Source organism: Prevotella sp. E15-22 (assembly GCF_023204875.1).
In the GTDB taxonomy this organism is placed as follows: Bacteria; Bacteroidota; Bacteroidia; order Bacteroidales; family Bacteroidaceae; genus Prevotella.
Genome location: NZ_CP096247.1, coordinates 346,028 through 403,698, shown reverse-complemented (window position 1 = coordinate 403,698; position 57,671 = coordinate 346,028). Strand labels below are relative to the sequence as shown.

General features: G+C 48.5%; 26 protein-coding genes (2 of these 26 running past the window's edge). 1 reads left to right on the top strand and 25 read right to left on the bottom strand.

All coding sequences use genetic code 11. The annotated features are described in order from the left end of the window. Positions 1-1,637: the 5' portion of a glycoside hydrolase N-terminal domain-containing protein gene (locus M1D30_RS01520; RefSeq protein WP_371874149.1), read on the bottom strand. It extends 841 nt beyond the left edge of the window; 1,637 of the gene's 2,478 nt are visible here — the first part of the coding sequence; the start codon lies at positions 1,635-1,637; its stop codon lies beyond the left edge, outside the window. A gap of 30 nt (positions 1,638-1,667) precedes the next feature. Then, a complete protein-coding gene (locus M1D30_RS01515; RefSeq protein ID WP_248505527.1) occupies positions 1,668-4,211 on the bottom strand; it encodes an endo-1,4-beta-xylanase in 2,544 nt (847 codons plus the stop codon). Between the two features lie 147 nt (positions 4,212-4,358). On the opposite strand from M1D30_RS01515, the gene M1D30_RS01510 reads away from it, so the two are divergent. Further along, the gene (locus tag M1D30_RS01510; protein WP_248505524.1) at positions 4,359-7,403 is read left to right on the top strand and encodes a T9SS type A sorting domain-containing protein; all 3,045 of its coding nucleotides are present in this window, start codon (positions 4,359-4,361) and stop codon (positions 7,401-7,403) included. Positions 7,404-7,474: 71 nt separating this feature from the next. Here the strand turns inward: M1D30_RS01510 and M1D30_RS01505 are convergent, their stop codons facing one another. From M1D30_RS01505 to M1D30_RS01395, 23 genes are all read right to left on the bottom strand, one after another. Next, positions 7,475-8,245: a hypothetical protein gene (locus M1D30_RS01505; RefSeq protein ID WP_248505522.1), complete on the bottom strand. Its 771-nt coding sequence runs from the start codon at positions 8,243-8,245 to the stop codon at positions 7,475-7,477. Positions 8,246-8,312: 67 nt separating this feature from the next. After that, positions 8,313-10,283, bottom strand: coding sequence for a C1 family peptidase (locus tag M1D30_RS01500; RefSeq protein WP_248505520.1), 1,971 nt, complete (start codon positions 10,281-10,283; stop codon positions 8,313-8,315). A gap of 11 nt (positions 10,284-10,294) precedes the next feature. Then, positions 10,295-11,512 (bottom strand): T9SS type A sorting domain-containing protein, encoded by a 1,218-nt coding sequence (locus tag M1D30_RS01495; RefSeq protein WP_248505518.1) that lies wholly within the window; start codon positions 11,510-11,512, stop codon positions 10,295-10,297. Positions 11,513-11,756: 244 nt separating this feature from the next. Then, on the bottom strand, positions 11,757-12,962 hold the full coding sequence (locus M1D30_RS01490; RefSeq protein ID WP_248505510.1) for a carboxypeptidase-like regulatory domain-containing protein: 1,206 nt from the start codon (positions 12,960-12,962) through the stop codon (positions 11,757-11,759). 242 nt (positions 12,963-13,204) lie between these two features. Then, positions 13,205-15,364 carry a C25 family cysteine peptidase gene (locus M1D30_RS01485; RefSeq protein ID WP_248505507.1) on the bottom strand — a complete coding sequence of 720 codons (2,160 nt, stop codon included), beginning with the start codon at positions 15,362-15,364 and terminating at the stop codon, positions 13,205-13,207. An 18-nt stretch (positions 15,365-15,382) separates the two neighbouring features. Further along, on the bottom strand, positions 15,383-16,411 hold the full coding sequence (locus M1D30_RS01480; protein ID WP_248505504.1) for a tail fiber domain-containing protein: 1,029 nt from the start codon (positions 16,409-16,411) through the stop codon (positions 15,383-15,385). 560 nt (positions 16,412-16,971) lie between these two features. Beyond that, positions 16,972-19,008 (bottom strand): bifunctional carbohydrate acetyl esterase/feruloyl esterase, encoded by a 2,037-nt coding sequence (locus tag M1D30_RS01475; protein WP_248505502.1) that lies wholly within the window; start codon positions 19,006-19,008, stop codon positions 16,972-16,974. Between the two features lie 27 nt (positions 19,009-19,035). Beyond that, positions 19,036-20,496, bottom strand: a complete 1,461-nt coding sequence (locus tag M1D30_RS01470) for a family 43 glycosylhydrolase (RefSeq protein WP_248507689.1) — start codon at positions 20,494-20,496, stop codon at positions 19,036-19,038. Between the two features lie 66 nt (positions 20,497-20,562). Then, positions 20,563-22,800 carry a glycoside hydrolase family 43 protein gene (locus tag M1D30_RS01465; protein WP_248505500.1) on the bottom strand — a complete coding sequence of 746 codons (2,238 nt, stop codon included), beginning with the start codon at positions 22,798-22,800 and terminating at the stop codon, positions 20,563-20,565. A gap of 5 nt (positions 22,801-22,805) precedes the next feature. Next, positions 22,806-25,406, bottom strand: coding sequence for a xylan 1,4-beta-xylosidase (gene xyl3A, locus M1D30_RS01460; RefSeq protein ID WP_371874147.1), 2,601 nt, complete (start codon positions 25,404-25,406; stop codon positions 22,806-22,808). Positions 25,407-25,423: 17 nt separating this feature from the next. Continuing rightward, entirely contained in the window at positions 25,424-27,865 is a 2,442-nt protein-coding gene (locus M1D30_RS01455) for a TIM-barrel domain-containing protein (RefSeq protein WP_248505498.1), read from the bottom strand. Between the two features lie 45 nt (positions 27,866-27,910). Beyond that, positions 27,911-29,860 (bottom strand): glycoside hydrolase family 97 protein, encoded by a 1,950-nt coding sequence (locus tag M1D30_RS01450; RefSeq protein ID WP_248505496.1) that lies wholly within the window; start codon positions 29,858-29,860, stop codon positions 27,911-27,913. A gap of 26 nt (positions 29,861-29,886) precedes the next feature. Beyond that, complete coding sequence (locus M1D30_RS01445; RefSeq protein ID WP_371874146.1) at positions 29,887-31,509, bottom strand: glycoside hydrolase 43 family protein; 1,623 nt, start codon at positions 31,507-31,509, stop codon at positions 29,887-29,889. Positions 31,510-31,529: 20 nt separating this feature from the next. Then, positions 31,530-35,219: a family 43 glycosylhydrolase gene (locus tag M1D30_RS01440; RefSeq protein WP_248505494.1), complete on the bottom strand. Its 3,690-nt coding sequence runs from the start codon at positions 35,217-35,219 to the stop codon at positions 31,530-31,532. A 159-nt stretch (positions 35,220-35,378) separates the two neighbouring features. Further along, complete coding sequence (locus M1D30_RS01435; RefSeq protein ID WP_248505493.1) at positions 35,379-39,263, bottom strand: carbohydrate binding domain-containing protein; 3,885 nt, start codon at positions 39,261-39,263, stop codon at positions 35,379-35,381. A 255-nt stretch (positions 39,264-39,518) separates the two neighbouring features. Continuing rightward, positions 39,519-43,460, bottom strand: a complete 3,942-nt coding sequence (locus tag M1D30_RS01430; protein ID WP_248505491.1) for a two-component regulator propeller domain-containing protein — start codon at positions 43,458-43,460, stop codon at positions 39,519-39,521. A 446-nt stretch (positions 43,461-43,906) separates the two neighbouring features. After that, the gene (locus M1D30_RS01425; protein ID WP_248505489.1) at positions 43,907-45,616 is read right to left on the bottom strand and encodes a RagB/SusD family nutrient uptake outer membrane protein; all 1,710 of its coding nucleotides are present in this window, start codon (positions 45,614-45,616) and stop codon (positions 43,907-43,909) included. Between the two features lie 12 nt (positions 45,617-45,628). Beyond that, a complete protein-coding gene (locus M1D30_RS01420; RefSeq protein WP_248505486.1) occupies positions 45,629-48,829 on the bottom strand; it encodes a SusC/RagA family TonB-linked outer membrane protein in 3,201 nt (1,066 codons plus the stop codon). Positions 48,830-48,831: 2 nt separating this feature from the next. Then, positions 48,832-50,478, bottom strand: coding sequence for a fasciclin domain-containing protein (locus M1D30_RS01415; protein WP_248505484.1), 1,647 nt, complete (start codon positions 50,476-50,478; stop codon positions 48,832-48,834). A 30-nt stretch (positions 50,479-50,508) separates the two neighbouring features. After that, entirely contained in the window at positions 50,509-52,485 is a 1,977-nt protein-coding gene (locus tag M1D30_RS01410) for a fasciclin domain-containing protein (RefSeq protein ID WP_248505483.1), read from the bottom strand. A 28-nt stretch (positions 52,486-52,513) separates the two neighbouring features. Next, a complete protein-coding gene (locus tag M1D30_RS01405; RefSeq protein WP_248505481.1) occupies positions 52,514-54,238 on the bottom strand; it encodes a RagB/SusD family nutrient uptake outer membrane protein in 1,725 nt (574 codons plus the stop codon). A 27-nt stretch (positions 54,239-54,265) separates the two neighbouring features. Next, a complete protein-coding gene (locus M1D30_RS01400) occupies positions 54,266-57,574 on the bottom strand; it encodes a SusC/RagA family TonB-linked outer membrane protein (RefSeq protein ID WP_248505479.1) in 3,309 nt (1,102 codons plus the stop codon). Between the two features lie 28 nt (positions 57,575-57,602). Then, positions 57,603-57,671: the end of a hypothetical protein gene (locus tag M1D30_RS01395; RefSeq protein ID WP_248505477.1), read on the bottom strand. It continues 2,520 nt past the right edge of the window; only the last 69 of its 2,589 coding nucleotides appear in the window; the start codon falls outside the window, past its right edge; it ends in the stop codon at positions 57,603-57,605.

The window sequence follows — 57,671 nt, the reverse complement described above, 5'->3', positions numbered from 1 at the left end:
GCAGCCTTCAAGGCCTGACTCAGCACATCGAAAGCAATCTGGTTGTCCATCGTAGAACCAGCAGTGACATTCGTACCCTTACCCATGGGACCATGCTCTGGCGATACGGTAGGAACGGTGACCAGCCAACCGGCAGCCTGCTTCACCTCGCCATTCGAGGGATAAACCTGCATATAGTCCATGAGGAACTGAGCAGCGCCCTTCAGTACAGGATAATACATGGCCAGGAACTGCTTATCGCCCGTATAGAGATAATGCTGCCAGATGTGGGTGGTCAACCAGGCGCCACCAGTGGGGAACATACCCCAGGGCGTGCCGTCCACAGGACCAGCGATGCGCCAGATATCCGTGTTGTGATGAGCCATCCATCCACGACAGCCATACATCTGCTTAGCCGTGATAGCACCCGTCTCGCTCAGGTCCTTCACCATCGAGAACAGAGGCTCCTGCGTTTCAGCGATATTACCAATCAGGGCAGGCCAGTAGTTCATCTCGGCATTGATATTAATCGTATATTTCGAATCCCAGGGCGCATTGAAGTTGTCGTTCCACATACCCTGCAGGTTGGCAGCCTGACCACCAGGCTGACTCGACGAGATGAGCAGGTAGCGACCATACTGCATCATCAGTCCAACGAGGTCGAGGTCGGTAGCATCCTTCTCGAAGGCAGCCACACGCTTGTCCGTCTCCAGACCAGAGTTGGCCGACTTAGGCAGGTTGAGAGCAACACGGTTATACTGTTCCTGATACTTCTTGATGTGGTTGGCCAAGAGTTGCTTGTAGCTTTTCGTCTGAACAGCAGCCAATGCCTTGAGGTTCCTCTCCGAAGCATTTCCACTCACATCTTTGTAGTTAACGAAGTTGGTGGCTGCCACAATATAGATTGTAGCAATGGTGGCATTCTCAACGCGTAGTGTCTTATCGTTCACCTTCAGCGCACCGTCGGCCTTCACCTGCACCTTACACTCAGCTTTCAGTCCAGCCTTTACGCCTTCCTGGTCTACACCGTCAACAACAGCCGACAGCATAGAGACATCTTTGTCCGCAGTGGCAGACACCTGTGCCTTACACTGTGAAGTAAAGGCGGCATCAAACGCTAGCGCACCCTTCTTGCTGGCCTTCAACTGCACGATAATCACATTGTCGGCCTGCGATGCAAACACCGTGCGGTCGTATTTCACGCCATTATAGACATACGATGTGGTGGCCAGGGCATCACCCAGACTCAACTCACGGCGATAGTTCGTCACATCCTTATGTCCCAGTTTCAGCTTCAGGCTTCCCAACGGCAGGAAACGCATGCCGTGAGGGCCTTTCACAAAAGCCTTGTCGATGATCTTCTCAGCCTCACGTTCCTTACCCTGGAAGATCAGGCGGCGCACCTCTTGCAGTTTGTCCAGCGACTCCGAGCTGTTATTGTTGTGGGGCGAGCCACTCCAGAACGTCTCTTCGTTCAACTGAATTTCCTCGGTCTCGGTTCCACCATAGATCATGGCACCCATGTGACTGTTACCTACGGGCAGAGCCTCCAGCCAGTGAGCGGCAGGCCTGGCATACCACATACGGTGGTTCTGTGCTGATGCGGTCATCGTGGCAACCGCCAGTAGCACAATGGTTAATACTTTTTTTCTCATCATTTTATAGTTTTTGATAAATAGGTTTCTTTTTTATTTGATCACCTTTTTCCCATTCACGACATACAAGCCTGGGCGCAACGTCTCACCACTCAGCATTCTTCCGCTGAGGTCATAGACAAAAGGGCGCACATCACGCGCATCGTTCGTAAGTGCTTGAACAGAAGCCTGTTGCTGCTGAATCACCCTGTGGCGCAAGGCCGAGCGCACAGCATACCAAGCCTTCTTCTTGGCCAGTCCAGCCGTATAGAGCAACGGATTAGAGCCAGAGCGCCAGCTGTCGTTATCCTTAATGCCCCACACAATCATCGTGGGACAGTTAGGACTATTCAGCACGATGTCCGTCACCACGCGATAGTTGCGAGCCTGCTCCAGCAGGTCAGCCTCAGAGGTAGAGGTGATACCCATGTCGAGCTCTGTGACAATACACTTCATGTCGGCCTCAGCAAAATGCGTAAAGGTGTTGGCCAACTTCACCGAGTCTACATCGCCCACAGAGAAGTGGCACTGAAGACCCACACCGTCGATGGGGATATTATTCCGTTTCAGGCGCATGGCCAGGTTATAGAAAGCCACCGCCTTGGCCTTGCCCTGCAACTCCACGTCATAGTCGTTCAGATAGAGCACAGCCGAGGGGTCTGCCTTATGAGCATAGACAAAGGCCGAGTCGATATAGTCCTCGCCAATGGCCTGCAGCCACACGTTAGGACGCAGCGTGTATCCCTCAGGATTGGTGCGGATGGCACTCTGGTCGTCGTCCAGACACTCGTTCACCACGTCCCACTCAACAACCTTACCCTTGAAGTGCTTCATCACATTGTCAATGTGCTTCTTCATGATGTCCAGGGCCTGGGCACGCGTCCATCCCTTGTCGTTCTTCTTACCATCAGAACTCAGCCAGCCAGGCACCTGCTGATGCCACACCAGGCAATGGCCACGCACCTTCATGCTGTTGTTCTTGGCAAAGGTCACCAACTGGTCGGCACTGCCATACGAGAACTGTCCCTGCGAAGGTTGCAGAGCATCCATCTTCATCTCGTTCTCGGCCACCATCATACGGAACTGCTTGCCAGCCTCATCACGGTCGCTCTGATAGCCCTTATACGTGCACAGCGCAATGCCGATGGTCTTGTCGCACTGGTCGGCATAATAACGCAGGGTATGCGTGTCGGCATTGTCGTCTATACCATCGTTATAGAACGGTCCCATCGGCTCGTCAGGGTTGTCAGGATTATCAGGATTGTCAGGGTTGTCAGGGTCCTGGTCCTTCAACGAGGTCACCACCATCACCACACTATAGCCATTGTTGGTCTCGCGCTCCTCCAGGGTCCATGTATATTTCTGAGGCGTCTTCAGTTCGAAGTGCCACGAGTCCGTCTTGCCCTTGGCCGTGAGAATTGTCAGCTCATCGCCCACGCTCAGGTTGGCCATACTGTCAATCACCAGAGTCACCTGCGGCATCTTGTCGCTCGTCGAGAAGTCCTCGCACATATCGCTGAAGCTCACATTACCGTTCACCACCAGCTGGTCGTAGCACTGTGCGTTCTGCACCTTGAAGCGCAATACGGAGGCAGGATGCAGAATCAGGTTGGCGTTCTTCGACAGCGTCACATAGTTTTTCATCGTCAGCGTGCCAGCAGCATCGTCGCCTGGCTCGATGGTGCCATAGCAGTCCACCGTGCCGCCAATACTGCCTGTGCCACCCAGCACACCCTTGCCAAAGACGTAGGCAATGGGGTTCGAGGCATTACTCAGAGCACCCAGGGCGCCACGCAGCTTCTTACTCTCGGTCTCAGCACGGTTGTTGTTCACCAACACACGACCATCCAAGACGCGCAACGTGCCCGTCAGGAAGTTGTTATTACCTGTGATGCGCAGCGTGCCAGTACCCTCCTTGATGATGCCCAGCAGGTTGGCCTCCTTGTTGCCATTGGGCGTGATGGTGCCTGCCAGTGTCGCATCAGTGTTCATGCAGCCCAGCAGATAGTGCACAGCACGATTGTCCTTCATATAGCCCTGAAGAACAGAGCCAGCCTCTGTGTTCAACTCGCCAATGCGGAAGCCCGATCCATTCTGATTGGCCTCGGTCAGCATAGTGGCACCCTTATGCAGTGTCACGCGATTGTTCTCCATGGCTCTGTTCACACGGGTGTTCTTAATGGCCTCCTCCACATTCTCAGGCGAGAAGAACTTACCACCATGTGCCAGCACCACAGCATAGTAGCCTGCGCCAGGGGCATTTGCCGTGTCGGCATAGATATGCACATCGCCTTTATAGTTCGACCAGTCGGCCCAGGCGGCTCCCTTGGCCGTGCCCAGATAACTGCGCTCGCCACCAGAATAGAGTTTCAGCAATCCTGAACCCGTTATCTTCGACGAGAAATAGCAGTAGCGTGCCATCTTCACCTTCAGCGTCTTGTTGGCAGGCAAAGAGATGGCCGTACTATACGACTTATAGTTCTTATCATTATTGTTACCACTGATATCAATGGTTGTTTCATCCTGCGCCATTGCCGTGGTCGATGTGAACACCAGCAACAGTAAAGGAATAAGGAATCTTCTCACGTTAATACGCATAATTATAGTTTCAGACTGCAAAGATACGAAGAAAAAAGGAAATAAGGGGCATTACATACCAAATTGTGCTATTTTTGTATTACCTTTGCACGCCAAAACAGAGAATACTTAATTAAATTCAATATTATAAACACAACAAAAACTCTGATGAAAAAGATTTTTCACACTCTCGCGTTGCTGTTCTTTGCGGCAACGAGCATGACGGCTGAGTCTGTCATCACCTTAACCACAGCCAAGGAATATGGCAGCACGATGAAACTGACACCTGTTCCTGCCGAGGCCGATTCCATCAAGGTGGACTGGGGCGACGGCCATCTGGAGGCTTACTGGATGACACCTGCCGACATGCTCTACACCCTGCGCAAGGAGCACAAGGTGATGGGACAGACCATCAAGGTCTATGGCAAACTGAAGGAACTGAGTTGCAACGAGCAGGAACTCACTGGTGTCAAACTGGAAGAGCAGGCCGAGCTGAGGAAGCTGGAACTGAACGGCAACCAGCTGAGTTACTATACCATCAACCTGGGTGATGCCTACGGACTGAAGATGCTCTACCTGTCAAACAACAATATTGAGATGCTGAACCTGCGCGACTTCTCACAACTGGAGTATGTGGAACTGCACAACAACAGCGAACTGACCACCGTGGCCTTTGCCGACGAGAACCCCAACATGAAGGGCATCACGCTCTATAACACAGACCTGGTGCACTTCTACGACAACTATAACTTCCCCAGTCTGACATCGCTCGACCTGAGCAACACCTCACTGTGGGATGTCACCTTCACCCCTGAGCACTACCCTGTGCTGAGCACCCTGAAACTGAACGACAACGCACTGTCTGCACTCGACGTGAGTGGACTGACAGCGCTGACTGAGTTGGCTGTGAACAACACCAACCTGACGGAGTTGAACGTGGCTGCCAACACCAAGTTGACATCACTGTCGGCAAAGGGCGTCAAGGGTCTGAAGAAGTTGAACCTGGCCAACAACACCCTGATGCGCTCGCTGAACGTGGCAAGCACTGGCATCCAGGAGTTGGACGTGCGCCACATGTCTGAGTTGGGTTCACTCACCGTCGACAGTCTGCCACTGAAGAAGCTCGACGTGTCCGACCTGATGTACCTCACTTCTCTCTCGGCCGACGCTACCGACCTGTCGTATCTCGACTTCACTGCCAACTACTTCAACCTGCGATACCTCTACCTGAGGGGTTGTCAGAACTTCACGGCTCAGTCGCTGAATTTCATGTACAACACCATTCACAACCCCAACAGAAGTGGACGTATCTACGTCAGCGGCACCACTGGCGCCACAGAGGCTGATGCCAGCAAATACCTGGTGCTCGACGACTTCGACTGCAACTGGAATGTGGATGTGGAGGGCAACGGCTCGGCTTCGATGGAGCCCGTTCAGCTGACCCTGAAGGAGGCCGTTGGTGGCACCTACAAGGTGTATCGCCGCGATTTCTCTGGTTTGATTGGCTCATCTGCCTTCGAAAAGAACTACGAAGAGGCTACTGATGGCAAGGTGATTCCAGGCTATGTGAACGTTGTTCGCTTCGAGGCCGAGGAGGGCATGACCTTCAAGGGCGTGAAGATCAATGGCCAGCTGGTGAGCGACTCACTGTTCTTCGTCACCACCGATGCTGAGGTGGAGGCTGTGTTCAGCGATGCCAACGCTGGTCCCAGCGACAAGTACGTAACCTTCTCTGTCTATCCTGGTCAGGAGAGTCAGTATGGTTTTGGCAGCAACGAGCCTGAGGCCGAGATCTTTATCGACTGGGGCGATGGCAGTCTGCAGCAGGGCACCATCAACAACAAGAAGTTCACCTATTTCGATGGCCAGACAGAGGGTTCTGAGGTAAAGGTCTATGGCAACGTGGCCTATATCAACGTGGAGAGCTTCCCCTATGGCTTCGGCATCGACAACCGCATCAAGGCCATCGACCTGTCGCACAACAGTGACATACGTACCCTCTGGGCCTATGGCAACGAACTGAAGGAGCTCGACGTAACCAACCAGCCCAAACTGATGTCGCTCGACGTGGCCCTGAACGATGATATCGAGGCACTCGACCTCACCCACAACCCTGAACTGGCCGAGCTCGTGGCCTATACCACCAGCATCGAGACGCTCGACCTGACACACAACCCTGAGTTGCTGGTTCTCGACGTGAAGAACGACATGCTCGACTCGCTGAACCTGAGCAACAACAGCAAACTGATGGAGCTCAACGTGAACAACAACTATATCAAGCGCCTCGACCTCTCGAAGATGCAGAACCTGGATATCCTCCAGGCCAGCGGCAACGAGATTGACAGTCTCGACCTCACGAACAACACCCGTCTGCGCGAGGTGGCTGTGTCGAACAACAAGCTGAAGCACCTCGACCTCTCGAAGAACTGGATGCTCGAGAAGTTTAGCGCCAGTCGCAACGAGCTCGATGGACTCGACCTGTCGGCCAACGAGCGCATCTGGTATGTCGACGTTCGTGCCAACGCATGGGATGCCTGCACAGTGAACGACTTCATGCACCTGTTGCCCGTCTACGTATCGCCTGGTCAGGAGGCCGAGGAGAGCACCACTGCCACCAAGCTGTGGTTCGACGGTGAGGACGGCACCACCAACAAGTCAAACGACGTGGCTCATGCCGAGACCGTCATCCTGAGTGGCAAGGGCTGGATCTCTAACATGAAGAACGAAGGCGACGGCACTGGCTGCGACCGTTCTTATGTCTATATCCTGCCCAGCGACAATGGTGAGCTCACACTGAAGGACAGCGCCGATGCCGAGGTGTTGAGTGGCACCACTGTGAAGAAGGGCTCAGAGCTGACTGTGGTGACCACACCTGCCGAGGGTTATGTCGCCAAGGCCGTCAGCGTGAATGGTGCTGAGATCACTGGCAACAAGTTTGTGGTGACCAAGGTGACCGATGTGGTGGCTCGTTTCGAGCTCTTCACCTCAGCCATCGACACAAAGAGCGTCCTGGCTACTGCCGAGGGTGGCAATCGTGAGATTCGCATCGCCTGCGACGAGGCTACTGACGTAACCATCGTCTCGCTCTCTGGCAAACTCTGCCACAAGACCACCGTCAAGGGTCATGCCGCCATCGCTCTGCCTGCCGGCATCTACACCGTTACGATGAAGCAGGGCAGCACCCAGGCTACCAAGAAACTGCTGGTGAAGTAATCCTTCCCACTGCACATACACAAAAACGCGAGGCTCGCTCCTGAGTCTCGCGTTTTTGTGTGTGTTTACTTTCACCTCATCACCTTCTTTCCATTCTGGATATACACCCCATGTTTGACCTCTGTATTGAGGCGATGACCTTGGAGGTCGAAGAGCACGTTGTTCTTGGTCCTTTGTACATGGTTCGTCGCCTTGATATCAGTCGTATCGCCAGACTTATAGAAATCGGTAGCATAGAAGATACATTCCCCATCCTCATAGCAACTCTCAAGATACATTGGCCCATCCATCGCCGTCCAATTGTTTGGTAACAGAAGTCCAAAACTACTGCCAACGCCTTCAACCCAATAGCCTGTCACACTCACTGAGTCACCTTTATACACATAGGTTTCCTTCAAGGTCATCCTGCGGAAAGAATTTTCGTTAACCTCGACATCATCAACAGCCACAACCTCTTGTTGGGTAACATCGTTGACTACACTTACATCACCCTGTTGCAGGTTGAAGTCATAGAGCAAACGCCAATTGTCATTCCGTCTTTCGAACACCTTTCTGTCCTTCTCAAGAAAAACAGCAACGCTGCCCCCTTTTGAGATGGCATTACCCGTTGCACGATCTATCGTTTCCGAGGTTGCCTTGTAACACTGTTCATTGTCAACGATGGTGTCGCCTATGATTCGCACGCAAATAGTAAGCTCGTAACTACGACTATAGTTCGAATAATACATATTCCACACCTTACCTTCATTCAGCAGGGGATGGTAAACTGACGCCGACGCATTAATCGTTATGGGAACATTGAGGAACAGATTCATTAATGATATAATAAAACATTTTTTCATCTTCATATGTCATCAATTTATAAGTTAAAAATACTTCTTATTGCAAAAGATAGACAAATTAAAGAACTTATTGCCATTTCATGGATTTTTTCACAAATGGCCCACATATTTCTCCATTTTCTATAGTAACTTGGCATCCTATCGGAGCGTCAAACGACCAACCAGTACTCATGTATATTTTTCCCGCATTCTTAATAATTACTTCTGAACCTGGATGTAAATTCAGTTTCGCATTAGCCCAAATACCGCCATCAATAACCAGTTTACCTCCACTTTTAACAGAAATAGAAGCTGTCCCTATTCCAATCATAGATCCATATAACGTATATTTTCGACCATTGGGAATAATAATATCTCCACCTTGCAATAGATTTTCAGAATAGTTATCACAATCTACAGTCATGATACAGGGATCTCTTTGCATAACACTCATAAGATGACCATATTCATCCATCTTATATTTTGTACTATCAGAATCATCTCCATCTTCGTCATTGGGAATCCACGAAGGACATCCAATTGGTTTGCTGCCAAGCCCCCAATTAAAATAGCCATCACCGTCAGCATCTTCAATAATGATATCGTCATCCGTATAGTTTAAAGATGCTGTCGGCATACCAAAAGCAAAAGCCGGACTCATATTAGAGATATAAACATTACTATTATCACCTATCATATCATCAAAAATGATATAATAATATCCTTGATCCCCCTCAGATAATCCATCACTGTTTTTAAAAATCCAATAAGTGGACCCATCATATCTTTGAGAAATCGAATATTGTGGCCGTGGATAATTTGCACTTGAATCATAAAGTCTTATTGTATCTCCCTGATGCAAAGTTCCATAACCAACCAAAGCCATAGAATGCCCCAGCCCAGAGGTTGGCCTCCAGCCAGAGACTAGGGGGCCTTTTGTTATTAAAGCAGTCTTTATATCTCTAAGCCGTTGTCCAACGTACTCATCACTTCCCATTTGGAACCATTCATTTGGTTCGATATTATCGCTTTCACACGTAATGACCTCTGTATAATCGTAATTAACATTTAGAGGATAGGCATCTTCATCACATACGCCATGATTACATATATAGTCAGATACCGTTTTAAAAGAGAGGGCTTCGGAAAATTTATGGGGAATTGAATCACCACAAGAAGCTATTTCTTGTTCGGACAAATCAACCTCTAACTCTGATCTATTATAATAAAGTTTAATTAACGATTCTACACATCCTAGCGCAGAAAAGGCTACACAGTATTTTGTAAAGCCCTGATCTTTTATGGAAGTCAGCCAATTCTTACCATGCCGATTTCTCCAATCAAAAGATTCTACAAAAGGGTTGTTTGCAAGATTCCTTTCTTTATTTTTCTTTTTGTGACCAAATACAAAATATCCACCGACACAATACTCCAATCCACCCAATGAAACATCATCTGAAAAGCCCATCTTTCTTTTCTTTATTTCGTAAGATTCTCTTGAAAGATTTGTTGCGCCAGCAATCCAAGGTCTATCGTTTTCAGTATTAAATTTATTTATTCTATTCACGATACTAGCAATTTGAGCATCCCTTAACTTAGATTGATTGAATTTAAAAACATTTGAATTACATCTTGTTTGGGCTATGGCAATTGAATCTATTTGTATGCTCGCATTGCTTATAAATACTTTAATTCTGTTGGGTTCGATGTTATTCAGAAGAGCTGTTTCCTCAGCATAATCTGTAAATAAAGAAGTTTCATCAGAACAGATTTCCTCAAACATTTCAAGTATAACATATTCATGCTGATTTTTGTCTTCTAACAGAACTCTCACAAAATAATCTGGAGACGTCTTTCTTATTGAACCATATATAGACAATCCCGATATATAAGAATTACTTCTTTCTAAACTAAATGATGAAGAACTCTCAAATGAGACGTTCATTCTTCGAATAGTCCTCGATTCTGCTATTGATTTATCCAAATGGAAGCTATCCTCTGCAAAGACCGGCACAATAAAAAAAAGGAAAAACTGTGATAATAATAATATTTTTTTCATATACATAGTTTTTACTTCGACAAAATCATTCTACGGGTCTTTACCTCTTTACCACCAATAACAAGAGAGTAGATATACATGCCAGCACTTAGTTCATAACCTTCTATAGTTACACTTTGCATAGAACTGTCAATGGGAATCTGCTTTTGCATCTTGCCTGACATGTCGAAAATGTAAATGTAGGCATTACGTGTATTGTCTGGCAAAGTGAAGCGAATGGTGGTACGCTCCGTAAAGGGATTGGGAGTGTTCTGGGCAAGCGAAGCTACTGAAGGGATTTTTGTGGCATCGCTGACATCAGCAGACTCATCATCAAAATCGGCAGCACGAGCATACTTCACCTTGTCGTCGTTTCCTTTCACTTCATCCAATTCAGCTTTCAATTCCTGTATAGAGCGAAGAAGCAATGGTACAAGCTCAGTATAGTTCACATATAGATAACCATCTTGTCCCTCCATCACCAAACTAGGATAGACCTTCTGTAGCTGTTGAGCGGAAACACCATAGCGGCGACGGGAATTCATTTTCTCTTCGTCTTTCTTCATATACTCATAAGCCTGTCTGATTTCATCAGGCATGTCCGCAGCGTTAGCGGCAACTCTTGTCGTTTGTTGATTCTTGAGGTTGTATTCCAGAACATTTAGTTCCAGCAGATTGTCTAGCGTATTTCCGCTTTCCCTACTCTTAACAGACATAGATTCAACATTTCCACTAAGTCTTTCGTCTGCAGGCGTATAGATTTCCTGTGCAATAGTACGACCATGCAAGTTTGTATTACCATGGAAATAAGCCGCATACAACCCCTGAATATTATCGGGATTTGACAACATATAAGTATAATTCGTTGCATAGATTCCTGCTCCGCCCAGATATGAATAATTTGGATTAAAACCAATCATTCCGCTTACGCCGAAGTTGCGTCCATGATTTCCATTCACACCAGTAATACCAAGTACACCATAGTTTTTATCATGGGAGTGTTCCTGATTTGCTACAACATTTCCTAGAACTCCCACATTAATTTTACTGTCTTTCACTATTGGAGAACCTATTACGCCAATACTTGTAGCACCTGTTGAATAACCGCTATTCCCCACAGTGAGCAAAGACTGTGAATTTGTAAAAGTAGACGCGATTTTTACTTTACCGTCATTTGAGACTTTTAACTGAGCATACAATTTGATAGTTGACAAGACCATCAAAAAAGAAAGAAAAAAAATTTTTTTCATAATAGTTATTATTTATAGTTTTATAATTCTGTTGCAAATATAAATTTTTATCTAAGATCTTCCAAGTAATTCATATATTAACAACAAAGAATTAACAATGTTTAAACAAATGACATAAAGAAATTATTGGCGTTAGTGATGGCCCAAAATCCTTCTTTCTATTCTTTCTTCGACTCGTTGTTTGAACAAAATGTCTAAAACAAAACGAAAGAAGCAAGTAGAAATGCCTCTTTCGTTTTGTTTCTTATTTCATCACCTTCCTCCCATTCTGGATATACACCCCATGCTTGGGCAAGCCTTGAACATAACGGCCCTGGAGGTCATAGAGTTTATCAGAATGTATTTTTGCATCTGCCTCTACTTCGTTTATAGAATTAACATCTTCGAAAAAGAGTTTGCAGTTCCTTTCTGCCTCTCTGATATAACAACGAAAAGCAGCAGAACGTCCTTCCGACAGATTCTCAGGAAAACCATTCTGGCAATTATCAGGACTGCTTTCGTCAATATAAAACAAGTGCTGCTCCTCCGAATCAGCATACAGAGGCTTATTCGAGAAAGAGCCAATGATACTCGTGGTCTTTTCTTGAGAGTTCCAAGAAAGATAGGATAGTCTGAAAGGAACTTCGTCTGGCAATGACTCAATATCATAATCAGAAACCACGATGTCGAAATCGTGCTTGGGGAAAATAACATAAGGCATGTTGGCCTGAGGATTCTCCTCTTGAACAAAATAAAGATTCGCTATCCGTTGATTACCATCTTTTGTATCTTCACGTCGCGCAAGTTTGTAGTATCGTCCAGACGACAGATCTGGGATTGAAGGCAGAATAATACTGGCCATCTGTCCTGCCTTGTAGTGAACGACATCTGTTAAAACGGCATCCGCAGTAGCCTCCCCACGAATGCTGACACCTCGATTCCAAAACTTATAATCAAAGAAAGGAGCGCATCCTAAAGCCTTGATACGAGCATCCAGCCATATCATCTTACGAATTCTCTTGGTATATTGTCCATTGGCATCCGTCTCTACACAGAATGTATCCCTATCGTTTGTTAAACAAATCTGTGCACCTACCACAGGTTGTCCATCTTGATTCCTGATGATACCTGTTAGATCTTTCACCTCTGACGAGACAGTTACAATGGGATATGGATCATAAAATGACGAGGTAGAAGAGAAGCGATAGGCCTCAAAATAAACAGAATCTTGTGACACATCGCCATAGCTCTCAAAGACAAAAGAGTCAGTATGACCGCCTGATGCCAAATATGCTTTAGGAAGTTTCAAGTCTAACAAGACGATACTCTTCTCTGCTGATCCGCCATGTGGGATAGTACAGTCTCCATCAAAAATGGTATGAACATATCTGTCATAGCGGTCCTCTAGCTTCACAGTCACGTGACGATTAATCGCCCCACCAGGATTGTAGCCCTTAAAACATATCCGCACAATGGAGTCTCCGTCAAAAATATGATATGCAAACTCCCATGCATTCATTCGTATCGTTGCAACATTTTGCGCTTGGGTGGGGTCTATCGGATTGCAAGCCACAAAACCTTCTAACGTCTTGTTTATTGTATACTCAAAGAACTCTCTTTCCTGCGAAAAAACGAAAAGAGTCTTTAAAAAAACAACTAATAAAATAAAAGATTTCTTCATTGTCTGTCCATTTTAGAATTAATAAACATTCTCTATTTTATTTCTAATATAGCCCCCTTTTCGCATTCGAATCCAGTATCAATTTTAACACCTTCGGACCTATTAGTTATTATTAGTTTGGTTCCCTTTTTTACGATTACTGGTCCTGACATTATATCCATAGACACACCATCACCAATCATTATTGGTGTATGATGATAATATGAGTCAACATTAATTGTCTCGTTTTGTATAATACCCTTGTCGACATTATAGTATATAACATGCGGAATATAATTATGTTTGTTTACGCCAATATAAAAATTTCCCAAGGGGCGAGGAAACGTACATGAATTAGCAGATCCAGCGGAATACAAACCAATAAGATCACCATCTTCACTAACCACAGAAACGCTATAGTTATTACTCTGTGTCACAATTATTAAATTATTGTTTTCCTCCAACAATCTAACGTCACCAAACGATTGAGGTAAATCCGTCCACAATTCCAGCGATGGATCACCGCCATTAATATATGAAAAGACATTACCAATTGCTCGTTCCTTATTGCAACTTATTTGAATGTTATTTATAGATGACCTCATAACCACATTACCCAAATTATAGCTCATACTATCAAGTAGATTCCGATACAATAATTTATTAAACAACGAGTTTTCACCTGTTTTTGACGGTCTACTTGACCCTAGAAACGACACTGCACCCCCAGGAGCACGCAAAAATGTTTTCAGCATACACGAGTCAAGATGAATACTTCCGGTGTAACAGGCGATAGAGAAGAATACCGCGTTTGTGTTTGAATGAATATTATGAATCTCTGACTCTAAGTATGTTTCGTTAGAACTATTCCAATTTGGAGATCCCCAATAGTTATTAGAAGCATGTCCTCGATAATTAATTATATGTGCCCCCTGATTGATTCCATTGTTTATATCTACATTTCTAATTGTATTATTATCTCCATACAACTTAACAAATGGCAGAGGCTCTGAGTAAGTGTAATTATAAATCGAATCACAACAAGATGTATACTCTGGATAGCTATGAGAGATTAATAATGCCTTATAATCCAGATTCTTCCAAGATTCATATCTGATGGTTTTAATTATCATCTTAATAAAATCGTTATACGGCGTCAATTCGCTAACTGGAAAGCGTGCTATAGCAACATCTTGTTGAACGTCATTTTCACCATCCACACAGCCATACCAGTAATCGCTTTCGTAATAATGATGTTTTCCATTATCGTCATAATATAAGAATGATTGAGGAGGAATCATTCGTGTATCGCCAACCAAAAGAACATATTTTAAGCCATTATTTCTATAAGCTGAAGTTATATAATCCTTGATAAAAGACTTCGAATCTGATAGAATTACCTTAGTTTTTAAGCCCTTATATGCCTTCCATCGTCTAAACTCCTTCAACCATTCACCATAAAGATTATTGTTTCCAAGAACAATAAGATAATCATAATTATCACTTTTAGAATCGTGTAAACTCCCTTTTTTTTCAACATAAACTGAATTCTCAAATAGTCCAAAATGGTTTGTTTCTCTATAAAGAACATTTCTTGTGCTTGTATTCTTCCGAAAATCAACCTTTAAATAGAAATCTGTCAATATGTATAAACTATCATTTTGGGGATAATACTTAAATGGACATATCTGGACACTCATGTTTTTTATTCCACGCCATGACATTTCCTGACTATGGTGATATAACTCAGGAAGAAAATCCCTCTTATAAGCAGCATAATCTATGAGAAATTCTTTCGTGGCAGATTCATCATAATATTGCTTTTGAACAGGGAAAATTCTTCCGATACTGATTCCTGTCCATGTATTCTCTTCTATAGATATAGAAGGCTTTGTTCCTGGTGGAATAGCAATCAATTGCGACATAGTCGGTAGTTCAGGATGGCCCTCTTCCGCAAGAAATCCATATTCTCCAAAGGTTAAACTATGGAAAGTACCATATTTGTTTGTTTGGCAATTGTCATATATGCCATTAAGAATAATATGTATCTTATAAGAATCTTCATTGTCAATAACAATTTCCTTTTCCACGGGAATCTTCGTATTATTCTCAGTAAAGCAAATCCATTTCTGAGAAAATACATTCTCAAAACAGGAGAGCAAGAAAACTGTAAATAACAATGTATAGAATCTGTTGTTCTTATATTTATCCATATCTGAGACTCCTTTACATTATTTTACTCGCTTAACACCTATCTGCTGACCGTTTAAATTAAGAGGTACAATAATCGATGTGGCTCTTTTTTCTACGTCATCTTCTATTATATTCGAATTAACTTCTATTTTCTCTAAGTTCTTTTGTTTTGCATACCTACCATTTCCTTTCACTTCATCCAACTCACTTTTCAATTCCTGTATAGAGCGAAGAAGCAATGGTACAAGCTCAGTATAGTTCACATATAGATAACCATCCTGTCCTTCCATCACTAAACTAGGATAGACCTTCTGTAGCTGTTGAGCAGAAACACCATAGCGGCGACGGGAGTTCATTTTCTCTTCATCTTTCTTCATATACTCATAAGCCTGCCTAATCTCATTTGACATATCCGTTGTGTTTGCAGCAGCTCTTGCCGTTTGTTGGTCTTTCACATAATACTCCCTAACATTCAGCTTAAGCAGATTATCTAGTGTGTTGTTATCATCACTACTTCTTGTCTCCATCGCTTCTGCATTACGACTAATCCTGTCGTCTGCAGGGGTGTATATCTCTCGTGCGATGGTCACTCCATCCAAGTTTGTCTCACCATGAATATATGCTGCATAGATTCCAGGAATATTATCAGGATAGGCATAAAGGTATTGGTAGTTTGTTGCGTATATTCCTGCACCCCCACCATTGTTTAAGGATGACGGACTGAAATCAAGAAATCCTGCAACACCATAGTTCTTGCCGTGGTTGAGGTTTATCGTTGTCATTCCTAGCATGCCAAAGTTTCTTTCAGATGAGAACGACTGATTGGCATTGACATAACCCTCAACACCAATATTATTATGATTGTCTCTTACAAGTGGTGTGGCCGCAACGCCAAAACTACTGGCATAGCCTGAATAGTAGCAGTTATTTCCTACAGAAAGGCGAGGGCTGAAATCTGACGAAGACGAAGCAACTTTCACATTGCCATTTGAATTAACTTTTAACTGGGCATTGGCGTTAACCAAAACCATAGTTGATAACACTACGAAAATAAAAAGTCGGTTCATATAATTGATATTTAGTTAAACATATGGCTAAGAATTATGTTGCAAATATAGAATTTTATCTGCTTTCTTCCAAGTAATTCACCTATAAATGATAAATAATTAACAATGTTTAAACAAACGCCATCATACAGTTAATTTCGAAAATAAGAAAAATGCGAGTCGTCCATAGTATCTGTACGTGATTCTTTGAACTTTTCTGACAATAGCGCCTCTGAGATTTAAAAATTCTGAGCCAAAAATTTTTTCTGTGCGTACAGGCGAAATATGAGAGAGTTTGTAAACGGTTGAAAATGAGAGACTTACGAAATTGGTCCGAAAAGTGTAAAGATTTAGAACTCAATCGAATATTCGTTTAGGTTGTAACGGAGCCTGAGTTACACTGCAACGGAGGCTGTTTTGCATGGTAAAACAGCATGAGTTGCATCGTAAAACAGCCTCCGTTGCATGGTGAAATCGATAGGGGTATGAAAAAAGGGAGCAAAAGCCCCCTTTTTTCGTTCTAGATTGAGTTTTTTCAGAACCCTGTTTTTTAGCAGTATTTCTTTACAACTCTACAGGATTTACTTCTTAAAAATGTGAGGAATGAACTCATGGAGTCCACGACGCCAGGTGAGGAACTCATGACCAGTGCCCTGAGACACGGATGAGTCGACCTTGATGCCCAGCTGACGGAGACCGTCGACAATAGACTGGCTATTGATGAAGTCGTCTGTACCCCAGTTCATATACATGTAGTGGATCTTCTTGTTGAAGGCATCGGCATCAGCAAAGACGCCGTTGTAGGCAGTCTTCACGTCGAGACCGAAGATGGCACCACTGAAGGTACCCATCCACGCAAACTTATCGAGGTTCTGGAGCACCACGTCGAAGGTCTGGTGACCACCCCAAGAGAGACCTGCCATGGCACGGTTCTCGCGGTCGGCCTTGGTACGGAAGTTAGCATCGATATAGGGGATGAGGTCGTTCAAGAGCACAGGATAGAAAGAAGCACCATACTCGCTGCGGCCAGCACTGTTGTTGCCACCGCCGAAGGGCTGCTTGATGTCGCCACTCTCCATGACCACGAGCATAGGCACAGCCTCGCCGCTGGCAATGGCGTTGTCCATGATGTGCTGCATCTTACCCTGAAGCATCCAGCTGGTCTCGCCCTCGCCCATGCCGTGCTGCAGATAGAGCACAGGATAGCGCTTCTTGGCGTTCTTGGTCAGCTCATACTCTGCAGGCGTGTAAACCAAGGCATGGCGCCACTCACCAAACTTAGAGTTGGGACTGTGGTAGTAGATGCTGCGCACCTGACCATGAGCAACGCCCTGCTGAGGACGGTAGTAGTCGCCCTCTGGACCCTCGGGCACCTCAAGACCACCACACTCACGGTTGCAACCGAAGTAGGTCTCAGAGGCAGGATCAATGAAGTTAACACCATCGATGCTGAGGAAATAATAGTGGAAGCCCACAGGCAGGGGATCGGTGACAGCCATGAAGACGCCGTTGCCCTGAGGCTCCATATCGTACTTCTTGCTGCAGATGTCGACCACCACCTTCTTGGCCTGAGGAGCCTGGATGCGGAAGTAGGCACGGTGCTGCTTGTCAACCTTGGGGAACTCGTTGCCAGGGATGGCGTTCTCGGCAGTGGCAGCATCGGCAGGCACGTTGATCTTCTTGATGGCCACAGGCATGTTCTTGGGGCGCTTGGGCTCGAAGCCAAGATGACGGGCCACAGCCTCGCCATAGCGGCAACCCAGCTCGCGATAGCCAGCAGCATCGAAGTGCAGGCGGTCAGGACCGTTGGTGCACTTATCAGAAGAGATGACCTGACAGGTGTGGATGGTCTGGGGCAGTTCGTCGATCTGCTTCTTGCAGCCGATGCACACGCCCTTACCCTCGGCCTGAACGATGTTGCCTACGTAGAGGTTCACCTCCTCAGGCTTCAATTGCAGGTCGCCACAGAGATTCTCGTACACCTGCTTCACCATGCCAGCCCACTTGGGATCACCAGTATTGGTCTCGCCCTGATGCATCAGGATGCCTTTGATGACGCCATCCTTCTGAGCCTTCTTAGCCAGGGTGACGAGGGCCTTATAGGGGTCATTGTCGTAGGCAGCGAGCATGCCCTTCATCCAACCTGGAGCCTTCTTCTCGACATAGTTGGGAATGCTGTCGGGCAGGAAGCCCTTGATGTCGATGCCACCAATGGCCACATGGATAACGCCAATCTTGATGTTCTCTGGCAGAGAAGCCACCAGGGTGCGGCCGAACCAGTCGGCAGGCGTCAAGCCAGTGTTGGGACGACACAGAGGAGCAGAGGCCTCGCACCACTCGCCCTTGGTGCGTGCAGCACGCTGAGCAGTGGCAGGGAAGTCGACAGCAGGCATCAGCTGGAAGCGAGGACCTGGGCTCTCCAGGTCGACGGCCTCAGGACGCGCGTTGCCTTCCATGTTCGACTGTCCGAAACACAGGAAGATGTAGAAATTAGGATCGGGCTGGGCCACTTTCTCAGTGGCAGCCTTTTTCTTGGCGGCTGTCTTCTTCTGGGCAGACACACCACTCGGCAGCATCATCAAGAGTGCTGCAGAGAGAATTAAGGTTTTCAGTTTCATCGTTTTGTTAGTTATAAAATAAGTAAGTTATTTGAAAATCCAGTAATCCAAGTGTACCTCACCATTCACATCGCCAAAGCAGAGGTAGAAGTCGTGCACGCTGTTGGCGCCCTTGATCTTGGTGGCGAACGACTTATAGGTGTCGAGCGAGCCAGTGACACCAATCTTCACAGTGCCGATGACAGGACCGTTCTCTGAGTCGAGACGCAGGGTGACGGTGCACGAGCCAGTGGCTGAAGCAGCGATGCTGAACTGCTTGGCGCCAGCGCCAAAGTCGACACCACGCAAACGGATATACTCGCCATTGTCGATGTCGTAGATATACATGTTGCGCTTACCCGTGGAAGCAGGCATATCCTTGATGACACCTGTATTGGGGATGCCCATCTTGGCACTCTTCAGACCCTTGCCCCAAGCCATGGTCTCGGCCTCAACACGCTGATAGGGGTTGAGCCAGTGGAGCTGCTGCATGGGCTTCTCGTCGAGCCAGTAGGGAATCTCAGGGATGGTGCCGTCAACAAGGTAGTTGATCTCGCTGGCACTCACACTGCGACGCTCGTGATGGATATAGCTGTCGAGGTGCATCAGGTCGTAGTCCTGACCAAAGATATAAGAGCGACCCTTATAGTCGCAGATACCAGGATGGTTGCCACGGTCGCGCTCAGTGGGGCGCATGATATAGCCCTTCCACTCCCACGGACCCATGGGTTTGTCGCTCATGGCATAGCCCAGAGCCTCAGGACAGCAGGTGGTGGCATAGGCTAGGTAGTACTTGCCGTTGCGCTTATAGAACCAAGGACCTTCCTGATAGTTCTTCACCTTCCAGTTGGCCTTCTGCGAACCAGGGATGCGCAGGTTGATCTTGGCACCTTCCTCCTTGACAGGACGCATCACACCGTCGGCAGGGTTGAGCACGAAGATGTCGCCAGAGGTAGAGATCATGTCCTCGTTCAACTTGATGCAATAGACATGGGGGTTGCCCCAGTACATATAGGCCTGGCCATCGTCGTCGACAAAGACAGAGGGATCGATATCATCCCAGTGCTCCTTCTGCCATACGAGGGGCTTGCCAAGGGGATCCTTGAAAGGACCATAAGGCGAGTCGGCCACGAGCACGCCAATGCCATGACCATGAAGGGGAGCGTAGAGGTAGTACTTGCCATTGCGCTCGACGGTCTGGATGGCCCAGGCACCGTTGTCGCGACTGCGCCACTCGAACTCCTTCAAAGAGCAGACAGCACCATGCTCGGTCCAGTTGGCCATATCGGTGGTTGACCACAGAAGCCAGTCGTACATAAAGAAGCCAGCTGAGTTCTTCTCGTTCTCATCAGGGATATCCTCAGGCGAGGCATCGTGCGAGGTAAAGAGGAACAGGGTGTCGCCCACCACGATGGGTGAGGGGTCGGCCGTGTACTTGGTCTGGAAGAGTGGCATATTGACCTTGTTGAGGTCGGGCATGGGGTCTTTGTGGTCCTGCTGTTGCGCCATGGCAGGCTGTGCCATGACAGCAGCGAGCATAGCTGCAGAGATGAGTTTCTTGTTCATGTTAAGTTGTTATTTTAGTTTGTTGAATTTAGCGTTTTTCTCGATGGTCCAGCCTGAGCGCTTTGACAGCAGGCAGTCCTTGCCCTTGAACATCTTAGCCGACTCCTTGTCGCCTTTCAGCTGCCAGTTGAGCCAGTTGAGGGCCACAACGGTGAACTCGCCACCATGGGGCTGACGATAGGTGCCGCCATGACCAACGGGGAAGTTGGTGGCACAGCAGGGCACGTGTTTAATCTGATGGAAGTCGTCCATACCGTTCTCGTAGGCGATGTCCGTCTTGCCACCAAGGATATAGATGATGCTGGTGTGGATGTCCTTGAGCTTTGACTTATCGGGCATGGGCATGCCACCCACAGCCTGAGCACGGTTGGTCTCCTTGAAGAGGCCGCTGTTGCAGATCATCAGGGTCTTGATGCGAGGATCGGCACAGTTATAGAGGGTCTGCAAGCCGCCACACGACATGCCAGAGACGCAGATATTCTTCACGTCGATCTTCTTGTAGTAGGGCGAGTTGGGGTCGGCATTCTGAGCAATGGCCCAGTCGATAGACTCGATCTGCTGCTCAGTGGTTGACATGGGACCATTGTAGGCTTTCTCCTCCATGGGGATATAGCCTGTGGCGAGCACGAGATAGCCATGAGAAGCAATCTCGTTGAGGAACTTGAAGTGCTCCCAAGGTGAGTTGGTGCAGGCACCATTGCCCCATACGAGCACAGGCAGGGGATTCTTCTCGTTGAAGGCAGAGAGGTCTTGAGGCACGAAGATGGTGTGGGCCTTCAGTGAGGCTTCCTCCTTCATGATGGCCTTATACTGACCCAGGCCGCCATCCTCGACAACGAGCGACTGATACTGACCATTGATCTGCCACCAGTCGAAGTTGAAGAGCTTGGGACCCTTGCGACCAGTGAACACGAAGTAGAGGTCGTGGGTGCCAGTAACATTCTTAGTGATATCGGCAGAAAGGGTCTGCCACTTCTCCCAACCGCCAGTAGCAGGCACCTCGAGACGGGCAATGAGGTCGCCCTTCACATCGTCGAGACGCACCTCGATCTGACCACCACGCAGACCTGTGGCCACACGTGCCGTGAACTGCTTGGCAACGTTGCCGTCGAACTTCACGTTCTGGAGTTTGATGAAGTCGCCATTGTGAATCTCAGTCACATAAACGCCAACCTCATCGTTCTGCTCTGTCTTCACGCCCTTTGAGAAAGCCATCGTCTCGGCCTGCACCTTCACGTAGGGATTGAAGGTGGCAAGGGGCTTCACACCCTCGTCGGTAGGCATAATGGTGGGGAAAGAGCCATCGGCATTATACTTGAACTCCTCTACAGCCACACTGCGGCCAAAGCCACCACCATTGGGCAACTTACCTGTGTGATAGAAGAAATAAGAATGTCCTTTATAGTCGGCCACACCACAGTGGTTGGTGAATGATTTGGTCTCGCACAGTGGCATAATCTCGCCAGCATAAGTCCAAGGGCCAACGGGCGTGGGAGCCGTGCTGTAAGAGATGTGCTCTGGCACGCCACCAGCGGCATAGAGCAACTGATACACCTTCTTCTTGTCAACCTTATATTTTTTCTGGTCGACCTTTCTGATCCAAGGACCTTCAGTGTAGTTATCCTTGTATTTCTTGCCCTTCTCGCGCTTGTCCATAGAGGGTGCGCCAAAGCCTTCCTCGGTCATATCCACACGACCCAGCTCGCCACTATAAGAGATCATATCGCGATTGAGCTTGAGATAGTAAACCTGAGGGTTACCCCACAGGAGCCAGGCCTGACCATCGTCGTCGATCATCACGGTGGGGTCGATATGATCCCAAGAGCCGTTCTCGAAGAGGGGCTTTCCGATGGCATCCTTGAAGGGACCTGTGGGCGAATCGCTCACTGCCACGCCAATGGCCATGCCGCCAGAGAGTTTGCTGTGGGCGCAGATATACCAATAGAACTTGCCATCGCGCTCGATGGTCTGTGAGGCCCAGGCACGGTCGTCGGCCCAAGAGAACGACTCCAAGGCCAGGGGTGAACCGTGGTCGGTCCAGTTCACCATATCGGTGGTAGAATAGACGCGCCACTCCTGCATCCAGAAGAAGTCGGCACCGTCCTCATCATGACCTGTATAGACATACATGGTGCCATTGTGTACCATAGGTGCAGGGTCGCTGGTGCACCAGGACTGCACGAAGGGATTCTGTGCTGAGGCATTCAAGCCTGCCAGCAACGAAAGTGATAAAAAGAGTTTTTTCATTATTGTTATTGGACTTTAATTATTTGTTTCTTCAAATCTTTGTTTGACGAGCTGGTGCCCACGAGAATCTCGTACTGACCAGGCTTTACGCGCATGGTGTTGGTCTCAGCATCCCAGAACTCAAAACTCTGACGATTGAGCGAGAGGGTGACGGTCTGTGACTGTCCAGCCTTCACATCAACGCGCTGGAAGGCACGGAGACTCTTCAGCGGACCTTCGGCATCCTGCAGATTGCGGATATAGACCTGCACAACCTCAGCGCCATCGCGACGGCCTGTGTTCTTCACCTTCACGTTCACCTTTACATCATCCTTATCGTTCACGACGAAAGCATCGCTGTTTACAGGACTCACCTCGAAAGTGGTGTAGCTCAGTCCATAACCAAAGGGGAAGAGGGCATCATCGAAATAGCGATAGGTACGGCCTTTCATTGAATAGTCCTCATAGTCGGGCAACTGCTTACTGTTCTTATAGAACGTGACGGGGAGTTTACCACCAGGGTTATAGTCGCCAAAGAGCACGTCGGCCACGGCTGTACCACCTTCTTGTCCAGGATACCAGGCCTGAACAATGGCATCGCAGGTCTTGGTCTCTGGCTCCAAGGCAATACATGAGCCAGAACAGTTGACGAAGATAACGTGTTTGCCAGCATCCTTCAAGGCCTTGAGGAAGTTGCGCTGGACAGCGGGCAACTCGATATGGGTACGGTCGCCGCCCTTGAAGCCGTCGATGTCAACGGGCATCTCCTCGCCCTCGAGGGCAGCCGAGATGCCACCCACGAAGACCACCTTATCGATGCCCTTCAACTGGTTGATGACGGTCTGATAGTCAATGGGATATTCCTTGGCGATGTTGATAGCTAAGTTGGCGTTGTAGGTCTGAACATGCGAGAAACGCACCTCAACATGATAGGTCTTTCCCTTCTCGGCCTGGATGACAATATGGTTGGGCGTGGTGCGCCAGATGCGATGGTGAAACTGGCGTTTGCCATCGAGGTAAAGTTCGAACTGGCCGCAGCCATCCACGTTAATCACATATTCGCCTGCCTCACTAGGCTTGAAGTCGGTCTCGTACTTAGCCGAGAAATCCTCAAGCTGAACACCAGGGGCAAAGTTGTGCATGCCGAAGGTGGTGACGGCCAGAGGCTGGGTATAATACTGGGTGGTGACGGGCTTACCCTCCATACGGCGGTTGTTCCAGAAGGTGCCCTTCATGCCTTTCTTTCCCTCAAAACTGCACTGGGTGGCCAAGAGGCTCTCCAACACCTTGTCGTAGGTGAGGTCGCAGCCCTGAGCATAGAAGAACTTCTTTGTCTTGCTCTTGATGCCGTCGAGAATAGTGATGGTGTGGTTGGGCTGACCGTTATAGTTGCCCCACATCATAGGCGTGTTGTCGGCATTGGGACCAATGACGGCAATCTTCTCCTTTCCCTTCTGTAAAGGCAGGATGTTATTGTTGTTCTGCAAGAGCACGATACTCTGGCGAGCCATATCGAGAGAGATATTAGCGGAAGCCTTGGTTGACATGGCCGAATAGGGAATCTTTGACCATTCCACCAACGAGGGGTCGTCCATCTCGCCCAGGTCGAAACGGCCCTCCAGCAAACGGACGACGTGCTTGTCGACCTCGGCCTCGGTGATGAGACCACGCTTCACAGCCTCAGGGATACTGCGATAGGCATAACCATAGCCACACTCCACATCGGTGCCGGCAATGGTGGCCTTGGCAGAGGCATGGGTGGCATCGGAGGATGACTTATGTGACTCATAGAAGTCGCTCACGGCACCACAGTCGCTCACCACGAGATACTCAAAGCCCCACTCATCGCGAAGGATGGTTTGAAGGAGGCGCTGACTGCCACAGCAGGGGTCGTCGTCGAGGCGCTGATAGGCGCACATCACCTCGCGCACCTTGGCATCCTGAACCAGTGTCTTGAAAGCTGGCATATAGGTCTCCCACATGTCGCGAGGCGACACGTTGGTGAGGTTTGCAGAATGGCGCGTATATTCTGGACCGCTGTGCACAGCATAGTGCTTGGCACAGGCCCACAACTTGCGATACTTGGCATCCTCAGGTCCCTGCAGGCCTTTTACCACCTGCACACCCATCACGCTGGTGAGATAGGGGTCCTCGCCATAGGTCTCCTGTCCCCTGCCCCATCGTGGGTCGCGGAAGATGTTGACGTTTGGTGTCCACACAGAGAGACTATGAAACTTCTCGTCTTCGCCACTGCCACGCTGCATGCGTTCATTATACTGGGCACGAAACTCGGTGGAGGCCACATCAAAGCACTTGTATACCTGAGCAGGATTGAAGGAAGAGGCCATAGCAATGGGCTCTGGGAATACGGTGACATTACCCATATTGGCTGCACCATGCAGGGCCTCGCTCCACCAAAAGAACTTCTTGATGCCCAGACGGGGAATAGCGGGACTCTCATCAAGCATCAGCTTGGCCTTTTCATCCAATGTCAGACGAGAACACAGATCTACAGCGCGCTCACGGGCACTGAGGTTGGGGTTCTGATAAGGATAGGTCTGTGCCGAGGCTGACATGCCTGCACAGAGGGTTAAGACCAGGGTTAGTAAATGAGGTTTCATGTACATATCGTAAGATGGTTTTCTCAAAAGTTCTTGGCTGTTTTCTTGCCCTGATAAGCAACAGATGTTTGCTGACCGCCAGGGAGTGTGATCTTGAAGGTGCGGCGGGCAGGCATGTTCTGGTACTTACCCACGCGCTTGGCAATGGTGAGCTGGCGCTGTGCATCGTTCCACTGGAAGGTGATGCGCGAGCTCTGGCCTTTCTCGTAGGCACGACTCACACCGTCGTCCTCGTAAAGGGTGAAGGTGCCGTTGACGCCAGGATAGAGCAGCACTTCATCGTCCTTGACAGGGATGATGCTGCCTGCACGCACAAACACTGGGATATAGTCGGCAGCGACAGCGGTGGTAATTGTCTGACCGCCATCATAGTGACGACCAGTATAATAGTCGTACCAACCGCCCTCATTCACAGGGAGATAGGTCTGCCATGAGGTTACGCCTGGTTCTGTAACCGGACTGACGAGCAGTGACTTTCCGAACATATACTCGTACTTCTGGTCAAGGGCCTTGGCGTCATGGGCGAAGTCGAAGACCAGCGGACGCATCAAGGTAGAGCCGTCGGAAGCAATCGCTGCCGCATGACTATAGATATAGGGCAGCAGGCGATAGCGCTCGTTCAGGGCACGACCAATAGCCTTTTGCGCCTCGGCACCATAGTTCCAGGGCTCGGTGTTACTCATATAGCCGTGTACACGCATCAAAGGCAGGAAGACACTGGTCTCTATCCAACGCAGCATACGCTCGATATAGGCTTTGTCTGTGTATTGGTTACCAGGACGGAAGAAGCCGCCGGCATCGTAGGTCCACCAGGGGATACCTGCGGCCTGCATGCCAAGACCTGCCGTTATCTGACGACGGAAGGTCTCCCAGTCGTTACCCACATCACCACTCCACATGGCCGAGCCATAGCGCTGGATGCCAGGGAAGGCGCAGCGTGTGAGGATCATTGGGCGTTGGTTTGTCTCATTGTAAAGACCTTCATAGACGGTCTTGTTCACCAACAACGGATAGATGTTTCTGACGTCCTCGCCAGCCCACTTACCATTGTTGACACGGCGTCCCATCAGATCGTCGTTCTCGGGTTCGGTGGCGTCCTGCCACCAGGCATCAATGCCCAGGGGAACCAAACGAGAAGAAAAGTTCTTCCAATAGGCAGCAGCGGCCTCAGGATTAAAGAAGTCTATCCAGTCGGTTCCAGGAATATAATAGTCATCGGCCAGCATCTGCTTGCCAACCTCTGAGTTCTTGTCAATCTTTGACCAGACACTGACCATCAGTCGCATGTTCATGGCATGCAGACTGTCTGTCAGGGCCTTGGGATCGGGGTAATGGTCCTCGTCGAAACGCATGGCGTTCCAACCATATTTACCCCAGTACTGCCAGTCTTGCACCAACACGTCGACAGGCAACTGCTCACTGCGGAAGCGGTTAGCCGTCTGCAGAATCTCGTCAGACGAATGGAAACGTTCACGGCAGTGGATATAGCCCAGTGCCCAACGGGGCATCAAGGGTGCCTCGCCTGTCAACTCGCGATAACCGGCAATAATCTCGTCGGGCGTACCCACGAACACGGTGTAATCGACGGCGGAGGCCACAGGTGAACGGAACACGGTCTCGTCCTTCACCTTATTATAATATATGACAGGAGCATCACCACGAGAGAGTTCGGCCCTCATCACATGACGGCCGGCCTTCAACGGAACGATGGCAGAGGCTGTTGGGGGGAGCCACATGTTCTGCATCTCGATGACGTTCTGCCCATCAATAGAGAGATTGTGACGGCGGGCCATCTGCTGACCCACATCGAGTAGCAATGAATAGTTGCCATCCTCAGCAATGTCGATGGTTGCCTCGTAGATATTACGCTGGCGCACCTCACGTCGGCCACCCTCTGTGGTGGTGACGTTGACGACCTCGGTTTGACCAGCCTCATCTAAAAGGTTCATCTTCACCTGATGGTCGCAGGGATTGAAGTCAACAAGGCCATAGTTATTCCACAACACGCCATAGCCCTTGCTCGACAAAAGCATGGGGATGCTGATTTGCGTGTTTACCTGTGTCAATCGGCGAGACAAGCCACGCAGATTACTATAACCATCCTGAAACTGTCCCAAGCCATAGAGATGCTCATCCTTGTCGGAAAGGAATGCCAACGTGGCCTCCCTACCCTTCATCTGGTGAAGAGTGGCTGTGAATACGGGGGTTCCCTGACGGTTCTTTACCGTGACCGTCTGACGTGCTTCATCCACATCGACCGTCACGTCGCTACTGCTTACCTCCTCATTCTTCACGTAGAGCCAATCGGGCAGGTCTGAACTTGCTTTCTGCTCCCAATACTGTATTCTCACAGCATTGCGAGCTACTTGTCGTACACTGAGTGTGCCATTACAAAAAACAACCTCGCCTGCCATCGATGGGATGGCAAGCAAGGTTGCTAGACAGAGATAAAACAATCGTCTCATCTGTATGATTTTTTATGTTAATGCTTAATGGTCAGAATGCAAGCATTACAAGGTGACCACGATACCACCATTGCAAGGAATGGTGACAGCTAGCTGCTGCTTCTTGTTCTGCTTGATGGTCTTCACGCTTCCGTTCAACTGAGCATCGTCGCTATATACCTTCAACGCTGCACCTTTCTCGAACATTGGCAGAGAGATGGTCTTCTTCAAAGGCTGAGCTTCGGCATTGGCACCAACGACGAACCACTTGTCGCCAGAGCGACGGGCCAGGATGACATACTTACCAGGATAGCCATCGATGAACTTCACCTCGTCCCATGTGGTGGGCACCTTCCTCATGAAGTCGACAGCCCAGGCAGGAGCATCGGTCAGGTTGTTGGGAGCCATAGCAAAGTGCTGTACACTGCTTTGGAACAGAACGGCAGCAGCCAAGGCATAGACATCGCTAGTTACACGGTGTGTGCCATGCTGGTTGTCGGCATTATAATATTTGTTCAGCGTAGAGCCGCCAAAGTCCATTGAACCCACAGTGTTGCGGATGAACGGATGGATACAGCCATTCTGAGCCTCAGCATCGCAAGAACCCTGACCAAAGTGCAGGTTCTCTGATGCCAGGACAGCCTCACTGGCTACATAGTTAGGATACATACGCTCCCAGCCACGAGGCAGGGTGCAACCATGGAAGATACACTGGATGCCGAAGTCGTTGGCATCGGTGAGAATGTCCTCGTAGAGCTGCATCATGGCCTGCTTATCGCCACCGAAGAAGTCGACCTTGATACCCAAGATACCATTCTCCTGCATCCACTTCATCTCCTGACGACGGGCAGCAGAGCGGTTCATCTTATTGAGAGGTGACTGAGGTGCATCGTTCCAAGAGCCATTAGAGTTATACCACAGGAAGATACCAACGCCTTTCGACTGTGCATAGCGTGAGAGCTCGGCCATCTTCTCGTAGCCAATCTGCTTGTCCCACAAGGCATCAATCAACACTGAACGATAGCCCATAGCAGCAGAGAAGTCAATATAGCGCTTCTGTTCGTCGAAGTTACAACTAGAGTCCATACCAATGATCCATGACCAAGAGCCGGCACCATAGGTGTAGTTGCGACTGGGGGCATACTTGGGCTTTACGAGATCAAAGGGAACGGTGGTCTCAACGATGTTCTTCAGCGTTGTACCCACGGTGATGGTGCGCCAAGGGGTCTCAGCAGGCAGACTGACAGCCGCATTTGTGGTGCCCCAGCCGTTCATCTCGCCCTGTTGAGGGAAACCAATCTTATAGCGTGCGCCACCATCATTGAGTAGACGACAAGCAACATAGTTGCCATCGGTACCAGTCTCTGAAATCAGCACCCAGCCCTTATCACCATTCTTAAACAGACAAGGGAACGAATAACCCTGTCCCCAACCGTTCTTTCCCATGGCATCGTCGAGGGTATAAGAGGTCTCGTAACTGGGAGAGGTGCGGGCAAAACCGCCCATTGGGGTTGACTGTGGGCAGAGGAAAGTGGTTGTACCCTCGGGCAGCACGAAGCTGCTGGCCTCGCTCTCGACGATAGCAGCCAGTGTCTCGCCACCACGGGCACGACGAGGATAGAGCTTATAACGATAAGCTACGTCACGGTTGCTCACACTGAAGATGATGTCCATCTTGGTAGAGCCTTTCTCAAACTGACAAACAGCCACGTTAGCTTCATAGGTCACATGACTCTGTTTGATGGTTTTCAGGTCGTAGGTCTCCTTCACAGAATTCACCTTACACTCCTTCAATGTCAGTCCCTTCGTCAGGTCCTCAAAGTTGAGTTTCAGACCCAGAGGTGACTTCTCGACGAACACCACATCGCCAACGCTTACCTGATAGGTAGGCGAACCGTTCTCATTATCAACAATGACGGTCAGCTTTCCGTCGGGACTTGTAATCTTCTCGGCTGCCTGCATAGATGCCAGACAGCTCATGGCCATGATGGCCAATGTCATTCTTTTAATATTCATATCTTTAAGTCTCAGTTGGATTTTTATTATTTCTCGGTCTTTGAATAGCGGAACTCGTCTACATCAACATAGCCACCAACCTTCTTTGTGGCATAGTTGAAGATGCCGAACTTGGTACCCATGAAGAAACGACGGTAGTCGAACTGCATGCGATAATTCTCAGTGCCAATCTTTGTCCACTGCTCGCCATCAAGACTATAATAGAAGTTGGCAGCATCGCCATGACGGGGCTGGAAGTCGCCATCCAAGCGCAGCCATATCTTGTTCTGTTTCAGTTCAACACTCTCAACGAGTTTCTCCTCAACCTTGGTCACGGCCTTCTCGCGGTCGGTAAGACTCACCTTCTGCTCACTCATCTGTAGCACCAGTTTCTTACCCTGCTTTTTGATGGTCAGCACACCTGAATCGCCGTTAAAGGCTGCCAGACCGGCACAGTCGCCATCCTTCATCTTTGAGAGGTCCATACAGATATAGCCGCTGCAGGTAGGACCCTCCATGCGCTGCGTCAGGGTGTTGGGAGCCAGATAGAGGTTGGGCACCACACGACTGGTCTTCAGGCGGAGATAGCCAGGACGCTCCTTCAGACTCCAGGCATTGTCAACGGGATTGTGATTCCACTGCCAGTGCAGCCCCAGCTTCTCGGCAGAGAAGTCGTCGCTCTTCACAATGGCAGCCTCGGGCTGACCGCTCTTATAGGGGCGCATCACCTCGGGCACCTTATTATACTCATCACCCAGCATAGGCCAACCATCGAGCCAACGGACAGGACTCAGTGTCAAGACGCGACCCACGCCACCACGATCTTGGAACATGATGCCATACCAGTCGCCTTCCTCGGTGTCAACAATGGTACCCTGTGCCAAATACGAGAAGCCTCCAAAGTCACTCTGCAGGATAACGTTCTTCTCCCATTTGCCATTCAGGTCCTTGGTGCGATAGCACACCTCGCGGCGGTGCTGACCAGGGCCGTACGACTGACTGATGAGCATAGCATAATATGTACCATTATGCTTGATGACACGCGTTCCCTCCAGCAGACCGCGCTCGTCGGCCTCACGCTGGAAGTAATGACGCAATGAGCCTTCCACCACGCCCTTCAGGTCGCGGGTCAGCTGACACATCTCGCCTGTTCCGAAGAACACGTAGGGAGTGCCGTCTGTGTCGAAGAACAACGTGGCATCATGGAAGTGACGCAGACGAGAATGAATGGTCCAGGGACCTTCTGCCTTCGGGGCCGTGAAGATATAGGTATCGCCCATGGCACCTGCCTCGTTGGGAGCCAAAAGCGCCCAGAACTTACCATCATGATATTTCAATGAGGTGGCCCACTGACCACGGCCATAAACCGTACCAACGCCTTCACCTTTCTGTTGGTCCAATGGCAAAGAGAACGACAGGTCGTATTTAGGCGAGTCTGTCAGTTTGTCGAAGATATAACCCACGGTCTCCCAGTTCTGAAGGTCCTTAGACGCCATCACAGGAGCACCAGGCATCAAGTGCATGGTGGTAGATACCAGATAGAACGTGTCGCCCACACGGATGACATCGGGATCGGGAACATCTGCCCACAACATAGGGTTCTTAATCACAGCCATGGCATTGCCGCTTAGCAGCAGAGCCAACAGAAATGTTAAAAGCTTACGGTACATAACTATTCTATTTAAAATGATTACTTAATAATGACTTTTCTACCATTAATAATATACATACCAGGCTTGGTGGGGCGCTCCATGCGACGGCCTTGGAGGTCGAACACGCCCTTGCGCTGCTCAACCACATCGTTGGTCAGCGTGGTGATGCCGGTGGTATTGTACTTCTCGTCGTTACTCAAGAACATATTCTTAACGGTGAGCATCTTACCCGAGACCGTGCCCTTGAAGGTCACCATGCGCACCTTCTTGCGATCCAGATTCTTGCCCTTATTGGTTGTAGAAGTGTACTTACAGGTATCCAGGTCGAAGACAATCTCAGTATCTTTGGTGCTGAACTGCGGTGAAGAGTAGCAAGCACCCTTCAGATTCTCAGTGGTGTAGATGTTCAGATTAGCGCCAGCACTCTGTGCAGACATCAGCTCAATAACGAGATACTTATAGCCAGTCATATCGACATCTGCACGATATGTCCAACCCATCTCGCTATAGGTCCACGTACTGTTGCCCGTTGGCTTAACGAACTTGAACACTGCCGAGGTTGAGTTGTTCTTATAAGTACCCGTACTTACCAAGTCGTTTCTTACATACCGGGTATCGAAGGGGAAGTAGCCTGACTTAGCAACGAACTTCTTCTCAATCTGATTACCCAACACATCGGTATAGATGGCATTCACATTGGTGCTGCCCTGACCAACGCCCAGCATCTGGCCATCATAGAACTCAACGATGCCTGACTCCTCTGGAACGAAGGTTGCATAGTTGTTAACAAGTTCAGTATGCTTATCTGCGAAGGTAGCCGTGAGAGAGGGAACAGCCTTCTCGCCTACCATTGTCTCAAGTGTTGTGGGTGTCTGGGAGAGGGTCTTCACCTCAAAATGCTGAGCGGCAGGAGCCTCAAACTCTGCAGGGAACAATTCCTCCTCATCAAATTTCTTCTCGGTTGAGAACCAATCGAAGTCAGCATAACCGCCCTTAGCCTGTGTAGCATAGCAGAACAAGCCGAAGCGTGCACCTACAAACACCGAGAGGTTAAAGCTCTGAGGTGTGTCACCACCAAACGACTTCCATGTCTTGTTGTCCAGAGAATAATAGAACTTAGCCTTGTTCTCCTCAAACTTGATAGAAGCACGCAGGTAGATAATGCTATCGGGCAACTCAATGGCCTGTGTCTTCTCTGCAGGCGTGAAGTCGGTACCAGCGTCGCGCACCTTCTCTTTCTGCCACAGCAACTGATAGGCGCCATTTTTCTTCTCAACACAGATCATGCCGTAAGGATCCTGCAGGATACAGATTCCTGCACGGTCGCCCTCAGTCAGATGGCGGACATCCAAACGGATTGTACCGTTAGTATATTCATTCTTCACAGCAAAAATACGCTGGGTGAGCATATTGCGAGCCTGAGACAATTTCATGGTGACATTCGAAGTCTTGATTCGCAACCAACCAGCACGTTCCATCAAACTCCATGCGGTGTCGCAAGGCAGGTGGTTCCACTCCCACTGCATGCCAAGAGGATAGGTACGGAAAGCATCGGTTGTGGGCAGACGCTTTACGCGGGTGTTGCCAACAGCCGTTGGCTTCAGAATCTTGGCATCAAAAGACTTGTAAGGAGCGCCTGAGGTATTGCCAACCACTGGCCAGTCATTCTTCCATGCCACAGGCTGCAGGTTGGGCATACGTCCCAGTGCACCCAGGTCTTCCTGCATGACGGTCCACCATTTGCCGTTGACATCCTCAACGAGAGCGCCCTGATGGATGGTGTTGGGGATGTTGTTATATGTCTTCTCAACCACCATTTTTTCCTCATAAGGACCAAAGGGACTCTTTGAGCGGAACGCCGCCTGACCACTAGGCCATCCACCATAGGTAGCATAGATGTAGTAATAATCGCCTTTCTTGTAGAAATGGCTACCTTCAAGACCATCTTTATTCTGAATGACGGTCTGTTCCTTCTTAAAGTTAAAGTTCTCGTCAAGCTCACAGACAGAAATGTTGCCAATACCTTGAGCCACATATACCTTACCATTATCGAAGAGCATACCTGGGTCGTAATAGCTACGCGACAGCTTCTTCATTGTCCACTCACCCTCGGGGTTGGTAGCCGTAAGCAGATAACCATTCAAGTTCCAACCGTCAATAGGACGTTTCTCATTAATAAGAATATGGAACTTACCGTTATGGTACTTCATTGAGCAGGCCCACATGCCTGAGCCATAAGCATTCTTTTCGTTCAACAGTTTATAGCCGGCATCACCACCCAACTGCTTCAGCGGCTGTGCGCAGTATTCCCAGTTCACCAAGTCTTGCGACTTCAGGATGGTGGCACCAGGGAAGTGGTGCATCGTGGTTGAAACCATGTAGTAAGTGTCGCCCACACGAATCACATCGGGATCGGGAAAGTCGGCACGAACAATGGGGTTCTGATACTGACGACCAAAATCGCTCACAGGAACACTGGTAAAGTCGGCCTTGGGATAGTTCTGATTGTAGTACTCTGCATACCAGTCCATGCAGGCCTTACCGCAAGCCTCTTCCAAACCACCAAAGGCGGGCACCACCTTCTTCTTGCTAATCAGCGTATCGATATCAATAAGACAAGCTGTGCCGGAAAGGGTCATTGAGATATTGCCATAATAATCGTACACATTCTTGGTCACCTGCCCCCAAACAGAGGTACGACCTGTAGCCCATGTGCCGTAGTTTGACTCAACCCATTCGCCGTGCTCGTTATAGTGACCCGAACCAGGCTTCTTAGGACTCCAGTCAATCTCAGTGACAATAACCGGGTTGGTGTCTACCACAGGCACCTGGTTGTGGAACTGAGTTATCTTAGCCTGCGTACGGGCTGCAACGTCCTTTGCCTGCCAATCTTTGTCAGCCATACCATACCAGCCATCATAGTCGTGAACGGCATAACCGATGTTATAACCCAAGATGGGATAGGTTTTATAATCAGAATAGCCAGACTGCCAGCCTGCACCGGGAATCCAGACAATACCCGTGAAGCCATTGGCACGAATCTTATCGTAAACTGGCTGGAAGAAATCGCGCAAGGCCATCTTACTGTCAGCACCCTGAGAGTTCTTCACACTCACAGGCTCGTTGGCCAACTCAATGCTAATCTGACCAGCATACTTACGGATAGAGTCGTTCTGGGTTACCAGATCCCACACCTGAAGCAGATACTTCTGATAGTAGTCGCCCACCTTAATCTCGCCAGGACAAACGCCGGGAGGGCGAACAACCACATACATGCCATGCTTGATGGCGTCAAGCATCAGAGGGACATAAAGTGTTTTTAGGAAACTGGTTAATCTACTTGGATTGAAATGGTGTATGTCGGCCTCACCGGTCCACTTGGTATCCTGGTTAACGGCTGTCTGATACGTGTAACTGTTGTCATTGGTCCAAGCAGGGTCCAGATGCAAACGGAATACATTACATTTAGCCTGCTCCAAGCCATCAAACAGTTTCTTGAAGTAAGCCTTACAATTCGTAGCACCAGTAGTGTTATAACCACCTGTCCAACGATTGCTGTTGAACCACATACTCGGTGTGTCCATCACACCATGAAGAACCACGTGATTTCCGTGAGTGTCCACCAACCACTTACCTTCCACGTGGAGAGAAGGTAAAGGCTTTACACCCTGCGCCCACATTCCCATGGCGGCACAGGTAACAAATAACATAGCTAGTAATTTTCTCATAATTTTGTTAGGTTTTTAAAAACTGCTGCAAAGTTACAAAGAAAATTGTAAAACGTACACATTATCACGTCTCATTTTCTTTTCAATACGTAACAAAGAAGGTGGGCAAGCATACCGCTGTATGCCTGCCCACCCATGTTTTATATGAAAAGAAAGTTTTTATTTCTTAACTACCTTCTCAATACGAACGGTACCGTCAGTCATGTATTTCTTCACAATCTGGATACCCTTGTTAGCCGAAACGATGCGACGTCCGTTCAGGTCGTAGAGCTCAACGCCACGAACACGAGCCTCGCGAACATTGTCGACGGGAGCCAACTCACCAATCACCTCGTTGTATGCAGCAGCATAGTCGGCATTGGTCTTGTTAGACATCAACAGACGAACATCGTTGAAGAACGTGTGAGAGCTAGAACCTGCGTTAACACCGATGGTAAGAACACCGTCTGTTACAACAACTTCCTCGATCATCAAAGGATTGTTACCAGTTGCGAAGGGGAATGCCTGTCCGATGTGAGTAACATCAACAGTTGCTGCGAAGTTCAGATCGCGATCCTCCTCATTGGGTTCCTCACCCTCTTCTACGGGCTCTACAGCAGGAGTGTCAGAAAGCTTAACGAAAGCGAAGCTACCCTCAAGGTTACCCTCGTTGCCATCGCCACCATCACGCTCACCGAAGCCATACTTAATGGTGTAAACACCAGCGGGCAGGTCAGTAACAGTCTGCTCTACGCGATAACCGCTACCCCATGTCTGGAACATGCAGTCCTCAGCAACACCTGCAACGTTCTTGGGCTGACCCCAACCAACAGTAAGACCTGGCTTGCTGAAGCCCTCAGGAGTAGTCCATCCAGGAACATTCTCAGCAGTGAAGTCCATGTTAGGCAGCTGCTTATAGGTGTTGGGGTTCTTCACGAACACAGTCATATCGTAAGAAGGAACAACCTCCTCCTCAGTAGTCTCGTCGATGGTGGTAGCAAACAGTTTGCTATCAGCATTCTTCAGATCAGAATAGAGGAGCTGCTTGATTCTCAGCTTAACAACATTAGCCAGAGCATCGTCGTCAACCAGACAGGTGTTAGCCTCCTTAATGAATGCACTATCAACATCCAGGTTCAGAGCCTTTGACAAAGTACCAATGGTCTCAAGACCCAGACGCAGACGGTCGAACAGAACAGCCACACCAGTAGCCTTACCACCATTTGCACTCTCAGGAGCAGAAACGCCCTCAGTGAAGAGCAGAGAACCCAGTGTTGCAATCTCTGTCAGTTCCTTAACAGCAACAGTCAGAGAATCCTTCTGAGTCAGCACATCAAAGCTGTAAACAAGATCAGTGGTAGGATCAGCATCGGGATCCTCAGGATCAACCTTAGAAACCCACTCGTAAGTACCATGATACTTAGCGTTGAGAGCCTTCACTTCACCATAGAGTTCAGTAGCATTGAACTTAGAAACCTCGTTTACGCGCTCAACTTCGATAGACTTCTTAATCTGAGTATCGTAGTTGTCGCAGAGTGAACGGTGATCCTTCAGAGCAGCGGTCAGAGCATCCAGCTCAGCAGCAGCATTCTGGAACTTAGAAGGAGCAGTATAGCTGCTCTTCTCAGCCTCGTACTTGATAACAGCGGCATTCAGTGCACTGTAATCAACACCAGCATAGCGAGGTGCAGAGTTTGCATTCAGAGCAGACTTAGCATTAGCCAGAGCGGTGTTCAGCAACTGAGTCTCCTCAATACCCATTGTGCTGGGGATGTACTTCATCTCGACGTTAGCAAGGATAACCTCATTGAAGCCACCTACGCTCCAACGCAGCAAGTAGTTGTCTGTTACTGCAGGAGTGAAGTCGATTGTTGTAAAGGTAGAACCAGTAACTGCATTCTGACTACCATTGACGTTAGGAGTATTATTGATAGTCTTTGTCAGATAAGCCTCAGCCTCCAAATCGGCAGGATTCAGAATAGAGAAGGTCATTGAAGAACCATTGTCCTTCCACATGCAAGAGTTGAAGGTGATTCTATATTTCTTACCACCCTCGAGTTGGAGTGCGTAACCCTCCATAGCACCATACTGTACATAACCCTCACGGAAGTAGAGACCCTTCAAGAAGTCACCACCCTCGCCGAAGTTAAACATACGTGAGCCAGAACCGTAGGTAGACTCGTAAGTACGCTCCTCTTCACCGAACTTCACATTGTAGCCTTCGGGGATACCACCAGCCTCACAAGTAGCGAAGGTGTTGGCAACAACATCCTTAATGGTGTCGTTGGGATTCACCTCAACCTGGCCAATATAGAATGAGTACTCGTACTCACCAAACTCCAGGTCATTTAAGCGAGCCTCAGGATATACCTTATCAAGCTTAATAGTATATGTGCCTGTAGACAGGTCAGCATCACCCTGACGAGTCAGCACAATCTTCTCAGAGCAAATAATCTTAGCGCCCTTAGAAGTAGTCTTCTCAACGGGCTCAACAGGAGTGATAGTCATCTTCTGACCATTCAGGGTAGCCACCATATTGGTGCAATCAGCAAGCTTATCGAAAGTAACGTTGAAGTTCTTCAGACTGTTGGGCAGGTTGAATGAACCCTGCTCAGGATCAGACTCAATAATAATAGGTGTTACCATGATATAGGCATAAGAGTCCATGTAATCGAAAGAAAGATCCTCGTTCAGAGTAGCCTCACCATCATAGTTAGCCACATCCTGACCCTCAACAGCAGCAGAGGTGTAAACCAGGTGGTAGGCAGGATCGCTGGGGTTTGTAAACTTCACCTCAACCTTATTTCCATCAATATTCTCCTCAAGGAAAATGTAGAAACGACCATCAGCAAAGCCCTCTACAGAAGTAATAGCGCCTTCTTCAAGAACCTCACCATCAACAGTCACCTTAACACAGTTCTTGGGGAAAAGCAGACGGGGCTTGCCTGTAGCCTTCACCAAAGCAGGGATATTGGTATCGAAACCAAAGTCAATCTTAATAAAGTCCTCACAGTATTCTACCATTGTACCGAGCTTATAAACCTCGAATACGATGTTGTCGAAATAATAGTTGTTAGCACCAGGATGAGAATCATCGTTCAGGTTGAAAGCAACAGAAAGGAACTTCTTATCGTCCTTAGACTGATCGGCAGTAACAGTACCTTCCTTCTCGAAGGTCTTCCAATCGGTATCAAATTCAAGATTTCCAAAGAGATCGTAGTGGATATAATCACCAGGCTCAGCATGTGCCTGAGTAGCTACGGTAGCAGCCTCATCAGCACGATAGTCGAAGCTTACGCGATACTTAGTACCTGCGGGTACGGGCTCATTAAAGCGGAACCAGAACTGGTTGTCCCAAGGATCCTTTGTCTTGTCGCCAGCAGCCACAACAATACCACGGCTACCATCAACACCAACCTCATCCTGAATCTCAGAAGCCAGTACAGTACCAGCGTCGTCGCCAGTGTTCAACTTAGTAAAGAAGCTGCTATTGTCTTCACCTTCCATGTTACTATTGTTAATCAGGTTGTTCCAACCTACAGAAACAACAGCACCAGCAGCCTTCTCGAGCTCCATCTTCGTTACGGTAACATTGGCCCAATTGGCACCCTTAATACAGTGCAGGTGACAGAAGCCCTTGTCCTTAACGATAGCCTTCAGGTCAACAACATAAGTGTTGTCACCTTCTTTAGAGAAGTACTTAGCAGACCAACCTTCCTTAGTATTATCAATCAGGTGAGACTCTGCTTCGGTAGCATTCCACTGACCCTCATCAACGTCACGGTTGAGGAGGAAACGAGGAGAACCTTCTGTCACCTCGACAATCAACTTGGTGTAAGCCGACAGGTCAGCATAGTTAATTACACTGGGATCGCCATAAGGCAAGTCTGTGGGTTCATCAAGAACCCACGCGCAAGTGGCATCACTGGTGCTCTTGGCATCAGCGGTCCAGCCATCCCACACACAGAAAGGTACATCCTGAAGGGACACCTTCTCTGCGTTTGCAGTTGTCACGCCAAGCACCATCAGTACCAGCGCGAACATCATGCGGAAAGTTTTGTTCATTTGCAATAAAGTTAGTTAATAAAATATTTATAATAATGTGATTTTTTCGGTTGCAAAGATAAAATGTTTGTCTGAAACGCACTTTTTGGGGCGTTTCATTGTGTTTTTTTTTTGTAACATTTGAAAAACGCAACAAATAGAAAAACTAACGAGACAAACGGCAATATTACCCTATTAAGACCAAAACAATACGTATAATGGCCATAATCATGCTGATTACGGCCATTATACGCTATAAATAACAGTGTTTAATGCTTATTCTGAGTCGCCCTCTCCCTCTTGTTCGGCATACTCTGAAGGAGCTATACCAAAGTGTTTGCGGAAGATGGTGGAGAAGTGGGCCAGGTTCGAGAAGCCAACGGTATAAGCCACCTGGGTAACGTTGACCTTCTGTTCGCGCAGCAGACGAGCTGCCTGTTCCAAGCGGATGTTTCGTATAAACTCGCTGGTGGATATACCGGTAAGTTCCTTCATCTTGCGATGCAACTGTGCACGACTGATACCAACCTCCTGTGTCAGCATGTCAACATTGAAGTCACTGTTCGACAGGTTTCTGTTCACCGACTTCATGATGCGCTCCATGAGCAGTTCATCATTACCCTTCACCTCAACAGTCTCAACCTTGTCGGCTTGTTGCTGAGCACCACTGTATTTCCCCTTCAAGCGCTGACGCGTCTGAATCTGGTTCTCAATAACCATGTGAAGTTCCTCCAGTTCGAACGGCTTAGCCAGATAGGCATCGGCACCACGTTCCAGACCTTCCAGTCGATGTGCCACATCAGACATTGACGTCAGCATGATGACAGGTACATGCGACACCTTGACGCTCGTCTTAATCATGCGCAGCATGGTGAAGCCATCCATCTCGGGCATCATCACATCACTCACCACTACATCGTAGTTGCCTGCGAGCAGTTCCTTGATACCTTCCTTACCATTTGAGCAAACCGTAAACTTATAGTATTTGCCCAACTCGGTAGAGATATAACGGCCAATCTCTGCATCATCATCAACGATAAGCACACGATGTTTCGTGCCCGACTTAGCAGGCGCTGCTGCAGGTGCAGGCTCAATCACCTCAATCTCCTCCGGTGTATCATCAATCTCATTAGGCGACAGATGACCATTACCCAGAGGCAGGCACACCTCAAAGACTGCACCGCTCTCACCCTTGCGGTTGTGAGCCTCGATGGAACCATGGTGCATATCCACAATCATCTTACAGAGGTTCAGACCAATACCCGTTCCTGCAATATGCAGGCGACGTGAGTTACTGCCCTGGTAGAAACGCTCAAATATATGCTTCAGGTTCTCACTGTCAAGACCCTGTCCACTGTCTAACACCTGAAGAATGGCTTGATGGTCATTCTGTGAGAGCCGGATTTCCACACTACCTCCATCATAACTATACTTAAAAGCATTGGACAACAGATTAGTAATCACCTTATCAAACTGACTGCGGTCAATCCATATATCGAGCGAGTCCATGTCATGCTTAAAGGTGAACGTGATGTTGTGCTCGCGAGCATTATACTCGAACATCTTATAGATACTCTGGGTATAGGCCACAAGGTCGGTCTTCTGACAATGCAACTGCATCTGCTGCTTATCAATCTTACGCACATCCAGAATTTGGTTAACCAAGTTCAGGATTCGCTTGGCGTTGCGGTCAATGGTATCGATGTCTCGCAGTGCGTCAGGATTCTCATCGCCAATATGACGTTTCAGATTGGCCAACGGACTCATGATGAGTGTTAGCGGTGAACGGATATCGTGGGTTGCATTTATCAGGAACTTCATCTTGTCCTCGTTCAATTGCTCATGCGTATGACGACGATAGGCAAGGAACACATAAACACCCAGAATCAGCAGGATTGTAAAATAAATAATGTAGGCCAACGTCGTGCGATACCAAGGCGCACGGATCGTTACCACAACGACCTTCTCGGGGGTATACTCATTACCCTGCTGGGCACGAACCTCAATCCGATAGGTACCTGGCTGCAGATGACTCAACGTAAAGTCATTAACCCCCGCACTATTGCGAATCCATTCACCACCATTGACACGATACTCGTATGTCACATTCATGGGGTTATCGAAATTCATCTGAGAAAAACAGAGGGTAATGGTATGGTCCAGATAACTAAGAGTAAAATGGTCACTCTGACTGACAGGCACCTCCGTGATACGGACACCATTCAGCACGGTACGGGTATTAACGCCCTGACCGCTGACGAGGAAGGCTGTCAACTGCAGGGGAGCCAACGAGGGGTTGGCCGCATTAACGTTCTTTGGTTCGAAGACGGTCAGTCCGTCATTATGTCCAAAGAACACCATGTCGTCATTAGTGTGCATACCTACACCATATAAGAACTCCTTCTGAACAAGACCATTGCCATTGATATGGCCAATGAAGCTATGGCAAGACTGCTTATACTGCCATATGCCCTGAGACGTAGAGCACCACAGGTCACCGTTATTCGACTGAACAATATAGCAGATAGCCTTATTGGCAAGCTGATCACTACCAGGGAAGCGCTCCACACGACGAGAATGACGATCATAGAGATAGAGTCCCTGTTCTGTGCCTATAGCAATACAGCCATCAAGAGAACGACCATCAGCCAGATTACCGCTGTGCAATTCGCACACATCGAAGCAGACAACACCATCCAGCTGAGAGTTCCATCCCTGCGAGCGGAAGCTGTCTGTACGGGGATCATAGCATGAGACACCCGAAGAGGTGGCCATCCAGATATATCCTCTATTATCACTCGACATGCCCATGATCCAGTTATTACACAACCAACCACGCACAGAATCACGCTCAGAGAAATTCCGATTGCGCAGGCTGCCTGTCTCTGGATCATAGATACAGAAGCCTCGCGAGAAGGTAGAGATATAAATTCGGCCCTTATCATCGCTGGTCATATCATTAAAGCGGTCGCAGTCGAAGGTCACCTTCAACTGATAGCGGCCTGTCTGAGGGTCATAAGCAAAAAGACCATCATCAGTACCCACCCAGAAACGCTTCTGTTTATCACGGAAGATAAACTCGACAGCCTCAGGTGCTGACGGATGAGCCGCCACGTGTCCGTGCTTATTAAAGCCATAGATACCAACACCCTGAACAGTGCACCATACCATGCCCTCATCACCTTCGCACACAGACGAGATACATGAACCAAGACTAATGCCCTGTGACTGGAAACTCCAGTTGTTGAAGTCAACCGGACGCAAAGGCACCATCAGCAAGCCCTTACGGTGGCAGCCCAGCCAAAGGTTACCACCACGGTCGCTCATCACGCAATTAATCTTAGCAGTATTAGGGTCAACACCCGCCGCATCAATCTCTACATGTTCCAATCTACGCGAGGCATTCAAAGCCAAACGATAAAGACCTTGTCCGCGCGTACCTATATATATAGATCCGTCGCCAGTCATGGTAGCATGATTAAACACAGCCTCTTTCTTTGCTGCCACACCAAGGTCGATATCAGAAACAGCCATCTGACCGTTATGGTAAGACATCAATCCGTGGAGACATACCACCAGAAGCTCATCGCCATACTCTACGAAAGCCTGCGGATTTCCCACAGCAGAATGAAACACCTTTCTCTTCTTGCCATCATACATCACAATGGCATCGTCGAAACCACTTTTCCAAAGACGGCCACGAGAGTCCTCAAAGAAACGGCTAAAGAACTGGTCGCTGGGATCAAAAGCCACCTCCTTCATCTTACCGTCTGAACCGACAGAGAACACGCCGTAACCAGCCGTACCCACCATAATTACACCATCCTTACGTCGCTGAATGATACTCGACACACGAGGATGCAGGTTTTTAGGGAAGGGATAATGCACAAAGGTCTCGGTTGCCGGATCAAAACGATCCAGACCGCGATTGGTTCCTACCCACAGACGACCATCCTTATCGCAAAACAGCGTAACCACCACATTGACATTGATTGACGATGGATCTTTGTCATCGTGAAGATAATAAGCAAAGCGATAGCCGTCGAACTTATTCAGTCCGTAGTCTGTAGCAACCCATACAGATCCCATCTGGTCCTGACATAGGTCAGAAACAAGACTACTTGAGAAACGATCGGAAGGAAAGAACTGAGCAGCCTGGCCAAAAATCGACCCTGCATACAGTATGGTTAAAAGGAGTAATAGTATAGTACGTCTCATTCTGTTATGGCAAAATTTTTATAAATGTGGGGCAAAATTACAAAAAAAAACAAAAGATGAACTTTTTGTTAAGTATAATTATGTTTTCTTTATGTCTCACGTACAATTTTGTGAGACAAATACGATAAAAACACATCATTTTTAGCAAAAACACACCAAAAACACAATCAAAAATGAAACATGCACAAAAAAGACACAAAAAAACAGCTGCCTATATTCACATACGGGCAGCCGCTTTCATTAGTTTACCATAACTAATATACTACAAAACTAAAATCCAACTACTAACTATAACTATAAAATGAATCACTACTAATTTTTGCTCTTAATCACAGTGCAAAGATACGCACTTTATGTGTAATTCACTATCTCTTATGTTTCAGTTGTTTTCACTTTTGGATAATATTGCCATAAAAATAGGACTTTTTTCGCTTTCTTGTCACATTTTACTGTGGAAGAGGTAAAAACCAATTGTTTTTGTCCATCAACAGCGCACGGAGTGAAACATTCAAGTCTCCACCACGATTGGCAATACGATCGGCCAGATATGAGGCATCACGACCAGGACGCGAAGCCACGCGAACCAAATCGAAGAAGCGATTACCCTCGAAAGCACCCTCCAAAGCCATCTCGTTGACAATCAAATCCTCAACCAATGGAATCTGATAATTGATGGTGTCCTGACGACTGTTCAAGGCCGCGGCAGGCATTGGCATCACATAATAAGCATTGCATTCGCTGTCGCCAGAACCTCTAGAGTGAATACCACGCGTATTCTCGAAGGTAAAGAAAGCAGGCGAGAAGCTAATCAAGTCGCCAGCAGCGTCCTGCTCTTCCTTGTCAATCTTACCAAGATTATCATTACAGAGACCATACTTCAGCACTGCAAAGGCCGACTGCGGATAGCCAGCCCTATTCAAAGCCTCGGCATAACGCAGATAAACCATCGGACTACGATAAGTCATGATACGGCTACCTACAACCTTATATATTCTCTGATAGAACGATGATCTCTCAGAATAAGCATCCTGTCCACTCAAAGCATTCAGTTTGTAGTTAGAATGAAGTCGCAAGTCGCCAACAAAAGTCTCATCATACATATCCGTACGAGGCGCATAAAGCGTATCGATGGTCGTAGAAGACTCTGCCTTATACTTAATGCAATAAATCTGATCGGCAGAGAGTCGGTACATACCACGCGACGGAACGAGCTGATAATAATAGTTGTTCTTCACCGTAGAGCTGAAGATATTCTCCAGATCACTCACATGACCATTGAACACCTGCTCCTCCATGGGGATATAGCTCAGCATCTCGTCACTGGTCCAGATGCTATAGGGATCACTGATATGACTCTCATCAAAAGAAGATACCGTAGACCAGGTGATGCGATTATTATACTCCATCACGACAGGATTCTCTCTGTCGTTCAGATAGTCATGATACCAACGAGCAGCCTCCTCGTATTTCTCAGCCCACAGACAAAGATCGCCCAGGAGCGCCTTCATGGGGATGAAATAATAGTCGGAGTTCTTACCATCGATAGTGCCGAAGTTAGGATGTTCCACATCAGCATAGGGAGTCAGGTCATCGATAAACGTGTTACACACGGCCTTGATGTCGCTGCGCTGAAGCGCCATGGCCTCACGCGCCTCACGCTCGGTCATCATAGGAGTGAGCACCAGAGGCACCTGACCATAAGCCTTGACCAGTTCAAGATAGGTCCAGGCACGGAAAGCCTTCACAGCAGCATACTCCTCTCTGAACACATAACGTCCACGACGCTGCATGGCTGTATCCACATGTGCGATGTAATAGTTACAGTTGTTAATAACAGCATAGTAATCGCTCACGTGGTTATACTGATTATCTTTCGACAGTTCGAAATTAGCCAGGTTCTTCAAATCGGCCGATGCGGCATCAGTAGTAGTCACCAGGTCGCCACGTACTTCGCCAAGCAACACCGTGCGGTCGGCAATGACCTGTATCTTATTGAGGATACCCAGCACACTATAAACAGAGTCAGTAGGATGGTTCAAAGTATTGTTCTTCTCGTATTCCACGAGTTCCGAGTCTGTTTCAAGCATATCTGCACAAGCCATGAAGCTACAAGCAACACAGACAGTGCAAAGGAATCGATATATCTTATTCATCATGCCTTGAATGTTTTAGAGGTTAATATTAACGCCAAGTGAGAACGAGCGGCCAGCCGAAAGAAGACCACGGTCGATGCCCTGACAAAGGACACTTGAGCCCATGGCGCAGTCGGGGTTACTACCCAGATAGCGTGTAAGCGTAAAGAGATTGGTGGCACTGCCCCAGATAGTGATGCCCTGCAGATAAGTGCTCTGGATGGGCAGATGGTAACTCAACGTCACATTGCTGAGACGCAGATAAGAGCCATCTTCTATCCAGCGGTCGCTGAAGCGAGAGTTTCCCATCTCGTCGAGATAGCTGACGCGAGGAATATCAGTTTGCTGTCCCTCCGTGGTCCAACGGTTCTGCATCGCCGTGGTCTGATTGAGGAAGTAAGCACCACCTTCCAGCAACGAGCGCTGGTAGTTGTACACATCATTACCCAATGAATAGTTCAACACAGCCTGCAGCGTGAAGCGCTTATAGGTCAGTGTCGTGTTGATGGTACCATAGATATCGGGGTTGGGATCACCAATAACTGTGCGGTCGTTGTCGTCAATACAGCGATTGTCGTCCATATCAACAAAGCGCATATCACCACCCTGGAAATAAGCCTTCTCGCCATTCTCCTTAACAACATAATAGCCATCAGCCTTTGCAGCATCGTTTGTGGTGTACACACCTGCAGTCTTGAAGCCATAGAACAAGCCAACGGGTTGTCCCACCTTGGTCTGGATAGTAGCACCATAGATATCTGTCTCAATAGAGCCATTGTTGTTAGGAAGAGCAGTCACCTCATTCTTATAATGACCTAATGACGCACCGACTTCCCAGGTCAGGTCTTTCATGGCCAGCACCTTCCATCCCAGATGCACGTCAAAGCCTGTATTCTCGAGCTTACCATCATTACCCCAGTTCTGATCCAAGCCACTAGTCCATGCCAACTGACTCAGAGAAAGCAGATTGGAAGTCCAACTCTTAAAGAAGTTAAAGCGCACATTCACACGATTGCCAAAGAGGTTACTCTCCAAACCGGCCGTCAGTCGACGTGTGGTCTCCCACTGCAGTTCCGTATTACCGATATTACCAATCATCTTACCCGTGGCACCCTTCTCACCCAGCATACGCTTTGAAACGAAGTAAGAACGCGACGCAATATAGTCGATATCATCATTACCTGTCACATCGAAACCAGCATTCAATCGGAGGTAGTCAACACCCTTAACACCTGCAAGCCACTGCTCATTGCTCATCACCCAGGCAGCCTCAACACTGGGGAAGAGTCCCCAAACAGTATTAAACAGTTTCAGTCCGTTGGCATCCTCGCCAAAGCGTGAAGAAGCCTGTGCCGAGAAACCTGCGTTCACATAATATCGCTCAGCATAACCATAGTCGGCCAGCGCATACCAAGTAATCTCACGTGTCTGATCGTCGGCACCGCTGGTATCCTTGAAACTCAGTGAGGTCACCATATTAGGCTTTTTGTCGTTAGGAGAGTTATAACCCTTCTGACCAGTACGCGTATAGTCGGTACTCAGATAACGCACACCACCCTTCACTGTGATGTCATGTGCATGGTAGCGGTTCTGCCAGGTCAAACGTGTATCACTCTGAATCATAGTCTCGCGAGCCGTCATACTCTGCACCTCATTCTTAAGTGTTGTGTCATCGCTCAAGCCATCAACCAGGAAGGGAGGTACACCTTGAATAGGCAGATAATAGTTCTCATTCGTATTCACGAGTCCCAGCACAAAGTGTTCGCTGACATTCAGGTGCTTGTTAATCTCATACTTCGGTGTGATGGCAAAGGTCACCAAACGGTTACCAAAGGCATTTCTATTCTTTCCCTCACCGTTCTCCAGAAGACTGAGGGGGTTAGCCAAACGACCGCGTCCCTGGAACATCAAGGCATCACCATTCATCAGATAGTCATCGGCCTCAGCCAGGTAATGACTCTGTCGGCCACTGACGTCGAATGCATAAGGAGAGAGGAAGGGCGATTTTGTCAGACTCAGGAAACCAGGAGCTGTAATCACCGTGCCAAGGGGATCAACGGGAGCGCCATCATCACGCAGGTCACGGTCCACATCACTGTAAGAGGCGTCGAAACGCACATCCAGTCCCTTGGTAATCACAATGTCCGAGTTCAGTCGCATGTTGAAGCGCGAGAAATCGTTATTCTTCAACGTACTGTTACCCAGCGAGTAACCCACAGACAGGTTATACGAAGCCGCATCATCACCACCCTGAACGTTAATGCCATAGTTCTGCGAGAAAGCATTCTCGTAAACCAGGTCAGTCCAATCGGTCTGGTTGTGATACTGGTTATAATAATAATAGGTGGGCTCGTTGTTCAGGAACCTCATCTTACTCATCAAGCTAGGATTCACCTTGCCCGACAGCAACTCTGTGGCATAGAGGCGATAAGACTCGGCATCCATCATCTCAGACTGACGTGGCACCAGCTCATAGCGTCCATTGATGGTCACGTCAATCTTGGTAGCCATCGACTTATTACGCTTAGTCTTAATGACGATAACGCCATTAGCACCTTTAGCGCCATAGAGAGCCGTTCCATTCTTGAGCACCTGAACCGACTCAATATCATTCACGTTCAGGTTAGCCAGCAGATTATTAAAATAGCCATCATGCAGCAGGTCACGCGAATACTGCATATCCATCAGCACATCGTCGATAACAACCAGGGGCTGCGCATTGGCATTCAGCGAATTGAAGCCATTGATAAACATGGTATTTCCCATACCCGCTATTCCGCTGCGACTGGCAGTGCGGACATCGCCACCCAGACGCTGAGAGATGAGCGGGTCGATACTAAACTCCGATGTATTGTCAAACTGGTTAGCCTCGGCACTCAGCACAGCCGAGGTAGCCGTCTTATAGGTAGCGCTGAAGGCGTTGCTATATAAGCGGGCATCAGCCTTTCCCTCTGCGATGGCACGCTGCTGAAGTGCATAACCATCAATGCGCATCATCACAGAACGTGTATACTCGGGCACGTGCAGTTCATAGCTACCAGTCTCGTCGGTCATGGTTGTCTGACGCTGGTTGCCATAGGCCGACACGATGACACCCGCCAAAGGCTGACCCGTAGCAGCATCGATCACCCTACCCGTCACCACCTTCATTCGGTCGGTATTAGCCTCCGTTCTTTCTTGTGCTGTCAGCGAGATGGTAGCCAACAGCATGACTACAGATATTAGATATTTCTTCATAGTTATTCGACTTTAGAGATTCGTGGACGAAGATAGATACAGTCCAGATACATCTCACGATCATACCTCGACGTCTCCTTCGCAGAAATATAGCATGTCAGGGTCACAGTGGCCTTGATGGCACTCTGATCATAGTTACAAACAGGGAAATGGAAGTTCTCTGCCAGCACAATCGTGTCAACCTTCTCAGGATCCGAGACAAAGGTTGTCTTGTTGCAGTTGAACTCCTGCATCTTACCCGTGGCATCCGCATACTTGATGGTAGCTCTGAACTTGCAAGGTCTCAAATCCGTATCATTTGCATTCGAAACAGTCTTCGGCAGCAGCACTGCACAAACATCATAGTCGGCAGCAAGGTTATTGTTCAAACGGAAGGTAATCGTCCAGTTAGCCGTACTCGTGCTGGGCACAATCTGCAGATAAGAGTCCTCCGAGATACTGTCTCCCACCTCACGACGAACATTATACGAGCAGAGCTTATCATTATACTCCGTGATAAGGTCTACCCTCTCGCCCTCCGTCCAAATAGGCTGAAGGTAGGTCTGCTCAGGTGTGAATGGCCACTCGTCAACCTTATAAAGCACACCATTACTGCAGCTAATCTTCTCGGCGCCATTCAGAATGCCGCCCTCAGCAAAAGTCTTATGGAACACATGACTGATGGGCTTGCCTGGAACATAGAGCTGTCGGCGCCAGCTGAGGTAAGGAACAGAGACAAGCGAATCCTCTGTTGAACGCTGATCTCTCAGGTTAAAGATCGCATCCGACATCAGCGCATGGGTCGTCCAATACTGCTGAATAGAGTCGTTCTTCAGCACTGACGAGTCATACACGAAATACTTTGAAGCCTCGTTCCAGGCCTTCTGCCATCCCTCGGTGTTTGGAGCCACCACCCAGTAAAGAGAGTCTTCCGCATCAATCAGACCAATTCTCTCTAACATACGGTTATACTCGTACACCACCGAGTCAACATATACGGGAACACCTTCCACGATGCCACTCGACACCGAAGCATCAGCATCGAAATAATCCTGCTCGTATTGACGAAGAACACTTCCCACGCCAGTCATCTCTGGCAGGTCGCACAGCGCCTCATACAGGTTAATCTGATAGGGAAGCGGCTTTGCTGCAACATGTATCACACCATTTCTGGCATGCACATTAGCTTCCTTCACCGTCACGCCCTGGATGGCATCGCCACCCAGCGTCACATACTTTGAGTTGAGCAGCAGCATGGTCTGCTCATCGCTTCTCAAAGACGTTGTTGAGCGTGATATATGATTCAGCACGAACGACTTCTCGACAACAGAGTCGCCCTGGTTTGTCTCAGCCAGCTTTAACAGGGAGTCACAGTTGAACGAGCCGTTCACTGGAGCCACAACGGTGAAAGACTGTCCACCATTAAGGAGGTCAGCATAGCTAACAACAGTCTTCTTGTGCATACGGAACACCTTCGTCTGCTCCAGCAGCTTACAGAACTCACTCAGCTCCTGACGACCCTGCAACTGCTGCCAAAGGGTGAGGTCACTACCCGTACTCGCGCCGCCATCGTAATGGTCGTCCCACTCTGCACAAGCAGTGAGGGCTGTTGCCACACCACAGCACAGTGCAGCGGCCACGAGATAATGCTTTATATTTATAGTCTTCATAACGATTAAATTTCTTTGATCTATATTTAATTAATGTGTATCCTCGCCCTCAGGACTTCCATAGACGCTCTTAGGACACAGTTCAATATAGTCGAACGACCAGTAACGCGTGTTGTCGTCAAGACACTGACGGAAACGCAAGTGATAGGTCTTGTCTGCACTCAATGTCTTGGTGGTCAGGATACGACGCAGCGGACTCAGCGTACGCATAGAGTCATCACCGCCGCCTGGATGCCACACATCAGTCGACTTCATATAGCCACGGTTATGCATGGCCTTGTCATTAGCCATATTCTCTTCCTCATCATCCGTATCAGGAACAGCACCAATGCTGGGATCACCGCCATAGACACGCAGGTCAATGGGAATACCGCATGGCTCATTCTCCAGATACACCTGAACCACACCACGCTCATCACCAGGCGTATAACCCAGGCGGATCTCGTAGGTGCCCGATGGAACGGGAGGCAACTTAAAGGTTACGTCGAACAGACCACTGACGCAGACGGCATTAGCCTGATAAGAGTGCCAGTAATCCACATCGCTATGTACACCTACAAACGTCTCCTTACTTGTCACCCAGTCGGAAATATAACCATTCTTAAATCCTGTCAGGATATCCTCGCCGTAACGGCCACGACCATTACAGTTCATAAAATCAGGACTCAGCACTGTGGCATCAATACGAATACGGCGGTTCAGCACCACATCACGAACCTCAGGCGTATAAGCCAGGATATCATCCAGATAGTGATAAACGCCATTGATGGCATTCTGGTCAACAGAGCCAGATTCCGAGGGAGAAAGTACCTTAACGCCACGAACAAAGAAGCCGCGATCCTTTCTCTCACCCACACCACGACGGTTGATATACAGGCCAGAGGCAGGACCAGCGAAACGTACGATGGTGCCTGGACACATGGTCTCGTAATACTCCTCAGGGTCAATCAGCTTGGTGTCGAGACAGCGCTCACGGATAGTACCAGACACCACCCAGCTGTTGTACTGTCCCACACGGTTCAGCAGGTGATAGCTCACAAAACGGTTAAGCGGGTTCTTACGGTGATGAGGGTCATTGTCGTAAAGACCAGCATCCTCCGGATAAGTCTCATCATATACCTTCTTGGCATATTTCTGCAAATCCTCGATGGTATAGATACCATGTCTGTGGAACACCGAGTCGGGCTCAACAAAAGCTGTATACTTAAAGTAGCGCTTACCCACCCAGAAGGTGCGGGTGTACTGCTGACTACCACTGGTACAGCGCTCCATCGTACCCGTATTCACAGAATCCTCACCACAGTAATAGGTCTCATCCATGTTCTTCATCAGAGAATCACACATACCCGTCATCTTCAGGGCCTGCGAGAACAAGGTGAGAATAGAGTCCTCCGCAATCTTGTCGGGCAGCATCAGACTGCTCGACGAGATGGTGTTGTCCAACACATGCACCACACCATTGGTCACAGAGTCATCGCGCTCAATGATACGAGAATTCTTATTGATATAATAGATAATCTTATTATTGTTGTTCACGTCAGAATCACTTGACAAGACAATATAAGAATCATCCATGTTCAACTCAGGCAGTGCACCCTCGCTAACATCCGTGGTAAAGAAAGCACCTTTCTTAATAATATGCGTGCGAACCAGCGTGTCACAGGTGGCTGCAGGGATATCATAGATGCTGGCATAGCCCATACGCTTCAGATAGTTGTCCACACCATCGTTGGTAGGTGCGAACACTGTATACTTCAGCAAACCAGCCGAGCTGTATGTACCATAGGTTGACAGCATCGAGAAGTAAGGCGTACGTTTCAGCAGGGCGATAAACTCGCTGAACTGCTCAGGACGCTCCTCCAGGAACTGGGCGGCCGTCAGCTTCGTTGACGAGTAATAGTTCTCAGGAACATTATCGTCGTTGTCAACACACGATGTGATGACCGTGGCAAAGCCGCAGAACAGCAGGCCTGCCATGAGGAAATGTTTTATGCTATTGGTTATCATTGTTCTATACTCTTAAATCCAAAATCCATTACTTTGTCAACTCCGTATCCTCGCCAGTCAGGAAGGCAGGGTTCTGCTTCAGAAGCGGATTCACCTTCAGCTCACTCTTAGCATAGGGGAAATAGATGATGTTGGGATCGGCCAACTTAATCTTCAGCGCATTGACATTCTCCTGATACTTACGTGTCACCAGGTTCACCAAACGCGTATTCTTACCGTCACGACGTGCCAGTCGAACCAGGTCATACCAGCGCTTACCCTCAAACAGGAACTCACGCTGACGTTCTGCGATGAGCAGATCCTCCATAGCAGCTTTCGAGTCGATATAGTCGGTCTTCTTCAGCGTACTGCTACGCGTACCGCCAACAGCATCATTGGCGCGCTTGTTCACAATGTCAATCAAAGCAAAAGCCTTGTCGAAGTCATCACCCTGACCGCGCTCTATCAAAGCCTCAGCCTTGATCAGCAACATATCACTCAGACGATAGATAATCCAGTTGGCATAAGCCTCAGACTCTGAGCGGAGGGTCTTGGAAAGTGCCAGGTCCTTCTCAGTGCTGGGTACAGGGTTTGTTCTGTACGACACATTTGTTCTGACATACTTACAGATGGTGTAGCGTGAGCCCGACAACTCGCCGCCCTCATAGGCACGGCCATCGGTTTTCTTAAACAGCGTGTTGCTGCCCTGTGCCACATCCTTGAACAGCAGGTCGCTGGCACTCAGGTTTCCTTGCGGCTCACGCTGGTTGCCAAAGAACTTGCTCACCATGTCGTTCTTTGTTGACTGGGGCGACTTGAAAGAAAGCTCAAAGATGCTCTCAAAAGAGTTACCCTCGCCAAAGATCTCGTTATAGGCATTACCGCAGGTTGTCATTCCCACAGGCTTTTCCAGGATCATCGGAATACTGTCAATCAGGTCGATATTATTCACATTGCCATAGAGCTGTAGCATATCATTATACTGCTGACGCTTGTAGTCGATAACCAAGTCACAATACTTGATAGCATTGTCCCACTCGCCCTTCCACAGATAGAGGTCGGCCAGCAGGGCATAAACGGCCCAACGCGTAATCTTACAAGAGTTCTGCCAAGCGCTGGGACTCTCGTCCACGAAATAACGACGAACGGCATCACCCTTGATACTCTCCAGGTCGGTAATCAGTGTGTCGAGCACCACATCAAATTTGGTGGCAGGCAGCACATAGTTCTGCCTATCATCAATACTGGGAACAGTACAGTAAGGCACGTCGCGGAACGTACGAATCAGATAGAAATAAGCCAGTGCACGAAGGGTTGTTGCCTCTGCCACATTAGCCTTCATCTCGGCCTCCGTATAGTTAGGATCAATCTTCTGCAACTGCGGTGCATAGTAACACACCGTATTACAGCGGTTGATGCACTCATAGAACTTTCCCCAGTTACAATAGGGATTAGAAGGCAGCAGACTCTCCTTCAGAATCTCGCTAAGATCGTTCGGCGTACTGGCACCGGCCTTCATATTATCACTGCGCAGCTCACCCCACACCAGCATGCGGTTCAGGGCGTCGTTGCTCTCGAGCGACTCATAGCAGCTCGTCAGCACGCTGGCAGCATCGGCTTTCTCCTTCCAGAAGTTCTCGAGCACCACCTCATTCTGAGGCTTGAGGTCCAGGAAGTCGTTGCAGGAGTTCAACAAAGGTAAAAAGGTAAGAAGGCTCAGGGGCAATACTCCTTTCACCACCTTTTGGACCTTATTATATATTGTCTTTTCCATATGTCTTTTCTGTTTTTACCTTTTTTATTAGAATTGAATAGTCACACCAGCAGTAAACGACTTAGCACGCGGTGTCTGGGCATTATCAGTAGCCGTACCGCTTATACCGCTATAGTTCACCTCAGGGTCAGAGCCAGAGTACTTGGTCAGACAGAAGAGGTTGTTAGCCGACACATACAGGCTCAACTGGTTCAGTCCCCACTTCTTGATGACCTTCTGTTCAAAAGAGTAACTGATCTGTGAGTAGTTCAGACGGATAAACGAGCCGTCCTCAACAAATCGGTCAGAAGGCAAGGCATTGTAGCCTTCATTATAAAGTGCACGAGGAATAGAGGTGATGTCGCCCTCAACACGCCAGCGCCAGTTCACGGCACGACTCTGGTTGTTGTTGTTATACATCTTCTCTACATTACGACGCGACTGGTTGATAATCTTGTTTCCATAACGGAAGTTGAACTGGTTGTTCCAAGACAGGCGTCCATAGCTCAGCTTAAAACCGAAGCCACCAGTAAACTTAGGCAGTGAAGAACCCAGGTAAACGATATCGAGTTCGTTAATCTGACCATCACTGTTCACATCCTCATAGATGGCATCGCCACCACGGAACTGATAGCTCACCGAGCCAGGGAAGTACATCATCGGCTTGGTCATGTTGTTCTCGTCAAGAATCACGTTACCGTCCTTATCGCGAGCCACAGGCGCATTAGGTCCGCTCACGCCAGGCACCTCTACAGCACTATAGTCGCTGTACTGATAGACACCCTTATAGCGGAAGCCATAGATACTACCGAAAGCAGCATTCAGTTCCACACGCGTCAGATAAGGCGCATTGTTACCACCGTTGTTGCCCGAGGCCACATACTCCTTGTTCAGGCTGGCCAGACAGGTCTCATCCATAGCGGTAATCTCGTTCTTATTGTTGGCAAACGTCACGTTGAAGTCGGCCGAGAACTTACCTGCCTTGATAATACGGTTACCATTCAGGTTGAACTCCCAACCAATGTTCTTCATGTCGCCCACGTTCTGGATGTTATACTTCGAGAAGCCAGAAGAGGTAGGCAGACCACGGTCCTTCATCAGCAGGTCGCTGGTGTACTGCCAGTACAACTCCACATTACCCGTGATGCGATCGTCGAAGAATCCGAAGTCAGTACCCAGGTTATAGGTCTCTTTCTGCTCCCACTTCAGCTTCTTCATCTGAATATTCTGCGGAGCCACACTACCTACACCCAGATAGCCGGCACCATCGTTATATTTACTATAGAACAGTCCCTCAGAGTCAGGCTGACGTCCACTGATACCCCAGCCTGGACGAACAGACAGCATAGAGACGAAAGGCAGAGCATTCTTGAACCATTCCTCCTTACCAACGTTCCAGCGGAGAGAGAACGAAGGGAAGTTACCCCAGCGCTCGTCCTCGCCAAACTTCGTACTACCGTCGCGACGAACGGTGAAGTCGGCCATATAACGTCCCTTATAGGCATAGTGTGCAGAATAGGTGAAGTAAACACTACGCCACTGTCCGCTACCTGTTGTCATGTTATCGATGATACCCTCGGCCGAGGTGCTCTGGGTAGAACCGCTGGGCAGTCCCCACAGACCCGTGTTCTGGTTAGTAGAGTTTCCACTGGTAGACTGCGCACGGAGCAGCATCGTCATGGCATGGTCTTGGTTTCTGAATGCAGGCGTAAAGGTCAGCGTATGCGTCATGGTCACACCCAAGGTCTTCGACGAAGCCGAAGTAGCTCTGTTGGCCGACGACGTCTCGTTGTTCGAGCCAGCATCATTCCATCCCTTGGTACTCAGCGACAAAGGCATGAACGTCTCGTCATAGCTATTAAAGATGTTAAACACCACCTTACCCTCATAGTTAAGGCGTGTCTCGTTATCGTCCAGACTCAGCAGGTTGTAGCGCAACTTAAACTCAGGGGCGATGTTATAGCTCGTTCCATCGTTCTTAGCCTCATAAGCCAAGGCCACAGGGTTCTTCAGGTTCAGCTGGTCGCGTCGCAACTCCGAGTGAGCCGTGGGCAGCATGCTGTAGTAGTCGTCCAGGTCGTTGCCATACTTATCCTGCTCATAGATAGAGAGGTTAGGCATGCGATTATAGGCAATAGACAGCAGGTCACCGTTGTTGCGCTTGTTCTTCGTATACGTCAGCGCGATGTTGGTCTCGATCTTGATACGGTCAGACACGAAATAGTCCAGGTTCACACGCGAGGTAAAACGGTCCAACTGCTGTTCAATGATAGAACCCGTCTCGTGGTCGTAACCAGCACCAATACGGAAGTGAGCCTTGTCGCCACCACCCGTCAGTGAGAGGTAGTGGTTCTGGCGCCATCCCACCTGCTTCACCTCCTTCAGCCAGTCGGTATTGTTGTTATACATCTCGTATTCCGAGAACGAGGGATCATAGTTAATCTCCTGGATGTTACTGGCCTCATCACTCATACGGGGATTGAAATACTCTTCTTTCAGCATCATGGTATACTCGTCACCATTCAGCATCTTATAGCCGTTGGGCTGATAGGTACCCGTCAGTCGGAAGCTATAGCTTACACGCGTAGCACCACGAGAGCCACGCTTGGTCTTAATCTCGATCACACCATTCGAGCCCTGCGAACCCCAGATGGCTGTTGCAGCAGCATCCTTCAGCACCGAGATACTCTCGATATCCTCAGGGTTCACGTTCAGCAACTCAGCAAACTTCTCCTCGTTCATGGTCGACACATCGTCGTTGATATTGGTTTCCCACACATTACCGTCGACCACAATCAGCGGCTCACTGTTACCAGTGATGGTTGAGATACCACGCAGGCGCATGGATGTGCCCTTACCCAGGTCACCGCCAGCCACGATATCCAAACCGGCGATACGTCCTTGCAGGGCCTCGTCGACCGTGGTCATTGAGAGACCCTCAAACTCTGACATGCTGATGCTCTGCTGAGAGGTAGAGATCTCGTCGACAGGAATAGAAAGTCCTGAACCATGTGTACGTTTCTTCTGTGTGATAACCACATCGTCGATCATCGTATCGTCCTGCAGGTGAATATTAAAATGTGTCTTGTTGAAAGGCAGCATCACCTTTTTATAACCTACATACGAGATACTCAGCTTATCCTTAGGGTTCTTCAGTCGGAAAGAGAAGTTTCCACTCATATCAGTCACGGCAGCGGCCACGATACGATTCGACGCATCGAGCTCCACCACGTTCGCTCTCATCACAGGACCGAAGTCGTCTGTCACCGTTCCACTAATCACATCACCCGCTTTCTGGGCATGAGCAGTCATCAGGAAACTAAAAAATGAAAATATAATAATACCTAATCGTTTCATAACTGTAGCGTTTTTATTTTTTAATTTCCTAATCATCCACAGATTGAGAGATATCCAGCAGCAACGGCTTGTCAATCAGGTGAATAACAGCCGATGA

Bases quoted from the DNA above. Each gene is read 5' to 3' on its own strand.
- M1D30_RS01505 (WP_248505522.1), bottom strand. From the start codon at position 8,245: ATGAAAAAATGTTTTATTATATCATTAATGAATCTGTTCCTCAATGTT.
- M1D30_RS01485 (WP_248505507.1), bottom strand. From the start codon at position 15,364: ATGGATAAATATAAGAACAACAGATTCTATACATTGTTATTTACAGTT.
- M1D30_RS01455 (WP_248505498.1), bottom strand. From the start codon at position 27,865: ATGAGACGATTGTTTTATCTCTGTCTAGCAACCTTGCTTGCCATCCCA.
- M1D30_RS01430 (WP_248505491.1), bottom strand. From the start codon at position 43,460: ATGAGACGTACTATACTATTACTCCTTTTAACCATACTGTATGCAGGG.
- M1D30_RS01435 (WP_248505493.1), bottom strand. From the start codon at position 39,263: ATGAACAAAACTTTCCGCATGATGTTCGCGCTGGTACTGATGGTGCTT.
- M1D30_RS01495 (WP_248505518.1), bottom strand. From the start codon at position 11,512: ATGAAAAAAATTTTTTTTCTTTCTTTTTTGATGGTCTTGTCAACTATC.
- M1D30_RS01500 (WP_248505520.1), bottom strand. From the start codon at position 10,283: ATGAAAAAAATATTATTATTATCACAGTTTTTCCTTTTTTTTATTGTG.
- M1D30_RS01415 (WP_248505484.1), bottom strand. From the start codon at position 50,478: ATGAAGACTATAAATATAAAGCATTATCTCGTGGCCGCTGCACTGTGC.
- M1D30_RS01400 (WP_248505479.1), bottom strand. From the start codon at position 57,574: ATGAAACGATTAGGTATTATTATATTTTCATTTTTTAGTTTCCTGATG.
- M1D30_RS01410 (WP_248505483.1), bottom strand. From the start codon at position 52,485: ATGATAACCAATAGCATAAAACATTTCCTCATGGCAGGCCTGCTGTTC.
- M1D30_RS01445 (WP_371874146.1), bottom strand. From the start codon at position 31,509: ATGTACCGTAAGCTTTTAACATTTCTGTTGGCTCTGCTGCTAAGCGGC.
- M1D30_RS01425 (WP_248505489.1), bottom strand. From the start codon at position 45,616: ATGATGAATAAGATATATCGATTCCTTTGCACTGTCTGTGTTGCTTGT.
- M1D30_RS01480 (WP_248505504.1), bottom strand. From the start codon at position 16,411: ATGAACCGACTTTTTATTTTCGTAGTGTTATCAACTATGGTTTTGGTT.
- M1D30_RS01465 (WP_248505500.1), bottom strand. From the start codon at position 22,800: ATGAAAAAACTCTTTTTATCACTTTCGTTGCTGGCAGGCTTGAATGCC.
- M1D30_RS01515 (WP_248505527.1), bottom strand. From the start codon at position 4,211: ATGCGTATTAACGTGAGAAGATTCCTTATTCCTTTACTGTTGCTGGTG.
- M1D30_RS01405 (WP_248505481.1), bottom strand. From the start codon at position 54,238: ATGGAAAAGACAATATATAATAAGGTCCAAAAGGTGGTGAAAGGAGTA.
- xyl3A (WP_371874147.1), bottom strand. From the start codon at position 25,406: ATGTACATGAAACCTCATTTACTAACCCTGGTCTTAACCCTCTGTGCA.
- M1D30_RS01450 (WP_248505496.1), bottom strand. From the start codon at position 29,860: ATGAATATTAAAAGAATGACATTGGCCATCATGGCCATGAGCTGTCTG.
- M1D30_RS01475 (WP_248505502.1), bottom strand. From the start codon at position 19,008: ATGAAACTGAAAACCTTAATTCTCTCTGCAGCACTCTTGATGATGCTG.
- M1D30_RS01510 (WP_248505524.1), top strand. From the start codon at position 4,359: ATGAAAAAGATTTTTCACACTCTCGCGTTGCTGTTCTTTGCGGCAACG.
- M1D30_RS01420 (WP_248505486.1), bottom strand. From the start codon at position 48,829: ATGAAGAAATATCTAATATCTGTAGTCATGCTGTTGGCTACCATCTCG.
- M1D30_RS01470 (WP_248507689.1), bottom strand. From the start codon at position 20,496: ATGGCGCAACAGCAGGACCACAAAGACCCCATGCCCGACCTCAACAAG.
- M1D30_RS01440 (WP_248505494.1), bottom strand. From the start codon at position 35,219: ATGAGAAAATTACTAGCTATGTTATTTGTTACCTGTGCCGCCATGGGA.